The sequence below is a fragment of the Sphingomonas sp. 77B genome (genome assembly GCF_056497825.1).
Window position 1 is genome coordinate 1 of record NZ_JBWMBY010000003.1, and the last position, 57,671, is coordinate 57,671.

The 57,671-nt window shown below is 65.5% G+C and carries 43 protein-coding genes (1 of these 43 running past the window's edge); 20 read left to right on the top strand and 23 right to left on the bottom strand.

Annotation, left to right across the window (positions count from 1 at the left end):
• Nucleotides 1-140 precede the first annotated feature (140 nt).
• The 3 genes from AC1GI4_RS18610 (at nucleotide 141) to AC1GI4_RS18620 (ending at nucleotide 5,032) form a co-directional block, all read left to right on the top strand.
• On the top strand, nucleotides 141-1,301 hold the full coding sequence (locus AC1GI4_RS18610) for a glycosyltransferase (RefSeq protein WP_479630542.1): 1,161 nt from the start codon (nucleotides 141-143) through the stop codon (nucleotides 1,299-1,301).
• A gap of 421 nt (nucleotides 1,302-1,722) precedes the next feature.
• Entirely contained in the window at nucleotides 1,723-4,320 is a 2,598-nt protein-coding gene (locus AC1GI4_RS18615; protein WP_479630543.1) for a TonB-dependent receptor, read from the top strand.
• Between the two features lie 178 nt (nucleotides 4,321-4,498).
• Nucleotides 4,499-5,032 carry a hypothetical protein gene (locus tag AC1GI4_RS18620; protein ID WP_479630544.1) on the top strand — a complete coding sequence of 178 codons (534 nt, stop codon included), beginning with the start codon at nucleotides 4,499-4,501 and terminating at the stop codon, nucleotides 5,030-5,032.
• Between the two features lie 256 nt (nucleotides 5,033-5,288).
• On the opposite strand, the gene AC1GI4_RS18625 is transcribed toward AC1GI4_RS18620, so the two are convergent.
• The 5 genes from AC1GI4_RS18625 to AC1GI4_RS18645 form a co-directional block, all read right to left on the bottom strand.
• The gene (locus tag AC1GI4_RS18625; RefSeq protein WP_479630545.1) at nucleotides 5,289-6,455 is read right to left on the bottom strand and encodes a nucleotide sugar dehydrogenase; all 1,167 of its coding nucleotides are present in this window, start codon (nucleotides 6,453-6,455) and stop codon (nucleotides 5,289-5,291) included.
• Between the two features lie 167 nt (nucleotides 6,456-6,622).
• The gene (locus AC1GI4_RS18630) at nucleotides 6,623-7,669 is read right to left on the bottom strand and encodes a phytase (RefSeq protein ID WP_479630546.1); all 1,047 of its coding nucleotides are present in this window, start codon (nucleotides 7,667-7,669) and stop codon (nucleotides 6,623-6,625) included.
• Nucleotides 7,666-10,464 (bottom strand): TonB-dependent receptor, encoded by a 2,799-nt coding sequence (locus tag AC1GI4_RS18635; RefSeq protein WP_479630547.1) that lies wholly within the window; start codon nucleotides 10,462-10,464, stop codon nucleotides 7,666-7,668. The genes AC1GI4_RS18630 and AC1GI4_RS18635 overlap by 4 nt, the downstream gene beginning before the upstream one ends.
• A 173-nt stretch (nucleotides 10,465-10,637) precedes the next feature.
• Entirely contained in the window at nucleotides 10,638-17,813 is a 7,176-nt protein-coding gene (locus AC1GI4_RS18640) for an autotransporter outer membrane beta-barrel domain-containing protein (RefSeq protein ID WP_479630548.1), read from the bottom strand.
• Nucleotides 17,814-18,356 (bottom strand): MarR family winged helix-turn-helix transcriptional regulator, encoded by a 543-nt coding sequence (locus tag AC1GI4_RS18645; RefSeq protein ID WP_010339851.1) that lies wholly within the window; start codon nucleotides 18,354-18,356, stop codon nucleotides 17,814-17,816.
• A gap of 104 nt (nucleotides 18,357-18,460) precedes the next feature.
• Here AC1GI4_RS18645 and AC1GI4_RS18650 point away from each other — a divergent pair, with 104 nt between their 5' ends.
• The 5 genes from AC1GI4_RS18650 to AC1GI4_RS18670 all read left to right on the top strand — a co-directional run bounded on the left by AC1GI4_RS18650 (nucleotide 18,461) and on the right by AC1GI4_RS18670 (nucleotide 24,236).
• On the top strand, nucleotides 18,461-18,937 hold the full coding sequence (locus tag AC1GI4_RS18650) for a YkgB family protein (protein WP_010339850.1): 477 nt from the start codon (nucleotides 18,461-18,463) through the stop codon (nucleotides 18,935-18,937).
• A 133-nt stretch (nucleotides 18,938-19,070) separates the two neighbouring features.
• Complete coding sequence (locus AC1GI4_RS18655; RefSeq protein ID WP_010339849.1) at nucleotides 19,071-19,655, top strand: recombinase family protein; 585 nt, start codon at nucleotides 19,071-19,073, stop codon at nucleotides 19,653-19,655.
• Between the two features lie 4 nt (nucleotides 19,656-19,659).
• On the top strand, nucleotides 19,660-22,638 hold the full coding sequence (locus AC1GI4_RS18660) for a Tn3-like element ISMpo10 family transposase (RefSeq protein WP_012449407.1): 2,979 nt from the start codon (nucleotides 19,660-19,662) through the stop codon (nucleotides 22,636-22,638).
• Between the two features lie 20 nt (nucleotides 22,639-22,658).
• Entirely contained in the window at nucleotides 22,659-22,862 is a 204-nt protein-coding gene (locus tag AC1GI4_RS18665; protein WP_479630549.1) for a hypothetical protein, read from the top strand.
• 381 nt (nucleotides 22,863-23,243) lie between these two features.
• Nucleotides 23,244-24,236, top strand: coding sequence for a helix-turn-helix domain-containing protein (locus AC1GI4_RS18670; RefSeq protein WP_479630550.1), 993 nt, complete (start codon nucleotides 23,244-23,246; stop codon nucleotides 24,234-24,236).
• 15 nt (nucleotides 24,237-24,251) lie between these two features.
• Here the strand turns inward: AC1GI4_RS18670 and AC1GI4_RS18675 are convergent, their stop codons facing one another.
• The 9 genes from AC1GI4_RS18675 to AC1GI4_RS18715 form a co-directional block, all read right to left on the bottom strand.
• A complete protein-coding gene (locus AC1GI4_RS18675) occupies nucleotides 24,252-25,550 on the bottom strand; it encodes an MFS transporter (protein WP_479630551.1) in 1,299 nt (432 codons plus the stop codon).
• 538 nt (nucleotides 25,551-26,088) lie between these two features.
• Nucleotides 26,089-29,025 carry a TonB-dependent receptor plug domain-containing protein gene (locus AC1GI4_RS18680; protein WP_479630552.1) on the bottom strand — a complete coding sequence of 979 codons (2,937 nt, stop codon included), beginning with the start codon at nucleotides 29,023-29,025 and terminating at the stop codon, nucleotides 26,089-26,091.
• 130 nt (nucleotides 29,026-29,155) lie between these two features.
• Nucleotides 29,156-30,316, bottom strand: a complete 1,161-nt coding sequence (locus AC1GI4_RS18685) for a hypothetical protein (protein ID WP_479630553.1) — start codon at nucleotides 30,314-30,316, stop codon at nucleotides 29,156-29,158.
• 213 nt (nucleotides 30,317-30,529) lie between these two features.
• Nucleotides 30,530-31,657 carry an ROK family protein gene (locus tag AC1GI4_RS18690; RefSeq protein WP_479630554.1) on the bottom strand — a complete coding sequence of 376 codons (1,128 nt, stop codon included), beginning with the start codon at nucleotides 31,655-31,657 and terminating at the stop codon, nucleotides 30,530-30,532.
• A gap of 27 nt (nucleotides 31,658-31,684) precedes the next feature.
• Nucleotides 31,685-32,887: an MFS transporter gene (locus AC1GI4_RS18695; protein WP_479630555.1), complete on the bottom strand. Its 1,203-nt coding sequence runs from the start codon at nucleotides 32,885-32,887 to the stop codon at nucleotides 31,685-31,687.
• A 461-nt stretch (nucleotides 32,888-33,348) separates the two neighbouring features.
• A complete protein-coding gene (locus AC1GI4_RS18700; RefSeq protein WP_479630556.1) occupies nucleotides 33,349-34,020 on the bottom strand; it encodes an SOS response-associated peptidase family protein in 672 nt (223 codons plus the stop codon).
• A gap of 22 nt (nucleotides 34,021-34,042) precedes the next feature.
• A complete protein-coding gene (locus AC1GI4_RS18705) occupies nucleotides 34,043-34,258 on the bottom strand; it encodes a hypothetical protein (RefSeq protein ID WP_479630557.1) in 216 nt (71 codons plus the stop codon).
• Between the two features lie 199 nt (nucleotides 34,259-34,457).
• Complete coding sequence (locus tag AC1GI4_RS18710) at nucleotides 34,458-35,840, bottom strand: ABC1 kinase family protein (protein WP_479630559.1); 1,383 nt, start codon at nucleotides 35,838-35,840, stop codon at nucleotides 34,458-34,460.
• The gene (locus tag AC1GI4_RS18715) at nucleotides 35,833-37,155 is read right to left on the bottom strand and encodes an ArnT family glycosyltransferase (protein WP_479630560.1); all 1,323 of its coding nucleotides are present in this window, start codon (nucleotides 37,153-37,155) and stop codon (nucleotides 35,833-35,835) included. The genes AC1GI4_RS18710 and AC1GI4_RS18715 overlap by 8 nt, the downstream gene beginning before the upstream one ends.
• A 333-nt stretch (nucleotides 37,156-37,488) precedes the next feature.
• On the opposite strand from AC1GI4_RS18715, the gene AC1GI4_RS18720 reads away from it, so the two are divergent.
• Nucleotides 37,489-38,208, top strand: a complete 720-nt coding sequence (locus AC1GI4_RS18720; RefSeq protein ID WP_479630561.1) for a tetratricopeptide repeat protein — start codon at nucleotides 37,489-37,491, stop codon at nucleotides 38,206-38,208.
• 80 nt (nucleotides 38,209-38,288) lie between these two features.
• On the opposite strand, the gene AC1GI4_RS18725 is transcribed toward AC1GI4_RS18720, so the two are convergent.
• Entirely contained in the window at nucleotides 38,289-38,699 is a 411-nt protein-coding gene (locus tag AC1GI4_RS18725; protein ID WP_479630562.1) for a MerR family DNA-binding protein, read from the bottom strand.
• Nucleotides 38,700-38,762: 63 nt separating this feature from the next.
• Here AC1GI4_RS18725 and AC1GI4_RS18730 point away from each other — a divergent pair, with 63 nt between their 5' ends.
• The 3 genes from AC1GI4_RS18730 to AC1GI4_RS18740 all read left to right on the top strand — a co-directional run bounded on the left by AC1GI4_RS18730 (nucleotide 38,763) and on the right by AC1GI4_RS18740 (nucleotide 41,937).
• Complete coding sequence (locus AC1GI4_RS18730; protein WP_479630563.1) at nucleotides 38,763-39,500, top strand: MauE/DoxX family redox-associated membrane protein; 738 nt, start codon at nucleotides 38,763-38,765, stop codon at nucleotides 39,498-39,500.
• Nucleotides 39,501-39,640: 140 nt separating this feature from the next.
• Nucleotides 39,641-40,831, top strand: a complete 1,191-nt coding sequence (locus tag AC1GI4_RS18735; protein WP_479630603.1) for an AAA family ATPase — start codon at nucleotides 39,641-39,643, stop codon at nucleotides 40,829-40,831.
• Nucleotides 40,832-40,887: 56 nt separating this feature from the next.
• Nucleotides 40,888-41,937: a ParB/RepB/Spo0J family partition protein gene (locus AC1GI4_RS18740; protein WP_479630564.1), complete on the top strand. Its 1,050-nt coding sequence runs from the start codon at nucleotides 40,888-40,890 to the stop codon at nucleotides 41,935-41,937.
• 74 nt (nucleotides 41,938-42,011) lie between these two features.
• Here AC1GI4_RS18740 and AC1GI4_RS18745 read toward each other — a convergent pair whose 3' ends face one another.
• Nucleotides 42,012-42,347: a hypothetical protein gene (locus AC1GI4_RS18745; protein ID WP_479630565.1), complete on the bottom strand. Its 336-nt coding sequence runs from the start codon at nucleotides 42,345-42,347 to the stop codon at nucleotides 42,012-42,014.
• A 216-nt stretch (nucleotides 42,348-42,563) separates the two neighbouring features.
• Between AC1GI4_RS18745 and AC1GI4_RS18750 the strand changes: the two genes are divergently transcribed.
• From AC1GI4_RS18750 to AC1GI4_RS18770, 5 genes are all read left to right on the top strand, one after another.
• A complete protein-coding gene (locus AC1GI4_RS18750) occupies nucleotides 42,564-43,016 on the top strand; it encodes a hypothetical protein (protein ID WP_479630566.1) in 453 nt (150 codons plus the stop codon).
• A 129-nt stretch (nucleotides 43,017-43,145) separates the two neighbouring features.
• Nucleotides 43,146-44,093: a replication initiator protein A gene (locus AC1GI4_RS18755; RefSeq protein ID WP_479630567.1), complete on the top strand. Its 948-nt coding sequence runs from the start codon at nucleotides 43,146-43,148 to the stop codon at nucleotides 44,091-44,093.
• Between the two features lie 475 nt (nucleotides 44,094-44,568).
• Nucleotides 44,569-45,417: a helix-turn-helix domain-containing protein gene (locus tag AC1GI4_RS18760; RefSeq protein ID WP_479630568.1), complete on the top strand. Its 849-nt coding sequence runs from the start codon at nucleotides 44,569-44,571 to the stop codon at nucleotides 45,415-45,417.
• Between the two features lie 343 nt (nucleotides 45,418-45,760).
• The gene (locus AC1GI4_RS18765; RefSeq protein WP_479630569.1) at nucleotides 45,761-46,105 is read left to right on the top strand and encodes a hypothetical protein; all 345 of its coding nucleotides are present in this window, start codon (nucleotides 45,761-45,763) and stop codon (nucleotides 46,103-46,105) included.
• Complete coding sequence (locus AC1GI4_RS18770) at nucleotides 46,102-46,473, top strand: hypothetical protein (protein ID WP_479630570.1); 372 nt, start codon at nucleotides 46,102-46,104, stop codon at nucleotides 46,471-46,473. The genes AC1GI4_RS18765 and AC1GI4_RS18770 overlap by 4 nt, the downstream gene beginning before the upstream one ends.
• Here the strand turns inward: AC1GI4_RS18770 and rfbA are convergent.
• The 6 genes from rfbA to AC1GI4_RS18800 form a co-directional block, all read right to left on the bottom strand.
• Nucleotides 46,470-47,351, bottom strand: a complete 882-nt coding sequence (gene rfbA / locus AC1GI4_RS18775; RefSeq protein WP_479630571.1) for a glucose-1-phosphate thymidylyltransferase RfbA — start codon at nucleotides 47,349-47,351, stop codon at nucleotides 46,470-46,472. The genes AC1GI4_RS18770 and rfbA overlap by 4 nt on opposite strands.
• Nucleotides 47,348-48,265: a dTDP-4-dehydrorhamnose reductase gene (rfbD, locus tag AC1GI4_RS18780; protein ID WP_479630572.1), complete on the bottom strand. Its 918-nt coding sequence runs from the start codon at nucleotides 48,263-48,265 to the stop codon at nucleotides 47,348-47,350. The genes rfbA and rfbD overlap by 4 nt, the downstream gene beginning before the upstream one ends.
• Nucleotides 48,262-49,314, bottom strand: coding sequence for a dTDP-glucose 4,6-dehydratase (gene rfbB / locus AC1GI4_RS18785; RefSeq protein ID WP_479630573.1), 1,053 nt, complete (start codon nucleotides 49,312-49,314; stop codon nucleotides 48,262-48,264). Before rfbB ends, rfbD begins: the two co-directional genes overlap by 4 nt.
• 12 nt (nucleotides 49,315-49,326) lie before the next feature.
• Nucleotides 49,327-49,899 carry a dTDP-4-dehydrorhamnose 3,5-epimerase gene (gene rfbC / locus AC1GI4_RS18790; RefSeq protein WP_479630574.1) on the bottom strand — a complete coding sequence of 191 codons (573 nt, stop codon included), beginning with the start codon at nucleotides 49,897-49,899 and terminating at the stop codon, nucleotides 49,327-49,329.
• The gene (locus AC1GI4_RS18795) at nucleotides 49,892-51,304 is read right to left on the bottom strand and encodes an O-antigen ligase family protein (RefSeq protein WP_479630575.1); all 1,413 of its coding nucleotides are present in this window, start codon (nucleotides 51,302-51,304) and stop codon (nucleotides 49,892-49,894) included. Before AC1GI4_RS18795 ends, rfbC begins: the two co-directional genes overlap by 8 nt.
• A 103-nt stretch (nucleotides 51,305-51,407) precedes the next feature.
• The gene (locus AC1GI4_RS18800; RefSeq protein WP_479630576.1) at nucleotides 51,408-52,694 is read right to left on the bottom strand and encodes a sugar transferase; all 1,287 of its coding nucleotides are present in this window, start codon (nucleotides 52,692-52,694) and stop codon (nucleotides 51,408-51,410) included.
• A 304-nt stretch (nucleotides 52,695-52,998) separates the two neighbouring features.
• Between AC1GI4_RS18800 and AC1GI4_RS18805 the strand changes: the two genes are divergently transcribed.
• From AC1GI4_RS18805 to AC1GI4_RS18815, 3 genes are read left to right on the top strand one after another with little or no spacing between them, the layout of a single operon-like run.
• The gene (locus tag AC1GI4_RS18805) at nucleotides 52,999-53,715 is read left to right on the top strand and encodes a polysaccharide biosynthesis/export family protein (RefSeq protein ID WP_479630577.1); all 717 of its coding nucleotides are present in this window, start codon (nucleotides 52,999-53,001) and stop codon (nucleotides 53,713-53,715) included.
• A gap of 26 nt (nucleotides 53,716-53,741) precedes the next feature.
• Nucleotides 53,742-55,949, top strand: coding sequence for a GumC family protein (locus tag AC1GI4_RS18810; protein WP_479630578.1), 2,208 nt, complete (start codon nucleotides 53,742-53,744; stop codon nucleotides 55,947-55,949).
• Between the two features lie 44 nt (nucleotides 55,950-55,993).
• The gene (locus AC1GI4_RS18815) at nucleotides 55,994-57,169 is read left to right on the top strand and encodes a hypothetical protein (protein WP_479630579.1); all 1,176 of its coding nucleotides are present in this window, start codon (nucleotides 55,994-55,996) and stop codon (nucleotides 57,167-57,169) included.
• Between the two features lie 21 nt (nucleotides 57,170-57,190).
• Here AC1GI4_RS18815 and AC1GI4_RS18820 read toward each other — a convergent pair whose 3' ends face one another.
• Nucleotides 57,191-57,671, bottom strand: partial view of a WaaS/CpsH family glycosyltransferase gene (locus AC1GI4_RS18820; RefSeq protein ID WP_479630580.1) — the 3' end only. 491 nt of this gene lie beyond the right edge of the window; the window shows 481 of its 972 coding nt (coding positions 492-972); its start codon lies off the right edge, out of view — the gene reads right to left on this strand; the stop codon is at nucleotides 57,191-57,193.

Here is a 57,671-nt window from a genome sequence, read left to right on the forward strand (position 1 = left end):
GCCGCCCCCGCCCCCTCTTCCCGCCGATCATGACAATTACGTCACGTCATGGTATCGTTTTGTCCGGCGGTCATGCTATCGCGCTGAACCATGGGCTGGAATTCCGGGCGATATCGGCTGCGATCAGGGCGTGACGGCCTTTGCGCGTCCTGACCTTTCTCCACAGTTTCGAACCCGGCGGGGTCGAACGGATCGCGTTGCGGCTGATCCGGCGCTGGCGCGCGACCGGGGTCGATGCGCCGCTGTTCCTGGGGCGGACCGACGGCGCGATGGCCGAGGATGTCGGGGCGGAGCTGGCTTTCGTCACACCCCGGCGCCGCTGGCCGGGGATCGCGCATTGGGAAACCATCTGGATGGTCGCCACCCTGCCCCGCATCGTGCGGGCGGTGCGGCCGGACGTGCTGTTCTGCGCGGGCAACACCTATGCCTTTCCGGCGGTGATGCTGAAGCTGGCGCTGGGGCGCGACTGTCCGCCGATCGTCGCCAAGATCAGCAACAATCTGGACCGGGCCGACGCTTCGCGGGTCTATCGCGTCTTCTATCGCCTGTGGTTGCGGATCCAGGGGCTGGCGATCGACCATTTCGTCGGCATGGAAAAGCCGATGCGCGCCGAGATCGTGCAGGGCGTGCGCGTGTCGCCGGCGCGCGTGTCGATCATCCCGGATCCCGCCCTGTCGGAGACGCAGATCATGGCGCTGCGCGAACCGGGCCGCGCGCCTGCGCCATCGGCCGGACGCCGTTTCGTCACCATCGCGCGGCTGGCCCCGCAGAAGAACCTGGCGCTGATGCTGCGCGGGTTCGCGCGGGGCAGCGGCCCGGCCGACACGCTGACCCTGTTCGGCGAGGGGCCGGAGCGGCCCGCGCTGGAGGCGCTGGCGGCGTCGCTGGGCATTGCCGACCGGGTGGATTTCCGGGGCTATGTCACCAATCCGGCCGCGCTGCTGGCGGGGTATGACACGCTGTTGCTGTCGTCGGATTACGAAGGCGTGCCCGCGGTCATCCTGGAGGGGCTGGCGGCCAATATCGGCATCATCGCCACCGATTGCAGCCGGTCGATGGGCGCGCTGCTGCAACAGGGGACGCTCGGCACGCTGGTGCCGGTCGGCGACGAGGCGGCGTTCGCGGCGGCCATCGCCGATGCCCATGGCCATGCCCCCGATGCGCGGCGCACGCTGCACCAGGCGCGGCGCTTCGCCATCGAGCACGGCGCCGACCATTATCTGCGGGTGATGCGCGGCGTGCTGCGCAACAAGGCCGCCCCCGCCCCCACGCTTGCCGAACCGGCCGCGCCCGGGGTCTGAACATCGCCAACGCACGGCACGGCGCCGGGCCGGGACGTGTCGCCGCCCGGAACCGGAACGGCGCTCCCAAGCGGAAAGAATGTCAGCCGTTGCGCATTTCCAAATTTCCTCTATAAAAACGGTATAGCACAAGTAAGATCCGGTGCTGAGCGTTTCCCCGGGGCATCGGTCCTCGCCATGCCCCTGCCTGCCCGCATTCCCCGGCCTTCACCGTCCGGGGGATGCGGTTTTTTCATGCCGCCAAGTCATTCTGAAGCTGGTGTATTAGCAAAATCGGTCGCCCAGAATCGGCAAAGTCAAGTTATGGGGCAAAAATTGCCTTAATTGTGACATGGTCGCCACAGTATGACCGGATCATAACGTCGGCGATGGGAGTGGCTGGACGATGCGATCGGGGGGAGGCGCGGCGCTCAGGGGCGGCGTGGCATGGACAGCGTTCATCATGGCCGCGCTCGGGGCGGCACCGACCCATGCGCAGTCCGTGGCGCCCGATCCGACCGACCCTCCGGCCGAGCCATCCCCGCCCCCGACCAGCGACATCCCCCCGTCCGAAGTCACCGTCATGGGCCAGCGCATCCCCGGATCGGCGATCGGCGCGGTCGCGCCGGTCGCGGTGCTGGACGCGCAGGCGCTGGACGCGATGGGCGCGACGAGCCTCAGCGACCTGATGCGCAAACTGCGTCCGCTGACCCGGTCGTCGAGCGGGCAGGATTCGGTGATGCTGCTCAACGGGCGCCGCGTGTCGGGCTTCTCGGAGTTTCAGTCGCTGCCCTATGAGGCGATGGAGCGGATCGAGGTGCTGCCCGAGCAGGAGGCGGCGCGCTTCGGCTTTCCGCCGACCGTCCGGGTCACGAACTTCATCACCAAGAAGAAATTCCGTGCGGTGACGCTCAACGATCTGGTCAGCGTTCAGACCGACGGGGGCGGCACGACCAATTTCGCCGAGCTGACCTCGGCGCGGATCGACGGGCCGCGCCGCCTGACCTTCAACGCCACGCACACGCATATCGAACCGATCCTCCAGAGCCAGCGTCCGGTTCTGGTCGATCCCGACGTGCTCTTTGCGACGACGGGCAATGTGGGCGGCGTGGCGGGCGCCAGCCTGGACCCGCGGCTGGACGGGCTGGCGGGGCGCAGCGTGACCGTGGCGGGCGTGCCCATCGACCCGGCCGCGCGCGGAGTGCTGTCGGCCTATGCCGACAGCCCGGTCGCCGTCACCGATCTCGGGCGGTTCCGCACGCTGCAACCGCGCAGCGATTCCATCCATGCCGAGGGCGGGCTGGCCGTGCCGATCGGCAAGAGCATGGCGGGCTCGCTGACCCTGTCGATGGATGCCAATGGGGCAAGCGGGCTGAACGGCCTGGCGCCCGCGACGCTGCGGGTGCCGGGCGGCCTGGGCGCGTTTCCGTTCGCCAACGACACCCTCCTCTATCGCTACCTGCCCGACAGCGTGCTGCGCCAGCGCAACAGCAGCATGGCGCTGCGCGCGGCCGGCACGCTGACCGGCGCGGTGCGGCGCTGGAGCTGGGCGGTGACGGGCAATTACGACCGGATGGTGTCGCGCAACCGGTCCGAGATCGGCGTGCCGCTGGGCGCGCTCCAGGCGGCGATCGACGCGGGCGGCGATCCGATGGCGGCAATCGATGCGAGCACCGCGGCGCGGCGCCTCCTGAACCTCAGCCGGACCCGGTCGGATACCATCGGGATCAAGGCGACCGCCAACGGCCCGCTCGTCCGCCTGCCCGCCGGATCGGTGCTGCTGACCGCCACCACCGACTATAGCCGGATCGACAGCGACGCGCGCACCAATCTGGCGCTGCCGGTCGAGGGGCTGGGACGTACCATGCGCGGGGCCAGCGTCAACGCCATCGTGCCGATCGCCTCACGGCGCGAAGGCGTGCTGTCGGCGCTGGGCGAATTGCAGGCCAGCGTCATGGCCGGGGTGTCCGAGGTGTCCGACTTCGGGCGGCTGAGCACCTATAATCTGGGCATGAACTGGACGCCGCTGCGCCCGCTCCAGTTCAACGCCTCGGTCAATGTCAGCCAGGCCGCGCCCGGCGTGACCCAGGTCGTCGCGCCGGTCGTGGCGACGCCCAACGTGCCCTTTTTCGACTTCGTGACCGGGCGCAGCACGCTCGTCACCACGATCTTCGGCGGCAATCCCGATCTGGCGCCCGAGAAGCGGCGGATGACGACGCTGGGCGTCTCGGTCCAGCCGTTCAGGAGCGAGGCGTTGCGCGTCGGGCTGGATTACAACCAGTCGCGCATCGACAACCAGGCCGCCTCGCTGGGCGGTGCGACGCTGGCGTTCCAGCGGATGTTCCCCGACCTGTTCATCCGCAACGCGCAAGGCCAACTGGTCACGGTCGACCTGCGCCCGGTCAACCTGGCGTTCGAGCGCGAACGCAAGCTGCGCATGAATTTTTCGTTCAACGGCCCGCTGGGCAAGATGCCTCCGCCCCCCGCAAAGCCGCCAGAGGCCCCCGCCCCGGGCACGGCCCCGCCCGGCAATGCGGCCAGCCCGAGCCCCCCGCCCCGCCCGCCCAAGCCCCCGCCCTATCTGTCGATGGCGGTCGCGCCCGGCTATCGGCTGGACAACCGGCTGACGCTCAGGCGCGGGGGGCCGGTGCTCGACCTGCTCGACGGGGCGACGCTGAACGGCACGGGTGGACGGCCGCGCTGGGACGTGGATGTGAACGGGTTCTTTTCCTACGATCTGCTGAGCGTCGGCTTTTTCGGCCGGATCCAGGGCCCGACCCGCATCCGCAGCGAGATCGCGGCCTCCGACCTGCGCTTCTCGGCGCTGGCGCAGGTGGCGTTCTTCAGCTCGATCGACCTGCACAAGGTGATCGACAAGCCATGGACCACCAAGATGCGGGCCCATTTCATCGTCGACAATCTGCTGAACGACCGGATCAACGTCACCGACCGCAACGGCAACACCCCCGCCCGCTTCCAGCCCGCCCTGCTCGACCCCGTCGGCCGCGCCGTCCGGTTCGGCGTGCGCAAACTGTTCTGAGGGGGCGGGGAGAAGAGGGGCAAGGCGTACGCCAGGCCCGGCAGTCGTCGCGATTGGGATCGAGAAGCGGGAAAGCCGATGTGTCGGCACGAGCAGCGAAACATCGATGGGTTGCGGGCCGCAAGCGTTCGGAAGAAACCCACGATAGCGGCCGGTCAGTCATTCCCTTGGAGATAATATGCGGGCTACGAACATTGTCGCGGCTTTGGCGCCGCTCGTGTCGTCTGCAACGATGCCACCCACGCCGGCTCAACAGCCGGTGCTAACCTTCGCATCGGCGCCAAGGACGTGCGCCGTTCTTCAAGCCGCGTACACTGCCGCGATTAAGCAGGATGCACCTGCTTTCCCAAAGGATGTTCGCTCGTCGCGTCGCCGTCTTAAAAATCTCAAAAACTTCGATTCTGGCTACCGCAAACTTATGGCATTGTCCGCAGAAGAGTTTGATGAAATCACAGGACAGGAAGAAAGCTACAGCTTTGAAAACTTCAAGCCTTTTTGTAAATGGAAGGGAAAGGCAGGGCTGACGACGGATCATGAAGGACACCTCAGGTTCGTCACGTTCACCAGCCCCATTTTTTCGAGGAACGGCAACCTGGCTCTTGTGGAGGTTTCCTTCCGTGAGGAAGGCATTTTCGGTTACGGCCTGATGTGTACCGCACGATTATCGCATACGACCTGGACAGCGCATTGCGTGGAGAGCTGGATCAGCTGATTGCGAAAAGATACGAGCAATCGGCAAGACAGGCTGTACGCCCAGACCCGGATCGCGAGCGCCCGATCCGGCTTTCCAGATTGGGGAGGTGGAGGGGCGACGGGATGTCCCGAAACTGCGCGCCGGACGGCGAGAAACGGGGCGAAGCGCCGGTGCTGCCCGATAGCCGCTTCAAGGCCCGGCCCCGACCATGCAAGGCCAAAGGGGGCGTCGCCGGGATTGCCCCGTCCCGATCCCCCTTGCCCGGCGCGAACCCTCAGTCCGAGCCGAAGATGTCGCGGGTGAACAGCTTGTCCGCGACGTCGGCCAGTTCGGGGTCGTTGCGGTTGGCGATGATGACGTCGCTGTCCTGCTTGAACGCCGCCAGGTCGCGGTAGACGCGCGATCCGAAGAAGGCGTCCTCGGCCAGCGCGGGTTCGAAGACGACGACCTCGATCCCCTTGGCCTTGATCCGCTTCATGATGCCCTGGATCGAGGACTGGCGGAAATTGTCCGATCCCGCCTTCATCGTCAGGCGGAAGATGCCGACCTGGGCGGGCTTCTTCGCGATGATCTGGTCGGCCAGGAAATCCTTGCGGGTGCGGTTCGCGTCGACGATCGCGCGGATCAGGTTCTGGGGGACGTTGGTGTAGTTGGCCAGCAGCTGCTTGGTGTCCTTGGGCAGGCAATAGCCGCCATAGCCGAAGCTGGGATTGTTGTAGTGGGTGCCGATGCGCGGATCCAGGCCGACGCCCTCGATGATCTGGCGCGTGTCCATGTCGCCGGCGATCGCATAGCTGTCGAGCTCGTTGAAGAAGGCGACGCGCATCGCGAGATAGGTGTTGGCGAACAGCTTGATCGCCTCGGCCTCGCGGGTGCCGGTGAACAGGACCGGGATGTCGGCCTTCTCCGCGCCCTGGACGAGCAGGTCGGCAAAGATCCGCGCGCGCTCGGACTGTTCGCCCACGATGATGCGCGACGGGTGGAGATTGTCGTGCAGCGCGCGGCCTTCGCGCAGGAATTCGGGGCTGAAAATGACCTGATCGGTCCCCATCCGCGCGCGGACATCGTCGACGAAGCCGACGGGGATGGTCGACTTGATGACCACGGTGGCTTGCGGAGCATGGGTCTTGGCCAGCGAGATCACCGCCTCGACCGAGGCGGTGTTGAAGCTGTTGGTGTCGATGTCGTAATTGGTCGGCGTCGCGACGATCACGTAATCCGCATCCGCCAGCGCCTGTGCGGCGTCGGTGGTGGCGGTCAGGTTCAGCGTGCGGCCGGTCAGGAAATCGTCGAGTTCGGCATCCACGATCGGCGAGGTGCGCGCATTGACCATCGCCACCCGCTCGGGCGAAATGTCGACCGCGACCACGTCATTGTGCTGGGCCAGCAGCACCGCGTTGGACATTCCCACATAGCCAAGCCCGAAAACAGCGATCTTCATTCTTCACACCCCCGGCAGACAGACCCGCCCCGCGCCATGCATGAATGGCCGGTCCACGGCAATTGTCATGGGACAGGTGTCATGGGACAGGTGTCATGGGACAGGTGTCATGGGACAGGCGCGGATGCGAAACATTCCTCCCCTGCAAGGGGAGGAATAGCCGACGCCTACAGCCCCAGCGCCTTCAGCACCTTCGCCCAGCTGACATATTTGAAATTCTGAGTCTGGGGTGCGTTGTCGCCGTCCTGCGCGACGAAGAGCCCCCCGGGATAGTCCGGGCCGAAATCGCCCAGCGCCAGCTCGATCCCGTCGGTCTCACTGGTCCCGTCGATGGCGCCCCCCCCGATGCGAAAGCGGCCCGCATAGGTCACGCCGGGCAGGCGATAGAGCGTATAGGCGTTGTCGCCCTGGCTGGACACGACCAGATAGCCGCCCCGCGCGCCCCGGGGCGCCAGCGCCAGCCCCTCGGCATCGTCGAACAGCGTGCGGCCATCGACCCTGGCTATGCTCGTCGCGGTGGTCGGCGCGGCGGGATCGGCGGCAAAACGCCACAGCCCGACATCCTCCTCGGCCACATAGAGAAGGCCCGTGCGATCATCGACCACGCACCCCTCGGCCTGGGTGCCCAGCTTCATGCTGCGCACCCGTTCGACGCGCGGGGTCGCGGCGGTCAGGTCGATGCGGACCTGGTCGATCCGCCCGTCCTTCAGCACGACGAAGCCGAACAGCGCGCGGTCCTTCGCACGGGTCCACAGGCACATCCCGTACGCCTCGCCCGGCCCCACCGGATAGCGGCCCATCGGCACCAGACGGCGCGCCCGGGTGTCGAGGGTGAACAGCGCGACATGCGCATTCGCCTTGTCCGCGCGGTCGCTGGCCGCCACGACGACACGGCCGCCCGCCATCTCGCGCAGGTCGACATTGTTCAGCCGCGCGGCGGGCGTGAAGGACAGGCGCTTGCCGTGCAGGTCATAGACATGGATGCCCGCCTGCTTGTCGGTGCCGATGACCAGGCTGGCGGCCGGGTCGGCCCGGTTGCGCCAGATCGCGGGATCGTCCGCCGCGTCCGAGCTGCTGTCGACCGGATCGGTCTCGGCCGCCGCGGCGACCACCGGCGCGACGATGGGCGCGCCGATCGGCGTGGGGGCCTGCGGCGTCGCGGATACGCCCGCGCACCCGGCGAGCAACAGCGCGAGCAGCGCGACCGCCCTCACAGCTTCACCCGCAGGCCGCCGAAGATCGTGTAGCCGAACTTCTCATATTCATAGGTGCGGAAACGCTGGCCGAAATAGCGCACGCCCGGCGTGTTCGTCAGGTTCTTGCCCTCGGCGAACAGGTTGATCCCCTTCGCCAGCTGCACGCTGCCCGTCACGTCGAGCTGGCCGCGACCCTCCCAATACAGGTCGAGCGCGGGATTGTCGGCGTTGATCTCGTCCAGATAGTCCGACCGCTTGGTATAGGCGACGCGCAGGTTCACCGGCCCGCGTTCGTAGAAGACGCTGGCGTTCCACATATGCGTCGACTGGCCGGGCAGCGCGAAGCGGCTGCGCCCGGCAAAGGCGGTGTCGAAGGTCGCGTTCCCCCTGGTATAGGTATAGTTGGCGAACACGCCGAACCCGCCCAGCACGCCGGGCAGGAAGCTCAGCTGCTGCTGCCAGTTGACCTCGACCCCGTACAGCTCGCCGCGACGCGCGTTGACCGGGCGGCTGAGGATCGCGCCGCCCACGCCGTTATACACCCCCGTGCTGGTCAGCGTGTAGCGATAGTCGGACAGATCCTTGTAGAAGCCGTTGACCGCGATCAGCCCCAGCGGGCGGATGTAATATTCCAGCCCCGCATCGGCATTGTTCGACAGGGTCGGTTTCAGGTCCGGGTTGCCGAAATCGACGCGCACCGTGTTGCCCTCGCTCGTTTCCAGCACGCGCGGGGCGATCTGCGGGAAGTTGGGGCGGTTGATCGCGCGGCTGAGCGCGGCGCGCAGGATCAGGTTGGGGGTAAAGGCCTGGCGCAGCGTCAGGTTGGGGAAGAAGTCGGCATAGCCGTTGCGCCCCCGCGCGGTGGTGATCGCGCCGGTGCGCGACACGCCGGGCGCGCTGCTCTCGAAATCGGTGGTCTCGACGCGAAGCCCGGCGATCAGGGTCGTGCCGTCCTTCACATATTTGGCCATGGCGAACAGACCGAGGATCTTCTCCTCGGCGATATAGTCGGCGGTCAGCGACTGCGGCAGGCGACGCTCCGAGGCCGCCTTGGTCGCGTCGAAATAGGCGTCCGCCAGCGAGGGGGCGAAACGCTGGCCCAGGTCATAGCCGAAATTGCGCGATTCCTGATCGGACAACAGCCCCGCCAGGCTCTGCGACGGCGCGGCCGATGTACGGCGGTCGCGCAACCGCTCCTCGTCGGCGTTGATGTGCCGCTCGCGATATTTGCCACCGCCCGACAGGGTGATGTTGTCGCCCAGCGGCACGTCGGAGCGGACCGCGAGCGTCAGCTCGTCATTCTTCGTCGTGTTCGACCGATAGGCATTCTCGCGGAACGCAAAGGTGCCGGTCTGCAGATGCTCCTTGCTGGTGAACAGCGAATAGGCGGGCAGATCCGCATCGGCGAAATCATAAGACAGGGTCGGGCGCAGCGAGGAGCGGAACAGCAGCTCGTCGCGGCGCGGATAGGTCTGCGAACTCTCGCTATAGGCCACATCGGCGCGGATCGTGCCCTCGCCCAGCCGCTGCTCGATCCCGGCGGTCGCCGACCAGATCTCGTTGATCTGCTTGCGGTGGCGGACCTGCTTTTCGATGCGGGTGTTGCGGTACGTCGCGGCGCGGTCGGTCGATCCGGCCTGGATCGTGCCCTCGCTCCACAGGATGCCGATGCGGTCGCGATATTCGTCGTCCTCGAACCGGGCATAGGTGCCGCGCACCCAGGCATGGGTCATGTCCGACGGGCGCCATTCGAACGCGCCCGTCCCGGCCATGCGCTGGCGCTTGGTGTCATAATCCTTGAACAGCGTCTCGGTGACGCGCAGGCCCGCAGGCGTCTGGCTCCACGTGTTCTCGACATTGTCGGGGCGGCGATGGGTGCGCGAATAGCTGCCCGAGAACAGCAGGCCGAACTGGCGGTCGGGGCCGAAGGTATCGCTGACCGCGGCCGATCCGCGATAATCGCTCCCCTTGCCATATTGGTTGTAGCTGGCGCCCGCCATGCCGGTCAGCGCAAAGCCCTTGCGGTCGAAGGGCGAGCGGGTGGTGATGTTGACCGCGCCCGCGATCGAGTCCGCATCCTGATAGGGCAGCAGCGACTTGGTCACCTCCAGATTGGCGACGATGTCCGACGGCAGCGTGTCGAGATCGACCGCGCGCGTCGTGGGGTCGACCGAGGGAATCTGGATGCCGTCGACCGAGATGGCCGACCATTCCGACGGCGCGCCGCGCACGTTGATGTAACGGCCCTCGCCCTGGTCGCGCTCGATGCCGACGCCGGGCGCGCGCTGCAGCGCCTCGGCGATATTGGGATCGGGGAAGCGGCCGATCGCGTCGGCCGAGATGATGGTGACGGTGTTGTCGGCGGTCCGCTGCTGGTTGAGCGCGCGCGCGGTGTTGTCGAGGAGAGACGCGCCGGTGACGACGATGTCGCTCGCCGCGCCGCTGGCGGCGGGCAGGGTCAGCGAGACGGGGCGGCCCCGCTCGGCTGCGGGCACGATGTGGCGGACCGGCGCCCGGCCCAGATAATCGACCAGCAGGGTGACGTCGCCCGCCTCGTCGGGGGTGACGATGCTGAACTCGCCCTGCAGATTGGTCGTCGCCTGCGCCCCCGTCCCCTCGACGACGATGCGCGCACCGGGCAGCGCCACGCCGGTCGCGTCATAGATGCGCCCCGACAGGATCGGCCCGGCCGCGGGCAGCCCGGCGGGGGCACTGGCATCGCTGGCCCCGGCCAGTGCCGGGCTCGCAGCCAGGGACAATGCGATGAGCGAGGCCCCCGCGAGACCGCGGATGCCGGAACGAATGGCGTGCATGATGCTTCCCCTGGGCGCGTGATCGTGCCGACACCCCCCGGCGCCGGTCGTTCCCGCCCCCGTGGCGAGGCATTGTTACGAAGCGATGTGAAAGCGATGACGTCTCGATGACGGCCGCGTCACAATCGTTTTTGGGGGGCCGGAGCGGATCGCCGCTCCGGCCCCTCACCCCATCAGAAGCGCAGGCGGACGCCGGCCGAGATCGTTTCCTGATGGTCGTCGCGACCGCTTTGTGCGCTGCCCGTGGCGTACAGGTCGAACCCGCTGGTGAAGCGATAGGCGACCCCGGCGGTCGCGGTGGCGACCAGCGGCGTGCGCGACGCGCCCAGCGCGACCAGGCCCAGGCCACCGCCCGCATAGCCGCCCAGCGCGCGGGTCGCGGTGCCCTCGATCTGGTAACGGGCGCCCAGCGTCACGAAGGGGCGGAACGGTGCATCCGACGCATCGCTGCGTCCGACCGTGATACCGGCATCGGCAAAGCCCGCGACCTGGCGGTTGCGTGCGACGGCCAGCGCGAACGGGCTGCCGCCCGTCTCGGCCACCCCGGCGCGGGTGGTGCGCAGATAGGTCAGCCCGGCGCGCGGGGTCAGCGCCCAGCCGTCCGCCATTTCGGCGGCATAATGGACCGACAGGTCGGTGGTCCAGCTGTGCAGGTCGTAGCGCCCGAACGCCGAGGCCGTGCCCGGCAGCGCGCGGGTGGTGCGGGCCTGCGCGCCGTCATAGACGATCGACGCGCCGAAGCCGAACCCGCCCGGCATCGCATAACGGCCATGCACGCCCGCGACCACGCCGTCGGCGCGGGTCGAGGCGGCGAGCGGGGCGACCTGCTGACGCGTGTCGAGCCAGCCGCCGAACGCACCGATCATCCACTGGCGGTCGCCGTAACCGACACCACCCAGGAAGCCATAGCCGCGCGTCCGCACCTCGCTGGTTCCCTGTACCCGATCGGCGCCCAGCGTGTGCCATTGGCCCAGCGTCTGGGCGAAGGTGAAGGGCCCCGCCTCGTCGCGGGTGGTGGCGAAGGCGGGACCGCGTGCCGCCTGGACCAGGCCCAGGGCGTTGTCGACGCCGATCTGGGTGGCCGAGGCATAGGCCTCCGGCGTCACTTGCGCAAAGCCGCGCGGGTTGGAGGCACCCGTGCCGGTCAACAGCGACGGCAGGGCGGCGAACAGCGTGCTCGTCGTGGGCTGCCGCGCCAGCGTGGCGTTGGCATAGTCGATGCTGCGCGACACTTGCGGGCTGAAGCGGGCATCGCCCAGGAACTGGCCGAGCAGCTGGATCCGGTCGGCGCGCTGGACGACGAAGCCGAACAGGTCGGTCGGTTTGACGATGTTCGAATAGCTGCCCGAAATCCCGCCGCTGGCGACGATCAGGTCATAGGAGGTGCCGGGGCGCAGGGCGCCGCTGGATACGATCTGCAGCGTCGATCCGCTGGCGATGGTCAGCCCGCCATTGACGATCAGCTTGTCCGACACGGTCGGGGTCAGCTCGAAATAGGACAGCGAGCCGCTGTTCAGCGCGACGTTGCCGTTGACCGTCATCGTACCCGGCGACGCGCCGGGGCTGAGCGTGCCCGCCACCGTCAGATTGCCGTTGACCGTGCCCGCCGATCCGAAGGTCGCGCCCTGACGCACCAGGAACTGCGTGGCCGTCATCGTCGATCCGGCCAGCCCGACCAGGCGACCGCCCGCCATGTCGACCGACCCGAAGGCGGCGCTGCCCGATACCGTGGCATAGCCGCCGGCCATCGCCAGCGCCTCGACATTGGCGACGTTCGTAAACGCGACCGGCGCAGCGGCGGTGCCGCCCGACAGCACGATGCCGTCGGTCCCTGCCCCGCCATCGACGGCGCCTGCAAAGGTGCCCGCGATGGTGAAGCGCTGGTTGCCGCCGGTGAAGGCCACCTGGTTCGCGGTCAGGCTGCTGCCCGATGCGATGGTCAAATCGGTCGCGGCGTTGACCTGGGTATAGGTCTGCGTGCCCGTCAGGGTCAGCGCGCCGGTCCCCTCGGTCGCCAGCGTCTCGAACCCGGTGAGCGTACCCGCCGCCAGCATCTGGTTGCCCGCCAGCTCCAGCGTGGCGCCGTCATTGCCAGCTCCGCCCGAGACGGTGCCCAGCAGGACCGAGCCCGCCGCCAGACGGAAGCTGTCATTGCCCGCGCCCAGATCGATGACCCCGGCAAGCGTGCCGCCCCTGGCGATCGTGAGCGACTGGTCGCCGTCGCCGAAGCGCAAGGGTGCGCCCTGCGACCCCAGCGAGCCCGTCACGGTCAGCGCGTTGCCGGTGAGCGACACGGTTTCGAAGCCCGTCGCCAGCCCGCTCAGCACCACCGGCGCATTGGCGGTGAAGGCCAGCGTGTCGGTGCCCGTGCCGCCATCGTACCGGCCCGCCGCATTGGCCGTGCCCAGCGCGAGCAGGTCGTCCCCTGCCCCCAGCGAAACGCTGGCGATGTCGCCGTCGACGCGCAGCTGCTCGGCCGCGTCCGTGCCCGTGACCGCGCCGATGCGGTTGCCTGCCAGCGCGACATTCAGCCCGGTGCCCGACAGCGCAACCGTGTCGAAGCTCTGGTCGAGGGTCAGCGACAGCGTGCCGGAACCCGTCACCGCCAGCTGCTGGAAGTTGCTGCGCTGGCCGAGCCCCGTGCGATCGCCGCTGAGCAGCGCGGTATAGAGGTTGGTGCCCGCGCCGCCATCGACGCCGCCCACGACGCGCGATCCTGCGCCCTCGACGAAGCTGTCGTCGCCGTCGCCCAGCGAGACCGCGCCCTGGACCAGCCCGGCATTGACGAAGCGGTCGTTGCCGCCCGCCAGCGCGACCGACCCGGCGATGGTGCCGTTGTTGGTCACGGTTTCGGCCGCGTCGGTGCCGGTGATCGTCACCGCGCCGGTGCTGGCCAGCGTCTGGCCCGCCGCGACCGTCACCGATCCGCCCGCCACGCCCAGCGTGTCGAAGCGGAAGGCCCCGGCATAGGTCACATTGCCCTGCCCGATCTGGCTGAAGCGTTCGAAATTGACGAACTGGTCGCCATTGACGGTGCCGCCCCCGGTCGCGTCGACGATCAGGCTGTCGGTGCCCGTCCCGCCATCGACCGTACCGACCAGCGTCGCGCTGGCGCGGTGGAGGAAGGTATCGTCCCCTGCCCCCAGGAACACATTGCCCTCGATCCGCCCGTAATTCTCGATCCGGTCATTGCCCGCACCCAGCGCGATCGAACCGATGATGGTGCCGGTGTTGACGATCCGGTCGTCTGCGGTGCCGGTGGTATGGATGGCGCCGGCCAGATAGGTCGAGCCGAGCGCGCCGACCAAGCCGTCATTGGCGGCCAGCGTGGTTCCTGCCCCGCCACGAATGGTCCCGGCATTGGTCAGGTCGATGCCGACGCCATTGGCGCGGATCGCGACCGACTTCACCCCGGTCGCCTCGATCGTGCCGGTCGCGGCGTTGGCGATCGTCGCGGTCGTGGGGACGCCTGCAAACACCATCAGCGCCGTAGCGGCCTTGGTGAAGGGGGCGTCGCGATCCTGCCAATCCGGAACGGCGGCACCCGCATAGGGGTCGATGACCATAGTGCCACCGCCATTGGCGCGGATCGTACCCGAATTGGCGATACCGATCGCATAGCTGGGCTGAACCGACGGGGGCGTCGGCGTGCCGTTTCCGTTCGTGGCGATGCCCACGCCGACCCAAGCGCCGACGCCGCTGGCCACGCTGGCGTCGATCGTGCCGCTATTGTCTAGGCGCACGGTCCCGCCCGCGGCCTGATAGTCCAGCAGGTACAGATCGAGCGCCGTCACCTGCCCGGTCGAAGAGATCGACCCGCTGTTGGCCAGCGAAATCTGCATCGGTACGGGCGGGTCGACGGGCGCGGTGCCATAGCCGACATAATTGCTGACAAAGGCCGACAGACCCTGTTCGATCCGGCCGCTATTGGTCGCGGCCAGGCCGCCACCCAGGCCGGTCAGATAGACGTTCTGGCCGAAATTGTTACCTGCGCGATTCGCGCTCGCCAGGATGGTGCCCGAATTGTCGAAGGATGTGGCGCGGATCTGCAGCGCAGGCTGATCGAGATTGGCGCTGCCGATGCTGCCGCTATTGGCGAAGCGGATCGCCGCGCCGCGCAGGACGCCCTTGACCACCGCCTGGTTGGTGAAGGCCGCCAGCGCAGCGTCTTGCATGGGATTGCCGTAATAATCGTCGTTGCCGATGGCCAGATCGCCATCGACATTGGCGGTGTTGACGATCTTTCCGTCGCCCAGCACCCGCAGCGTGGCGAGCGGTGCGCTCGCCTTGACCGTGACCAGCGTATCGGCGCCGATCGCCTGCACGTCCTCACGCTCGAAATTGCGCGCGGTGAGGTTGCCCAGCGTGGCGGTGGCGGACTTCGTGAACGCGTGGCGATAGGTGTCGTTGCCGCCCCCGGCGTCGATCGTGCCGGTCACGCCCGTGATACCGTCGATCGCCACGAACACGTCGTCGCCGTCACCGAAGCGGAGATTGCCGGTCAGCGTGCCGCCACTGCCGGTGTAGGTGGAGGCCAAGAACGACCGGCCGCCAAAGCTGCTATAACCCAGATCGACGTCGCCGGTGATGGTGCCGGCGTTGGACAGCTGGGCGCTGCTGGCGCGAATGGCGATCCCGCCGGTTCCGCCGACGATGGTGCCGCCCGCCAGATTGCGGATGACCGCGCCATAGGACGTCTGGACGATCGCGGGGCCGGTCGTGCTGGCGATCCGGCCGCTGTTTTCCAGCGTGGGACGGCCGCTATAGCTGTAGTCGAGCAGGACGGCGGGCCCGGCCACCTCGATCGTGCCGCTGTTGACGATCATGTCGGCGCCGCTGACGCCGGTGGCCGCGCGGCCGCCCACGGCCTGCACGATGCGGCCGGTGTTGGTGAAGCTGCGCGCATATTGGATGCCGATCGCACCGTCGAGCGTGATCGTGCCGTCATTGGTCACGCTCTTGCCGCCATAAACGGCGCCGATCGGGCCGAACGTGGACGGGCGACGATCCGATACGGTGATCGTACCCGCATTGGTGAAGCTGTCGTTCTCCGCCAGCGTGACGGCATTGCCCGGATAGGAATTGGCCAGGGTCGGGGTCAGCGACAGCGCGCCCCGGCTGGTGACGGTCAGCGTCGACCCGGTCTCGGTCAGGCCGGAGGACAGGAGACGCGATGCGACCTGGATCGCGGGGCCGGTCGTCGTCGCGATGTCGGCGCTGAGGTCGACGCTGCCCTGCCCCATCAGGACCGGCTGGCGGGTCGAGGGCGATCCGGTCAGCGTCAGTGTCGCCTTGTCGTACAGGTCATAGCCGATGCTGGAGAAGACGGCATCCGCCGCCAGCGTCGCGCTGCTGTCGGCGCGCACGCGGTAGCGCAGGCCGATATTGGTGCCCAGCACGGTGCCGGTGACACCGGCATAGCGGCCCGCGCCGCTGCCCTCCAGCTCGGTGAAGAACTGGTCGCCCGCCGCCAGCCGCAGATTGCCGTTCAGGACACCGCCCGGCAGCGCGAAATAGGCGTTGTTGTTGTAATAGCGCGGGTCGCTCGACGCGCCGAAGCTGACATCGCCGTTGATGATGCCTGCATTGGCGATGCGGGCATTCGACAGGGCATAGGAATCCGCCGCCCCGGCGACACCGGCGCCGCGCGTGCCCCCCGTGACGACGCCGCCCGCCGCGTTGGTCAGGCTGCCATAGGAATCCAGGATCACGCCGATGCCGGTCGCGGTGATCGTGCCGCTGTTCGTCAGCTGGCTCGACAGCCGGGCCCCGGCGGTCACGCCCTCGATCCGGCCGCTATTGGTCCAGCCGGTTCCCGACGAGCCCGACAGCGACGCCCCGATTCCGCCGGTCGAACGGATCGTGCCGGTGTTGCTGAAATAGGGACCGAACACCGAAACCGCGGTGCCGCCCGCCGTGATCGTGCCCGAATTGACGAACATCCCCTGCGAACTGAACGAGACGCCGCCCTGGGTCGCGGTGATCGTGCCGCTGTTCTCGAACCGCCGGAGCGAATTCACGCCGACGGCATAGGTGCCGCTCTGCCCGCCGGTCGCGGCGATGCTGCCCGCATTGACGAAGCTCGGCGCGCCCAGACCGCTGCCGAGGGTGTCGCGCACGACCGTGCCCGTGCCGGTCAGTGCGACGCGATTGACGACCGTTCCGGTGCCGTCGATCGTAATCGGCCCGACGGTCGTGAAGCCGCTCGCCAGCGTCGCGGTCTTGTCCGCGTCGGGGGCCAGGCTCAGCTGCTCGAACCCGGTCGGCAGAACGACCGCCGAGGCCAGCGTCGCGTCGCTCGTGAAGCGGACGCGCAGCGTGTCGGTGCCGCTGCCCCCGTCGATCGTGCCGCTGACGCCGGTGCGGATCGCGCCATTCGCATAGCCGACGGTCAGCGTGTCGCTGGTGGTGCCGAAGCGCAGATTGCCGGTGATCGTGCCGCTGCTGTTGTCGACATTGCTGCTGCCGAAATTCGCGGCGGTGATCACGACATCGCCGACGATCGTCCCGGCGTTGGTCAGATAGAGATTGCCGTCGGCCTGGATCGCGGTTGCGCCCGCCGTCGCGATCCGCCCACCGGCGGCATTGGTGATGGTCGCGCCGGTCGCGGTGATCGCTGCCCCGGTACCGCTGTTGGCGATCGTCCCGCTGTTGACGAGCGTGATCGAACGGACGCCGGCCAGCGTCGCCCCCGTGCTGTTCGACTGGATCGTCCCGCTGTTCGTCCAGTTATAGCCATAGACCGCCGAGCTGTAGCTCGTGCCCATGTCGATCGCGCTGCGCGTGCCGCCATCGATGGTGCCCGCATTGGTCAGCGTGCCGACCGGGCCGCCGATCGCGCCGATCCGCCCGCCCGCGCGATTGGTGATCGTCGAGAATCCGGCCGAGGCGAACGATGTCGACAACAGGGCATAGCCGTTCGTGCCGGTGCCCGTCCCGCTGCCGGTCCCGCTGATCGTACCGCTATTGTCGATCGAGGCGACGGTGTTGCCGAAGCTGCTGCCGCTCTGGCCGATGACGAGGCCGTTCGCACCGCTGATGCGGCCACCCGCGCCGACCGTTACCGACAGCTGTCCGGTGGTATAGCCGTTGGTGGTGGCCTGGCGGACGAACTGCACGCCCGTCTGGGTGCCGCCATCGACGAGGCCGCCGACGGTCAGCGTCGCGGAAGGATAGCTGGTCAGCGATGTCGGGATTGGAAAGGCGATCGCCGACGCGCCGCTGTTGGTCACGGTGGCGCCCGATGCCACGTCGACGGTCGTGCCCGAGGTGGTGACGACCAGGCCGTTGCTGTCGGGGGTCAGGACATAGAACGGGCACAGATATACGCTAAGCGTCTCTGCGCGCACTTATGGGTCGACTCTATGCGTCGACGACTCCAGCATTCCAAAGGCATCCATCGGACAGTTGTAGCATCGCCTCTCGTCGCAGAGCCGGCATATCGTCAGCGCCGAGACAGCGTCGTCAGACATCTGCGCAAGTATTGTCTCGGCAATACGTTCCAGCACGAGGCGGTCAGCATTCGAGACATGGCTAAGGATTTCGGATAAAGTCTCGTTTCTTCGTTGCAGGATCGCAGATAGGCGAGTCTCGCCTGCCTCAGTGAGCATCAGCGCTACTGCACGACGGTCCCGTAGCGCTTTGGATCGAACGGCGAACCCGGCTGCAACCAATCGATCGACAAGCCGCACCGTCCCCGCGTGGGACAAGCCTAGCACCCGTCCTAATTCGTCGATCGAAAGACCGGTCGCGTGACCGATGACGACGATCGCCGCGGTGGTTTCGCCACCGCCGGGTATCGTCGGGTCGAATGCCGCCTTCTTAATTCGATCGGTGATGCCCACTGCGAGGGCGCCGAACAGATTGACGAGCCGGTCCGAGAGTACGTTCAAAGGGTTGCCTCATTCATTGACGGCGTATAGTGTATGCGCAGCGCATATATCACGCCTGTCTAAGCATGAAGGCAGGTCATGCGCCATGATGAAAGCGAGGCACCATGTTTTCGACATTACACATAGCTGAAAAGACGACCGGCTCTCGCGGGTCTCTCGCGTTGCTGCGCTGGGCGCTGGTGGTCATCTTTCTCTGGTTCGGTTGCATGAAATTCACGAGCTATGAAGCGATGGGCATCGCGCCATTGATGAAGAACAGTCCGATCATGAGCTGGATTCCGGCCGTTTTTGGGGTGCAGGGTGGAAGCTATTTTATAGGCACCGTCGAGCTCGCGACGGCCGCTGCGCTGATTATCGGTGCTTTCAACAAGACGGCCTCCGCTCTCGGCGCGGCGATGTCATGCCTGACTTATGCCGTGACACTGACGTTTTTCCTGAGCACGCCTGGCGTCGCCGAGCCGACCGCTGGCGGGTTCCCGGCGATTTCGGCCGGAACCGGACAGTTCCTGTTGAAGGACCTGGTGCTTCTTGCGGCATCAGCGTGCCTTCTACTTGCGTCCATACGGACAGCAGACGCGTGACGGCAAACAGGTGATAGGCGACGCTCCGGACCTGCGCTTTTGCCGAACCATACCCGCCTCAGCCCATAACGATCGACAAACCCTGTCGCTTTGATAGGGTGTTCGAAAACATGCTTTCGAGGGTTTGTCGTACATGCTGGTCGGATATATGCGGGTGTCAACGACCGATGACCGCCAAACGGTCGATCTCCAGCGGGACGCGCTCGTCGCAACCGGGGTCGATCATCGGCATCTCCATACCGACAAGGCATCCGGCGCGCGCGACGACCGACCAGGCCTGAAAGCCTGCCTCGACTATCTGAACGCGGGCGACACACTGATCGTGTGGAAGCTCGACCGGCTCGGACGCTCGCTGCCGCACCTGCTGACGATCGTCACCGATCTGAAGGCGCGCGGCATCGCGTTCCGGTCGCTGACCGAGCAGATGGATACGACCACGCCGCACGGCGAATTGCTGTTCTCGCTGTTCGGTGCATTGGCACAATATGAGCGTGCGCTCACGCGCGAACGGGTGATGGCGGGACTGGCTGCTGCCAAACGCCGGGGACGCCAAGGTGGCCGCCCGCCGATGATCGACGCCGAAACGCTCGAGCGGATCACCGCCGCGCTGGATGGCGGGGCCAGCAAGGCGTCCGTCTGCCGGACCTTCAAGGTGCCGCGTTCGACCCTTCTCGGCACGCTTGCCCGGATCGGCTGGACCGCACCGGCCAAGGTCTAAGCCGATGCCGCGTCGCGCCGTCCTGTCGGACGAGCAACGCGCGGCGTTGCTCGCGCTTCCCGACGACGAAACCCTGCTCGTCCAGCACTGGACATTGAGCCGGGACGACTTGGCCATCATCGTCCGCCGGAGGCGACCGCATAACCGGCTGGGTTTCGCGATCCAGCTTTGCGCGCTGCGCTATCCTGGCCGTTTCCTGCGACCCGGTGAACTGATCCCTGATACGCCGCTCGCGTTCGTCGCAGAGCAATTGCAGGTCGGACCCGAGGTGCTGGCCGACTACGCGACGCGCGGCCCGACCCGGTACGAACAGCTCGATGCACTGCGCGATGCATTCGGCTTCATGCCGCTCAGTCGGCCGCTGCGAACGACGTTGCAGGAATGGCTCCTGCCGATCGCGCTGACGACGACCAGCGGGGCTAGGCTGGCGCGCGTGATGCTGGATGAGTGCCGGCGACGGCGCATCATTGTGCCGGGCATCAGTTCGGTCGAGCGGATGGTCGCACAGGCGTTGCTCGATGCCGAACGCCATGTCGCCGAGCATCTGACCCGAGGACTCGATGCTCGACAGCGCCGGCTGCTCGATGCGCTTCTCCTGCCCCACACAGGCACGAACTTGAGCGATCTGGCCTGGGTGCGGCAGTCACCCGGCAAGCCCGGCCGAAAGACATTCGCCGCCATCATCGAGCGACTGACACTGCTTCGGGCCATCGGGATCGATCCGGATATCGCCGTAGGCGTCCATCCCGAGCGCCTCCGACGCCTGTGCCAGGAAGGCGTGCGGCTGACCGCGCAACATGTTCGGACGCTGCAAGCGACGCGGCGTCGCGCCACATTGGTGGCGACCATCCTCGAAACCATCGTTACCCTCACCGACGATGCGGTGCTGATGTTCGATCGCCTGCTTGGGCAGATGTTCCGGCGCGAACAGAACAGCGCGGACACGACACTCAAGCGCAACCGGCGCACCATCAACGGCAAAATCCGGCTGCTTGCCCAACTCGGCGCTGCCTTGCTCGCCGCCAAGATATCAGGTGGCGATATCGGCGCTGCGGTCGAGGCAGCGATCGGATGGAATGATCTCGGCCGCGAGGTCGATGAAGCCCGCAAGCTGATCCGCCCCGATTCGGTCGATCCCGTCGCGGTCGCCGCGACCAATTACCCCGTCCTCCGACAGGTCGGTCCCTCGTTCATCGCCTCGTTCACATTCGGGGCGGTGCCAGCCTGCCATGCGCTCGCGCGAGCGGTCGCGATCATGCGCGACCTTCATTTTGGTCATCTGCGCAAATTGCCTGCAGGCACGCCAGTCGGCTTCATCCGGCAAGCTTGGCGTCGGGCGATCGGCACCGGCATTCCCGATCGCAGGATCTATGAATTGTGCGTGCTGGTCGAGCTTCGCGACCGGCTTCGCGCCGGCGACATGTGGGTCGAGGGAAGCCGACGCTATCGTGCTGTCGAGCAGCAACTCATTCCTGCCCCCGTATTCGCCAACATGCGCGCGGCCGGCCCCTTGCCGATACCGGCACCGGATACGGCCGATATCTGGCTGGCCGAACGACGCGCCCGCCTCGCCCGTCGATTGGCCGAGGTCGAGCGAAAGGCGGAGACGGACGCGCTGGAAGACGTGCAGCTCAGCTTGGGCAGGCTGCGGATTTCGCCCTTGAAGGCGATTACTCCCGAGGAATCCGATACCGCCCTTGCGCCGCTCTATGCGCATCTGCCCGCGATCCGCATCACCGACCTTCTTGCCGAAGTCGATCGATGGACCGGGTTCAGCCAGTGCTTCACGCATCTGCAAAGTGGCCGTGCCGCGGATGAACCACGTGCGATCCTCACGGCGGTGCTCGCCGATGCCACCAATCTGGGCCATACGCGCATGGCGGAAGCCTGCAATCTCGTGACCCAGCGCCAACTCGGTTGGCTCGCCTCGTGGCATCTGCGCGAGGAAACCTACGGTCGCGCGCTCGCCCGGCTTGTCGACGCCCAACACACCGCGCCGCTGGCCGCGCTGTTCGGGTCCGGCACCTCGTCCAGCTCAGACGGTCAGAACTTTCCGCTCGACCGCCGCGCCCAGGCAACCGGCGCAGTCAATCCGCACAAGGGGACAGAGCCGGCTGTCTCCTTTTACAGCCACGTCTCGGATCGCTACGCGCCGTTCCATTCCACAGTTATCTCCGCTTCGGCGAGCGAGGCGGCACAGGTGCTCGACGGGCTGCTCCACCACGGCGCCGATCTGCACATCGAAGAGCATCACGTCGATGGCGGGGGCGTCTCCGACCATGTGTTCGCGCTATGTCATCTGCTTGGGTTCCGGTTCGCGCCGCGTATCCCGAATATCGCCGCACGCCGTTTGCACCTGTTTAACGGCATCGAACCCGGCCCCGATATTGCGCCGCTGGTCGCGGGCCGCATCGACGAAGGTCTGATCGAGGCACACTGGGACGACGTGCTGCGACTGGGAACCTCGATCCGCACAGGCGTCGTCAGCGCCTCGATCATGCTGGAACGGCTCGGCTCCTATCCACGCGCCAACGGCCTGGCACTGGCGTTGCGCGAGATCGGTCGCGTCGAGCGTACCCTGTTCACGCTCGACTGGATCGAGCAGCCCGAACAGCGTCGCCGCGCCACCCGCGAACTCAACAAGGGAGAAGCGGAAAATGCCCTGAAACGCGCCATCTTCTTCCATCGCATCGGCCGTATCCGCGATCATGCGCTGCAAGCCCAAAGCCATCGGGCGAGCGCGCTGAACCTCGTCGCCGGTGCCATCGTCCTGTGGAACACGACCTACCTGCAAGCCGCCCGGATGCATCTCGCCAACCTCGGCCGGCCGGTCCCGCCGGACCTGCTGCAACACCTATCACCGCTCGGTTGGCAGCATATCAATCTCACCGGCGATTACCTCTGGACCGATCCCGATGCGCCATCCACCGCGCTCAGACCGCTTCGCCAGATGCGCGCCGTCGAAGGCACGGCAAAACCTTAGCGTATATCTGGGTCCGTTCTGTGTACCGACCCCTGTCGGTCCCGGTGCAGGTCGTCGTCGTGTTGCTCTGCGTCGGATCGGGGGTGCACTGGGCAAAGGCCGGGCTCGCGACCATGACCGTCAACAGCATCGCGCTCGAACCCAGGGCGCGCGCCTTGACCTGCCGACCGCGCGACAACAGCTTCACCATTTCAGACATCCCCCAATTGATGGATGAGCCCTAAGATGAAGGCGGTGTCATGTCACGTGGAATCATGATGTATAAGTCATGAAGGACGAGATGAGCTTCGACAGATCGCTACAGGGGGCGATGACCAAGTGTTCATCCGGTTTGCAAGACATGCCGGGATTATGGTGGCGCCGTCTGTCCTTTCACGAGGCCGGAAAAATGATGCTGACCGGCTGGGCAACAGCATGGCCGCCGTGGTCGGGCGGCTCGCATCGGACGGGGCCAGTTCGTCCCATCTTGGCTGTCCGGCAAGGCGGGCGACATCTCTCCATCCCCGATAGTGCGGTGGGAACCTGCCATGGCATTTGCCCGATATGGCCCTATGCTGGACCGTTCACTGCGGTCACGGGGATGGCGCGGGAAATGGGGGAGCGGGGTGAAGGAAGCGATCGGCTTTTCCAGCGAGGGCCTGGCCGATGACGATGCCTTTGTCCGGTATCGCCGTCTGTATGCGCAAGGGGCCGATGTGGTGCGGCTGGACGGGCCGTTCCGGGCGCGGGTCACGGGCTGGCGGTTTCGGCATATGCTGCTGTTCGACCGGCATCTGTCGGGCATGGCCCATGTCCGCGAGGAACGGGTGCAGACCGACGGGTTCGACCATATCGTCCTGCATCATGTCCTGTCGGGCACGCTGACCGGCCATCCGCGCAGCGGGTTCGCGCACGCCGGGCCGGGCGATATCGTGTTCCTGGATACCCGGCGCGGCCACCGGACCGAGGCGCACGACCTGCACATGATCACCGCCAGCATCGCGCGCGACCTGGTGCTGGCGGCGCTGGGCAGCCTGGGCGCGCTGCACGGCTTTGTCGCAAGGGCCCCCGATACCGCGATGCTCAGCGACTTCCTGCAATCGCTGGTCCGCCATGCGCCCGGGCTGGACGACCGGCATGACGGCGCCTTTGCCCGCGCGCTGATCGAGCTGTTGCCGACCGCGCTGGGCGGCCCGCGCGACGTCGCGGTCGAGGCACGGCGCCAGGATCACCTGCGCCGCGAGGCGGTCGAGCAGCTGATCGACCGCGAGATCGCCAACCCGCATCTGACCGGGGCGGTGATCGCCGAACAGGTCGGCGTGTCGCGCGCGACGCTGTACCGGCTGTACCAGCGCAGCGACGGAATCGCGCGCCATGTCCGGCGCCGGCGGGTCGATGCGGTGCGCCGCGCGCTCGAGGCGCCGGGGGCGGAGGATCGCACGCTGGACGAGCTGGCGCAGGCATATGGGCTGGGCGATGCGGCCGGGCTGGTCCGCGCCTTCCGCGCCGATCAGGGGATCGATCCGGCCGAGTACCGCGCGCGCGTCCGCCAGGGGCGCGGCGATGCGGTGGAGACGGGCACCCGCCGCTGGAGCGGCTGGATGCACGAACTGGATTGAGGGAGCCCCTCCCCTTCAGGGGAGGGGTTGGGGTGGGGCCTCTCCCCCCGGCATCGCGTCCGCGACGGCGCCCCACGCCCTCGCGCGCCGCACCGCCACCAGCGCCGCGCCGCACCCGATCAGTCCGGTCAGGCCCAGAACCCAGCCCATCGCATCGGCCAGCCCGGCGGGGTGGGCGATCACCTGGCTCGCCAGCCCGACGCCCCAGGGGCCCAGCGCGGTGCCCAGCAGCGTGACCAGCGTCAGGAAGATCGCCGTCCCCTCGACCCGCAAGCCCGGTGGCATATGGCTCTGCAGCCCGATCATGCCGCCCGCCAGCGTGATCGACAGCCCCGCGACCGCGACCGCCAGCGCGGCGAGCGCCAGCGGCAGGTCGTCCGCACGGGTCAGCGGCCACAGCGCCAGCGTGGCGATGGCCAGTCCCAGCAGCATCGGCCCGTTCGCGCGCCCTTCCCCACGCCCACGATCGGCCAGCATCCCGCCCAGGCCGTGCCCCCCCGCCCCGGCCAGCATCATCGCCAGCCCGACATACAGGCCTGCGCGCGGCGGGCTCAGGCCGTGCAGCCGGATGAGCAGGCTGGCCGCCCAGCTGGTCAGCGCCTGGGCTATCAGCACCGCACAGATCGCCGCCAGGATATGGGGGGCGAGCCCGGCCCGCGCGGCGATCATGTGGGCCAGCGCCGCGCGCATCCGCCCGCCCTGCCCGGTGGAACGTCCACGGTCGGGCGAGGCCAGCCACAGCAGGAACAGCGCCACGGGAAGGCCCGCCGCGCCCATCGCGACGAACACCATGCGCCACGCCGCGACCGGCCCGGACAGCGCCAGGAACAATGCCAGCAGCGCACCGCCCCCGATCATCGCCACCCCGCGGCCCAGCGACGCGCCCCCGGTGAACAGGCTGATCCCCCGTCCCCGGTGGGCCGGCGCCATGGCGGCGACGATCAGGCCCAGCGCGGCGGGGCCGATCGCTGCCTGTGCCAGCCCCAGGGCCATGCGCGCGGCGGCCAGCGCCGTCCCCGACCCCGCCAGCCCGCAGGCGATGGTCGCCACGCTCGACCCCGCCAGCGCCAGCGCGAGCAGCCGCGCCAGCGACCAGCGATGCGCCAGGGCGATCATCGGCACGACCGCCACGCCGTTCACGACGGCGAAAGCCGGGCCCTGCACCAGCCCGATGGTGCCGTCGCGCAAGGCGAGATCGGCCTTGATCGGCTCGATCAGGATCGACAGCAGAAAACGGTCGCCCACCGCCAGCATATGGACCAGCGCCATCAGGACCGCGATGGCGTAACCGTGCAGGCGGAACAGGGTCGGCAAGCGGGCTCCTTCGCGGGCGAGGGCGGGGTGGCATCATGGTGTCGCCCCCGTTTCCCTTCGGGCGAAGGGGGATGGACCCGATCCTACACGAAGGATCGGCCCTTGGCATGGCATTCCGCCCGGCCCAGGCCGGGACGGGGCGGGGATGCGTGGACCCGCGTGACGGGCGCCCGCCACCCATGCGCATGGTGGCGAAGCGTCCCGTTTCTCCATCCTCAAAGGGCCATTTCGGGAAAACCCATTCGGGAACAGATTTCGGGAAATCCGGTCAGCCGTCGCGCACGCGATCGGCCTGAAATTTCCGACTGTCTCCCTGAACCTTCCTATGCGGGAAAGTCATTTGGGGTAGGCAGTCACAACTGCGGAAATGAATGTCTCATAATCGGTTGGCTCGCGTTTGGCAGATGCCTGCGTGTAGCGACTCCATCGTCGCATGTTGCCGCTTGCTGAGTAGCTTCTGAGCTTCAGCAAGCGGCAATCCTCGCGATATCTCAAGGTCAGTCCCATATATCAGGTAGTCCGACGGTGGGCATCTACCTCAAAGCTTCAAGTCAACCTTAGCGAATAAGTAACGACCAATCGCGTCATAAAAGGCCGATCCAGTCTGCGCGCCACCTGAACTGTTCGGGCCCGGACCGGTATCCTGAAGGGGGCCAAAGACACGAACATCGCTTACGTTCTTGACGCCTAAGCTGAACGTGAAGCGGTCCGATGCTTCGAGCTGGACTGTCACGTCGTTATAGACATAGGCAGGAACGTTGTAAGGGTCGCGGATTTCCCTTGAGGCATCTGCAATGTTGAAAACACTTTTGCTGATGAAGCGAGTGTTCACGCCCAAGGCAACCGGACCGATTTGGTAGGACGAGAGGAGTGTGCCCCTAAACTCGGGATTGGTCCACTGACCTGCGTAGTCGATACCTGCCGTTCCACGGGTGGCGACGGTAGTCTGCTCAATGAGGTAGGTGCCGTTGAAGCGAAGCTGCAGCCGTCCGGGGCCGACATCACGGCGATAGGACAAGCCGAAGTCGATGCCCCGCGCCTGGAGCTGCGCCAGATTGTAGTTGGCCGCCTGAACGGTGACGATCTGCCCGACGGCGTTGCGATTGACCAGTCCGCAGTAAAAGGCGTCCGGACCTGCGGCGTCATCTACGCAGAGGTTCAGGATGTTCAGGTACGGCACCGCCGTGATTGCATCGTCGATCTTGATGTCGAAGTAGTCGACGGTGATGTCCAGCCCGGGAAGGAACCGGGGCTGGATGACCGTTCCGAACGTCACGCTTTCCGACTTCTCAGGTGTCAAATCAGGGTTTCCGCCGAGCAGGATGCGCGGCGCGTTCGTGTTCGGGTAGGGCAGCGGCAACGCCGTGCCGGTTAGCACCGCCGCGCAGTTGCGCATCCGGTTCGGGCCCTGGGTGATGTAGACGCCGGAACAGGGATCGTTGGTGATGCCGACAGTCTGCACGATCTGCGGCGAATAGAGCTCGCCGAAGTTGGGGACGCGGACGCTTCGCGAGTAGACGCCGCGGAAGGAGAGTCCAGAAACCGGCTCCCAAGTGCCGCCAACCTTCCAGGTGTTGGTCTCCGGCGTGTCGCTATAATGCGAATAGCGATACGCGCCCTCGACCTCGAGTCGACGAGCGAACGGAAGATCGCTGAGAATGGGCGCGACCACCTCGCCGAATACCTCGTACGTGTCGCGTGAGGCGTCGAGCGCCGGGTGCCGGACATAATCAGTGCCCGAGCCGAAGACGATGCGGGACAGCTTCTCGGTATCCGGGTCGTCACGGGTCGACAGCGTCTCCCGGCGCCACTCCGTCCCCAAAGCAACCGACAGCTCTCCGTAGGGGAGCGACACCGCCTTTCCCGTGATGCTGGCACCCGTCGTGAAGAGCGTATTTTTGCGGCGCTCAAAGCGATCGGCGAGCGCGTACTCCAGGAAGGCTTGGCTCGGCCGGTCGGTGGTGTAGAAGTTGAAAGGTACGCAGCCCTGAGCGCGCGCGGCGCTGTTGGCGCAGACCGGCTGGCCGCTGCCGGGATCGATGACTACGTCGCGCGCATTCACCCACTCGATGCTCTTTGGCGCGTTGGTCGTCGTGACATGGTCGGTCACCTGACCATACTGCGCGAACGCCGACCAGTTCAGACGCTCCCCGAGCCGTCCGGAAGCATCGGAGCCGAACGTCACGTTCTCGCGATTATGGATCTCGAACGGTTGTGGGAGATTGAGATACGTCCGGTTCAATGGCAGGGAAGTCAGGTTGTTAGAGACCATGAACTGCCGCAGCGAAGCCGGCAGGAACGGGTCCGTCAACCGGGCGACCTCGCCGCCCCGTCCTCCCCACCATGTGGCGCGGGAGTCGTCGCGAACTTCCGGGAAGACCGTGGGTCCCCGCGTGTAGCTCTTGCTAAAGGCGAAGATGGTTCCGATGGAGACAGCGGGCGAAAACTCGTAGTTGAGACGGGAATAGGTCGACACGTTCTCCGATTTGTTGCGAAGAAAATGGTACTCGAAGTTGGTGGCCCCGATCCCACCGCTACCGTTGCCGAGGCCCCCCGCAAGGATCGTTCGATCATAGCCGGTCGGACTCAAGGCCCCGTTCTGAAGAACGTAGAACTGATTATTGTAGAAGAACGTCGGTGCGCCAGCGCGCTGGATGAACCGAAGGTTTGGCTCAAGAACGTTATCCGGAACGCCATCGGCCGGGCCTGTGCTGGCCGGATTGGTAATGAAAGAGATTCGGTTTGCATACCTGTCGGTCCACCGAACCGGATCGGAAAAGTTGTACGTTCCGCCCGTGATGAAGGACCCGCGACCCTCATCGAAACTGAAGCCGGTCGAGGCTGATATCGATGTATGATTGGCGTCGCCCTGCTGCGATATGCCGTTTGTTGCCGATAGGCGAAACCCCTTCATCTCCTTCCTGAGGATCAGGTTCACCGCACCCGTTACGGCATCGGCACCGTAGATCGCTGCGGCACCGCCGGTGACAACTTCGACCCGGTCGATCAGCGCGTCCGGAATGGTGTTCAGATCCACCGCGGATGTGCGCGCACCGCTGGAGACCCAGCGCTTACCATCCACGAGGACGAGCGAGCGGTTCACGCCGAGGTTGCGCAGATTGATGTTCGACACGCCAGCGTCGAACGCCTCGCCTTGCGAGTTGTTGTTCCCTAGTCCCGGTCCAATGGCAGGATTCAACTGCAACGCGTCATAGACGGTGTTGTAGCCGAAGTTCCGGGCGGTTTCGTATTCGAGCACCGCGACCGGCATCGCCGATTCCAGTTCGGGCCGGGCAATGCGCGACCCGGTGACCACGATCGTTCCTTCTTCCCCGGGCTGCGGCTCGCCGGACGCGGAGGAGCCAAGCGACTCCTGTGTAGCGTTAGCGTCGCCCAGCGTGCCCGCTGTGGTGGTTTGCTGCTGCTGGGCCGTTGCGGTACTCGCCCATACCATGGCGATGCCGGTGCCGAGCATTAGGATAGCGCGTTTCATTGAAGGTCCCCCGACGTTCCAAACTGGATGGCCGCAGGACTGTCAGGCCGGTATGACAGCTATATTTATTAATCGTGAAATAATTAGGCAGTTTTCTCAATGAGAGAAACCGCTACTTGTGATGCGCTGTTGAACGGAGGCCGTGATTGAATGGGGCATCCAAAAGAGCGCCCGTGTCCACGTCGTACCTGTAACTTTGGCTCCTCTTGTCGTTAACGAACAGGTCGAGCCTCCCGTGGACGGGATCGTCCATAGCCCTCACCCGCAGCCTTCGGCTTCCTGGATCGCAGGTCAGGTTGACACCCGAGTGGAAGCCCCCGGTCACGGGTGCGAACCGACAGGTTCCGCGCCGCGTTGAAAGGATGAACTGTCCGGCACTCGTGATGGTGTGAGCGTAGACCAGGTCACCCTCGGGCGTCCTGGTTTCATCAGGTTCGCCAGCAGCATACCACCGGGTAACGCGTTCCGGGCTGTCCAATGAGGCCAGATCTCCCGACTGATTCTGCGAGAGCAGGCCGTCTGGTGTGATGAAGAAGTGTCCGACTTTCCGAACCTTGGGCTGATCACGCCACAACAGGTGCATGTGCCAATGCGGCGGCCAGTCATCATGAGCCGAATTCGGGGCAAGCGTCGGATAGTTGGTGTCGAAATTCATCAGCATGATGGTCTGGACGCCTTGCCGCTGTGCAGCTTCAGCAAGGCCTAGCTCCTTGATCGCCTCTTGAGCGGCGAACTCCAGATTCAGTGCTGCGGCGATCTCGACCTCCGGCCAACGGCCGCTCGCGTAGCCACCGCGACGACGCTTTGGGTCGGCGTGAGCAACCCGAACGTACAGGCCGGGCGTTTCGATAAAGGTATAACTTTCTGTGACATCACCCAAGTCGTCGGGCGGGAGATCGGGGCTGTCCTGCCGCAGTGGCTGGTGCAGAAGGATGCCATCCGCCGTGCGATCGTATTGAAGGTGGACCATCCCGGGTGTCCTCGGTTCCGGTCGTTCGAAACCACGCTTCGGCAACTCGTAGTCCGTGGCGCTGGCGAGCACGGCTCGGATCAACGCCGGGTCGACCTGTATTCGCAGGCCTTCCAGGGTGGCCGATCCTGGCGGCATCAGGACGTGGAAGAAGAACTCGCGCTCGTTCTGCCCACTGTCGCGCGGCCCCAGGAGAACGGTGCAGTCCCGACAATTTTGTGGCGGCAGCACCTTCCAGTTGAGGCGGGGAGCATTCGGCGCTTTGAGGATGCGCACGCCCATCATCACCGGAGTGGCGGCCACCGGCTTCTGTGCCGTTGGGGCTTCCCGCGCCGGTGACGAAGCGGAAATGCCCAAGATTGCAGAGGCCAGGTAGAGATGAGCGGACCGAAGCCGCTTCCCAAACAGGTACCTACGCTCGCCCTCGATTGCCACCCACGTCCTCCGTTCAGACATGCGCTGTTCGATGCCGGTGCGTTGTGACGGTTTTTCTTTTTTATCCTGAAATAATCGAACCTATTGGGCGATGATCTCGTGGAGTGGCAGCATAGCTGCCCCGATCGGCGTCGCCCAGCTGCCGAGGGAGGACACGTGGAAGGTTGGGCGGGGCATTGGCGTGTGGCCAAATATCCATTCGGCAGCCTCAAGCTGGGCGCCCAGCGCTGATAATATCGGGATGGGCACCGAACCCGACACGATGATCGCGCCAGGGTCGAGCCAAGCTGCACCTGCAGCGACCAATGTGGCGAGCTGGGGGCCTGCGCGCTCCACCCATCTCTGAATGACCGGGGCATGAGAGACCAGGACCTCCTCGACGTCCCGCAGCGACGCAAGCGACGCTCCCGCCGCCTTCAGATCCCGAACCAGGTCTATTCCTGACGGCCGCGGCTTCTCCAAGTCGGGGTATAGGCGTCCAAGGTCACCTGCGTTGCCAAACTCTCCACGCAGCACGTCGCGCATCGTGATCGTGCTTCCGCCTACACCATGGCCGATGAAGATCGAGATGGCCGAGGAGTAGCGCTCAAGCAGTCCACAGCCGTAGAAGTCCGCAAGCCCCGCCAGCTTGGCCTCGTTCTCCACCCAAACGGGTATGCCTAGGACATCTTCGAAGAACTGCGGATGCTCGACCTCGCGCCAACCTTCCAGCCATTTAACGGTCCAGCGCTTATGGGGACTGGTGACCGTGGTCGGGCCGGGGATGGCCACGCCAAGGCCAAGCAGGCGGGAGCGCATGACGTTATTCTCAAGCGCGAGGCGACGTAGACATTCATCCACGCGCTCAATGAACTCACGAGGATCAGGGCTGCTGAAGCTCTCCGCATGTTTGGCGATCACCAAGCCGGCAAAGTCGACCAGCACGATCTCGAGCCAGCCGGGATGAGCCATCGCGCCCGCGGCGTAGCCAAGTCTGCCGCTGATCGCGAGTGGAACCGTGGGGCGACCGCGACCCGTCTGTTGGCCCTCCTGCTCCTCAAGGCAACCTAGCATCATCAGCTCGCGTGACAGGCGGGTGAGCGCGGCATTGTGCATGTCGAGTTCTGTGGCGAGTTGCGTGCGCGGCATCGGCCCTCGCGTCTTCAGGTGCCAAAGGACACGCTTCTGCTCGGTGGTCAGGGCGATCTCGGCGCGACGTCGACGTTCCATCATCCGAGCATAGGGCGCGAGTGCGGACTAGGCGACCTGTGTCACTTGCGGGTTGCCGGTTAGCAGCCGTGGCTTGCGCCATAACTCGCTGAGCACGAGCGCCACAGCCGCGCCGCTTCCACCCACCACGAGCAGGATCGTTATGGATTGCACGCTGCCGGAACTACCCTGCCGAAAGGCGTCCAGGAACAATCCAAAGAGAGCGGCGGAGAGAGCGATGGCAATCTTGATGGCAGTGGTGATGACCGCGAAAGCCGGGGCATCGATGCGGGTGCCATGCCGTGCCGCGTGATCGCGCACGACCGTCGAAACCTGCTCCCAAACAAAGTTCGTGAGGACCGCCAGACCGGTGCCATACAACGCCGCCATGACAAGTCCGGTGCCGACACCGACGGGATGAAGCAGGTTCACCGCGCTCCACGTGGCGCAGGCGGACGCGACAGCGATCAGCACTAATCTCGGAACCCGACGACGACCGGCCACGAAGCCGAGCCAGGGGCCAACGACGGTTCCGCACACCATCGCGACGATCAGCGACGAGGGAGAAGCACCACCGGCTTCTTTCGGAAAAAGCGGCATCAAGCGACCTGTAAGGCCCAGCAGCCCAACCTCGCAGACCGTTGCCACGACCGGCAGCGCCAGCGCCGCGATGGGCAAATGACCGAACTCGAACGTCGAAGGCATATGGGCAGGTGCAGTCCTGCCCGGTTTGGCGCACGACAGAGCATAAACGGTGATGGCAAATGGTATGCTGATTACTGCTAAGGTCTTCGCGTCCGCCAACAAGTCGCCTTCTGTAGCTACTGCCCAAGCAACCAGCACTGCTGCTGCAAGCCGCCCAAGCGAGGAAGCAAAAAGCTTCACTGTCACGAACAGGCCTGCCGATCCGGTCGGCGAAGGCAGGAGAGACACCAAGGCATTCTGCGAAACGTCGAAGGCTGCGTAGGTGAAACGAAAAACAAGAGATGTCACATAAAGATAGACGATCTCCCACTCTGGCAGGACGGGAACCACACCGAAGAGCAACGTAGCTGATAGGAATGCTAAAATGCCGAACAGGAGCTGCATTCGTAGGGCTGCAGCGATTGGATCAGCTTTCCGCGCGAGCCATCTGGCAACGAAAAAATCGGGAATCGCACTCAGGGCGAAGGTAATTGCCAGCAGGGCACCGGCGGCGTGAGCACCAATCGAAAGGCGCACGATAAGGTGAAAGCCGATGAGGAGATCCACGGTGCACCACAGGACTGACCTCGACAGCTGGCCACCGCCAAGCAGCACGAGGGGTGTAGACGAGGCAAGAAATCCTGTCCTCCAGCTAGGAAATGTTCGGGGCATCCCGCCTGCCTAGCCCAGCTCTGCGAAGCTTCGGAGACACTGATCGCGAGTTCGCGGTATCGAAGCGGATGGGCTCTAAAAGCCTTGCGTCGCGGACGCAGGCGCACGTTTACCTCTGTTTGTGACTAATGGAATTGTGGCGCGTGATCGACGCAAAGCGTTCCCGTTTTCAGGTTCATGCCAGGTTTCGAGACGCGTAACGCAGTCCCGGAACTCGATCCCAATCGGGACGGTTGCGGGGCTCAGCATATGATTTTTTCCATCCTCCCACCGCCCCCCTTTCGGAGGGGGCAGAATGTCGGCGGCACCCTTCAGGGGAGGGGCTCGCAGGGCGTTCAGCGGGATGGCCTCATGGTCTACCGCTCCACCCCCGGCACCGTCGCGATCGGAGCGGGCGCCCAGGGACGGTCGTGGCCGTCGGCGTAGAAGGACGCGATCGGTTCGGGAAGGCCGATCCGTACCCGTTCGGCGGGCACCGGGGCGATCAGCGGGGCGGCCATGTCCCAGGGCGCATCCAGCCAGCGGTCGCGGTCGCAGGGCGCGATCACGACCGGCAGGATCGAAAAGGGCGCATCGGCCAGACAGCCCAGCATCGCAAAGCCGCGCGCGGTGCCGGTGTCGCGCCACAGCCCCGCGACCGTGAAGACGGGTTCGTCGACCATGTCGAACCAGGCCGAACGGCCGGCCCCCGCGGCCATCCCGGCGCGGTTCGGCAACAGCGCGGTACAGGCGGTCAGCGGGATCAGGCAGCGTTGCGCCGGACGTTCGGCCAGGCGCCGCCACCAGGGCAAGGACACGCTGAGGATCTGGGTGGTCGGCCAGCACGCCTGCCCCCCGCTGATGTCCCAGCGCTGGGTGTCGAGCGCCAGGCCCCCTCCCCCCTCTTCGCCATCGCCCGTGCGACGCAGGACGAAGGCGGGATGGCCGGGGCGCAGATCGCCGAGCTGGGCCCAGGCCCCCCAGGCGGACGGAGGCGTCGCGGCGATGGCGAAGGTCCGGCACAGCTCGTCGGCCGTCCGGTCCAGCATCGCGCGCTCGGCGCCGGCGGTCCTAGTGCTGGGGATGGACTGATGGACGGACATGATGCGTGGGCAGCGACGACCAGATCCACTGACGGCGCGAGGTCGAATAGCGGCGCCGCACCCGTCGGCCGATCAGCAGATGGACGCGATAGTCATTCTGCAACCGGACCGCGCCGAACAGGACACGGACCGGCTCCCAGGACGCGTGACGCCGGAAAGGATTGGCAAGGGACAAGGCGAACATGATCGACCTTCGGCGCGAGACATGGGAAAGCGGGACGCAGGTGAAACGAACCGGTCCGGTTGTGCCCCCGGATCACACTGTCCTGCCCACCTGGAATTTATGCCTCTAGGTCAATCGTTTGCACCTGCCCAGATGGAACCGGCCAGTGTCTCACCAATGAGACGATGACGTCTGGACATGGTTGGCCCGTAACGACCGCTCAAACGCCGGGATGCGGGTCCGGTTCCGCGCCATCGCCTCCGGCATCGGACCCGATGGCGCGCGCCGCCAGCCCGCGCACATCGACCCGCGCCTTCAGCCGGGCGCACAGCAGCGCGGTGCCGCTGATCTTGCGCTGCACGAACAGGGTTTCGACATGGGGCACGTGCCAGGTGTCGCGGTCGGCGATCATCGCCCGTGTTTCCTGGCGCACCACGGGGACGAAGGCGCGGTCGCCGAAGTCGAAGGGGCCGGGGCGCGCCATGGTGTCGTCGATCGCGGCGATGATCCGGTCGACCGCCGGGCGGTGCGCGGCAACCGCGGCCTGCCCCAGAAAGCCGGTCTCGACCGCGATCTCGCGAATGCGGTCGCGGTCGTGCGCCAGCCCCGCCTCGATCAGGCGGCGATAGGAGGCGGCGGTTTCGGCCGGCACATCGCGCGCGGCGCCGAAGTCGAGCAGGACCAGGCGGCCGGTTTCGGCCTGCCAGCGATAATTGGCGAAATTGGGATCGGTCTGCATCATGCCGAAATCGAACAGCTCGGCCAGGACCAGGTCGATCAGCGCGGTCATCGCGGTGTCGCGCGTCTCCTGCGGCGCCTGCTCCAGCGTCTCGATCGACTGGCCGGGCACGAAGTCCATCGCCAGCACCAGCGGCGTCGTCAGCATGGGTTCGGGGCGCGGCACGACATAGCGCGGATCACCCGCCAGCCGGTCGGCATAGGCCTGCATCCGGTCCGCCTCGCGCAGATAGTCCGCCTCCTCCGCCAACTGGCGCTTGGCTTCCTCGAGCAGCGGCTTCAGGTCGATCGAAGGGGGCACCAGGTTCGACACGCGCAGCAGGGTCGCGACATTGTCGACATCCGACCCGATGCTGCCCCGCACCCCCGGATATTGCACCTTGATCGCCAGTACCCGTCCGTCGGGCAGGGTCGCGCGGTGAACCTGCCCGATGGAGGCGGCGGCCATGGGCGCGGCTTCGAAATGGCGGAAACGGCGCCGCCAGTCGGCGCCCCATTCGGCCTTCAGCACCTTGTCGAGCTGGGCGGGCGGCATCCGGTACGCCTGGTCGCGCAGCCGCGCGAGGATGGCCTGCAATTCCGGGGGCAACAGGTCGCCCGCGTCCATCGAGATCATCTGGCCCAGCTTCATCGCCGCCCCGCGCAGGTGGGACAGCTGATCGGCGACGCGGGCGGCGTTGCCGGGGGTGAGGATCAGGTCGCCGAGCCGGGGCCGCTCGCCGCTGGCCAGTCGCCGGGCGCCCTCGGCCAGCATCCCGCCCGCCACGCCGCCCGCCAGACGGCCGAAGGCGCCCGCACGGGCAAAGCGGCCGCTGGGGACCGCCCGGTGAACGGGATCGCGGTTTTTGGGGGTATCGTCAGCCATGCTCCGGCATAGCGGCGGGCGGGCGGCTTGGTTCCCCCAGCCACCTGGCGATCACCCACGCGGCCAGGATCATGACGAAGGGCATGGCCGGATAATGATAGCGGGTCTGCCCGGTAAAGCCGAAGGCCAGCACGGTGCAGAAGGCGGGCATGACCACCGCCACCACCAGTCCGGCGCCCCGGCGCCCCGCCCATGCCGCCCGCCCGGCCAGCACGGTGCCGACCAGCGCCAGCCCCAGCACCGCCATGTAGAAAAGCTGGTTCAGCCCCTGCGCCGCCTTCCACACCAGCCCCTGCTCCGGATGGCTGGCGTCGAGCGACCAGAAGCCGTCGCCGTCCTTCATCCAGAGGAGCGCGACCTTGCGAAAGCCCAGCGTGCCCCAGCGGACCGGATGCCCCGCGATCCAGTCGGTCGCCATCGCCTTCAGCCGGCGGTCGATTTCGACCTGTCGCTCGACCCGGTCGGCAAAGGGGATGCCGACCCGGGCCCAGAGCGGCGACTTCTCGACCTGGAAATAGCCGCCATCGGCCAGATCGTTGGCCCCGGCCTGCAGCGCGACGCCGCCATTGGTCGACACCGGCACCATGGCCCCCAGCACCGCCTGATTGCGCAGGCTCCAGGGCAGCACCGCCATCACGAGGCCCGCATAGACGAGCAGCAGCAGGACGATCCCCCGCCGCCAGTCCACGCCCCGCGCCAGCCACAGCCCGGCGATCAGGAAGGGCGGGAACAGCATCATCTGCGGCCGCATCAGCGTGGCCGCGCCCAGCACCACCCCGCCTGCCAGCGCCCATCCGATCCTGGCTCGGCCGCGCACCACCAGCGCCATGCCCGCCAGCATCACCGCGGTCGCGGTCGCCTCTGCCGCGGTATCGCCGGTATAGGCGATATGCGCCGGATAGATCGCATAGAGCAGCGCCGCGACCCGCCCGGCCCCCTCGCCCGCGCGCAGGATCCGTGCGAACCACAGGATCAGCAGGATCGTCGCGGCTTGCGCGATCAGGTTGAACAGGATCGGCCCGAACAATGTGGGACCGAAGATCCAGGTCGCCAGCCCGATCAGCGCAGGATAGCCGACCGGCCAGAAGGCGGTGGGAAAGCCCCCCTCCTGATAACCCATGCCCGCCGCCATCTCGCGCCCCCGCTCGAGATACCAGAGCGAGTCCGTGCGCGGGGTGATCGGAAAGGCCAGGATCAGTCCCAGCCGGAGCGCGATGGCCAATATCAGGATCGCCGGGATGACCCAGCGCGCGGTGGTGAAGGACGTCCACAGCCCCGAACGGCCGGAAAAGGCGGTCTGCACGCCGGACGACATGATGGGCGTTCCTTCCCTGACCGCGCCGCCATTCCCCCGGGGCGCGTGGGGGCGACGCTAGAATGGGGACGGGGCCGGGGGCAAGGGGGGGTGTCAGGTGGATAGCGGTGGCCATCCACCTAGCCCCTCCCCTTCAGGGTAGGGGTTGGGGTGGGGCCGCGCCACGAACGACGCGCTTGCGGATGCGCCCCACCCCCGGCCCCTCCCCTGAAGGGGAGGGGGGCAGTGGCAGATTGGTGCCGACGCCACCGTTCTTCCGGCCATAGATAATCCTTTCGCTAACCCGCCGATCCGCCCTAGGATGACCCACCGTTTCTGAGGGGGGACAAGACGATGACGTGGCTCGCGATCGCGGCGCTGGCGCTGGGTGTTCAGGCGACGCCGCCCGCCCCGCCCCCGTCCGCCTCCCCGGTATCGCTGGAGGACCGGATGCGGCCCGAGATCGAGGCCGCCGCGCAACTCGTCCGCGCGCACCAGCCACAGGCGGCGGTCGACCGGCTGGCCCCGGTGATCGCGGCCTACGACGCCGATCTGTCCCGCGAAACCCGGCGCCTCTATTGCGGTATGTCGTTGCAGGAATCGTTCATCTACATGGGGATGGCAGCGAAAGACAAAGCCGGGGCCGTGGCGCTCCTGCCCGGCTATTGCACCGCGCTGTATCTGAACGGCTATGCGCTGGTCGATCTGGGGCGGCTGGCCGAAGCCAAGGCGATCTATGAGCGGCTGATCGCGCTGGCCCCGGTCCATGCCCAGTTCCAGACCGAATATGGCCAGCTGATCCGGCTGGAAAAGGACTGGCCGCGAATGTTGTCGATCTGCGAGAAATCGGCCGAGGCCGCACGGATGAACGACCCCGCGATCCGGCGCGAGCAGGAAGGGCTGGCGCTGCGGTGCCAGGGTTATGCGCTGATCGAGCTGGGCCGGTGGGACGAGGCGGAGACACGCTATCGCCAGGCGCTGACGCTCGACCCGAACGACCGCAAGGCGCAGAACGAATTGCGCTATATCGCCGAACAGCGCGCCAAGGCGAAGGACGGGAAGACCGCCTCCTGACGGCATGGCGCGGCATCCCCGCGCCATGTTTCCCGGGGGAAACATCCCTCCGCCCCCCTCTCCTTTCCCGCGCTGCCCGATCAGCCGGCCGGATCGAACGACAGCAGGATCGGGCACGGCCCCGCCGACCCGTTGCCGCATTCCGATGCCAGCCGGTGGAGCGACGCGCGCGCCGCCTGCAGGCCCGCAATCTGCGCATCGAGCGCGGCGATCCGGGCCGCGGCCAGTTCGCGCACCCGCGCCCGGTCGTCGGTGGCATCGAGCGCCAGCAGCTCACCGATCTGTTCCAGCGTGAAGCCCGCCGCCTGCGCGGCCCGGATGAAGTGCAGGCGCCGCACATCCTGTGCGCCATAACGGCGGATGCCCCCGCCGCGGCCCGGCCCCTGCGGGCGCTGCGGCGTGTCGAGCAGCCCGCGGCGCTGGTAATAGCGGATCGTCTCCACCCCCACCCCACCCTCACGTGCCAGCCCGGCGATCGTGAATCCGGCCATGTCTTGACTCCGTACCATGGTACGGAACCCATATGGCATATGGACCCCAGTCGGAGAAGGACCATGACCGCGCAACCCAAGGCCCAGTTGTACCGCATGGTGATGCCCACTCACACCTGCCCCTATGGGTTGAAGGCGAAGGATCTGCTGCGCCGACAGGGTTACGCGGTCGAGGATCACGGGTTGCGCACGCGCGCGGAAACCGATGCGTTCAAGGCCGAACATGGCGTGAAGACCACGCCGCAGGTCTTCATCGGGGGCGAGCGGGTGGGCGGTTACGACGATCTGCGCCGCTTCTTCGGAAAGCGCGTCGCCGATCCCAAGGCAACGACCTATCGCCCGGTCGCTGCGCTGTTCGCGATGACCGCGCTGATGGCGCTGGCGGCCAGCCATGCGGTGTACGGCACCCCCTTCACGATGCGAGCGGCCGAGTGGTTTATTGGGTTCAGCATGGCGGTGCTGGCGCTGCTGAAGCTCCAGAATGTCGAGAGCTTCGCGACGATGTTCCTGAACTACGACCTGCTCGCCCGGCGCTGGGTGCCCTATTCCTATGTCTACCCCTTTGCCGAAGGGTTGGCCGGGGTGCTGATGATCGGCCGCATCGCCCCCTGGGCCTCGGTCCCGATCGCGCTCGTCATCGGGGGCATCGGCGCGGTGTCGGTGGTCAAGGCGGTCTATATCGACCGCCGCGACCTGAAATGCGCGTGCGTCGGCGGATCGAGCAACGTGCCGCTGGGCTTCCTGTCGCTGACCGAGAACCTCATGATGATCGGGATGGCGGTCTGGATGATGGTAGCCTGATCCTTCCCGCCCCGGGGAGGATCGAGTTTCCCCGGGGAAACACCGCTTTCCCCTCCCCTCACCTTGCCCGATTGAATGAACTTTGCCATTAACCATCCCCAAAAGGTTCAAGGGGTGTGTGAGTGGCGCAAGATCATGCAATGCTGTCCCAGATCGGCGATCTGGCGAGTGCCGGCGAACGGATGATCGAGCGGCTGCGGCGCAAGGCGTTCCTGCCGGAAAGCCGCAAGGGCCTGCACCTGCGGTTCGGCATTGCCGAGGCGGCACAGCTGCTGGGCTGTTCCACCAATCGCATCCGCATGGCCGAGGAGGATGGCCGGCTTCCCCCTGCCCCGGCATCGGAAAACGGACGTCGGCTGGGCTATACCGTCGACGAACTGCTGAATATGCGCGAGGTGCTGGGCGCCTCTCCTGCCCGCGCACTGCTTGACGTGCCCGCCATCATCGCGGTCCAGAATTTCAAGGGCGGCGTCGGCAAGTCGACCGTGACCACCCATCTGGCGCATTATTTCGCGGTCCAGGGCTACCGCGTGCTCGTCGTCGATTGCGACAGCCAGGCGACGACGACGACGCTCTTCGGCTTCAACCCGCATTTCAACATCACCCGCGAGGAAACGCTCTACCCCTATCTGTCGATCGACCCGACGCAGAGCGATCTGGCCTATGCGGTCAAGCCGACGCCCTGGCCCAATGTCGACCTGATCCCGTCGAACCTGGAGCTGTTCGACGTCGAATACGAACTCGCCGCGGCGGGCAGCGACGGCGGGTCGGTGCTGGCCGCCCGCTTCCGCAAGCTGAAGCGCGGGCTGGCCGAGCTGGCGCAGAATTACGACGTGGTGCTGCTCGATCCGCCCCCGGCCCTGGGCACGATCAGCCTGGCGGTGATGCAGGCGGCCAATGCGCTGCTGGTGCCGCTGGCCGCGACGACGCCCGATTTCTGTTCGACCGTGCAGTTCCTGTCGATGATGGACCAGGTGCTCCACCAGCTGACGGGGGCGGGGATCGCGGTGGATTACCAGTTCGTCCGGCTGATCTGTTCCAAGTTCGACGGCAACGACCCCAGCCACGCGATGGTGCGCGCGATCATGGAGCAGAGCTTCGGCCCCGCGCTCCTGCCCGTCCCCATCCTGGAATCGGCCGAGATCAGCCATGCCGCCATGCGGATGATGACCGTCTACGAACTGGAAAAGCCGATCGGCACGCCCAAGACCCACAAACGCTGCCGCGCCAATCTGGACGAGGCGATGCGCCAGGTCGAACAGCTGGTGCGCCAAGGCTGGGGCCGGGTCGAGCCGCTGAGCGAGGAGGCGGTGATCCATGCCGCGGCCTGAAATAGCGCTGTCCTACACGCTCGTGTTCTTGCAATGTTCTGCCGGGGAGGATTTCCATGGCGCGTAAACAATCCGATTATCTGGCGGCGCTTCTGGCGGAGGAGGAGGGTGAAGACCCCTCCGCCGTCCCGGTGCGCGAGGCTCCGACGGAACGCAGTCGCACGACCACGCTGCTGGGCCGCGAGTCCGCGCTGGCCCGCGTCGCCAGCGGCGAGGTGCGGCAGGTCACGCAGCTGATGCTCGACCCGGCCCGCGTGCGGATCTGGCCGGGCAATGCCCGCAATTACGATCTGTTGAACGAGGCGCATTGTCGCGAGCTAATCGACTCGATCATCGCCGAAGGGGGGCAGAAGGTGCCCGCCGTCGTCCGCCGGATCGAGGGCGACCCCGACCATGATTACGAGGTGATCGCGGGGACACGGCGCCACTGGTCGATCAGCTGGCTACGCGCGAACAGCTATCCCGACATGGCCTTTGTCGCGCAGGTCGCGCAGCTGGACGACGAGGCGGCGTTCCGCCTCGCCGACCTGGAGAACCGCGCCCGAGCCGACGTGTCCGACCTGGAGCGGGCACGCAATTACCTGGCCGCGCTCGCCACCCATTATGGCAATCATCAGACGCGCATGGCCGAGCGGCTGAAGCTGTCCAAGGGCTGGCTGTCCAAGATGCTGAAGGTCGCCGCTTTGCCCGACACGGTGATCGCCGCCTTCGGCTCGCCGCATGACGTACAGCTCAAGCCCGCCTATGCGCTGGCCCAGGCGATGCAAGACGAGCGCGAGGCGGAGGCGATCATCGGCGTCGCCCAATATATCGCGTCCCTACAGGCCGAACGGCGCGAGGACGGCAAGCCCCCGATCCCGGCGAACGAGGTGCTGCAACGCCTGCTGACCGCTCGCAAGATGACTCTGGGCGAGGACGGCAAGCCGGAACTCTTCCACCATACCAACGCCTTTGGTCGCCCCGTCCTGACGATTCAATCGGTCAATCGCCAGGGTGTGACCGTACGTCTCCACGCCGGTTCGGGGACGGATACGGACGGGATCTTGCAAGCGCTGCGAGATGCGCTGGCGCATCTCGAACGGACGGGCAGGGGGCTACAACCCTGATGTTTCCCCGGGGAAACGCGTCGGCAGAGGGCCGGTCCCGCGATCGGCTGGAGGGCAGGGGGCTGGCCGCCAGGTCAGGGCGTCCAGCGTTCCGCCAGCCAGCCTTCCGCCTCGTCCATGGACAGGAATACCCGGCTATGGTCGCCGCGCAGGATACGTTCGACCTGTAATTTGGGCAGCACGCCACTGACCACCGCGGCGATCGGTGCCGTGGCGATTGCGCGCCCCCGGGCGATGACCACCTCCAGACCGCTGGTGACGTGGGCGGACTGGACCGGCATCCGGCGGACGTCGTTCAGAACGGCAAACGGGCCATATCGCGCCCGCTGCACCATGCCATAGGCCAGCACCTCCGCCGAAAAGCGGGTGAGGGTCGCGAGCGTCCACAGGCCCTCGCCGGTGATCGTCATGATGCGGCGCTTTGGATCGAAGGCGAGGGAGAACATGGCGCATCGTATCGCATGATTCCCTCAAGAAACCGCGAAGTCGGCCGAATGGGGCGTGCCCGTATGTTTTCCCGGGGAAACACAGGGGCCGGGGGCGGGATAGCCCGCCACTCATGAGTTTTCTGAATCAATGCGGCTTTGCGCTTTCGATCCGGCGCGGGGTGATTCACAACCATCGCCATGCCGATCGCACGCGAACATCGCTGGCTCTATCCGATCGACTGGCGCGAGCTGTCGGCGCTGATCCGCTTCGGCCGGGCCAAGGGGATTTGCGAGCATTGCGGGCGTCCGCATGGCCGCGAGGTCGTGCATCTGGGCAACGGCACATGGTGGGACGATCGCGCCGCGCGCTGGCGCGACCGGCGGGGGCGGTGGGTGAGGGCGCTGCTGTCGCCCGCCGACATGATCCGCCAGCAACCGGGCCTGGCCGGTATTGCCGCGCCCTTGCCCTATCGCGTGACCCGCGTGCTGCTGGCCAGCGCGCATCTCAACCATGATCCCGGCGACAATGGCCCGCGCAATCTGGCCGCATTGTGCCAGGCCTGCCATATGCGGCACGATGCGGCCGAGCATCGCCGTCGCCGTCAGCGCAACCTGTTCCGGGCCTGCGCGATCGGCGATCTGTTCGCCTGATCGACCTGTCAGGGCATACGGTCAATTCATACTCGAAAGCACGAAGTCAGATACCGCTGCGGGGTGCAATCCGGGGAAAAACCGGCTTCCCCTCCCCAAACTTCGTGCTTTCGAGTATGAAATAAAAGCATGACGCGAACGCCCACCATCCCGCCCAGGAACGACACCGCCCCCGCCCGCCCGAACGGCCGCGCGCAACGCGATCTGTTCTACCTCGACAGCCCGCTGACCAGCGAGATCCGGGGCGAACGGTCGCTGATGGCCTTTCCCTTTTTCGCGCTCAGCAAGACCGCCTGGATGAAGCCGCTGACCTACGCCCACGCCAATGTCGCGATCGAGGTCCGCCCCTCGGCCAAGGGCGTGGCGACGATTTATGACAAGGAGATTGTCCTATATATCGCCAGCCTGATGGCGGGAAAGATCGAACGGGCCGAGGAGGTGGGGCAGGACTTCATCTTCACCGCACATGACCTGTTCTCCGTCACCGGCGCCAACCATTCGGCGCGCTCCTATCAGCGGCTGTCCGAGGCGCTGGAGCGGCTGCAGGGTACGCAGATCAAGACCAATATCGAGGCCGGTGGGGAAGGCGAGGAGGGCTTTTTCTCGTGGCTTTCCGAGGCGCGGCTGCACTATTCCAAGACGCGTACCGGCGAGCGTCGGCTGAAGGCGGTGAAGGTGCGGCTGTGCGACTGGCTGCACCGCGCGATCCTGCGCGACAAGCAGGTGCTGGCCTATGCCGCGGCCTATTTCCAGCTCGGCCCGGTCGAGCGGCGCATCTATGAGGTCGCCTGCGCCACCGCCGAGGACGGACGGCTGGAGATCGACCTGGCGACCTTCCGGCTTCAGGTCGGCTATCAGAACCCGCTGGCCAATTTCCGTGCCGCGATGAAGGCGATCGCCCAGGCCGACGCCATCCCCGACTATAGCGTCGCGCTGGTCGAGGATAGCGAGCCCGAGGAGCCCGTCGAGGGCCGGGGCAGGGGGCGCCGGGCCCCGTCTGCGCGGGTCGTCATCACCGCGCGTCCCAGGGCGCTTGGCGATGCGACGACGGGGGATGCGAATCACGTCGAGGCGTGATTCGCCGGACGGGTATCAATTCATACCCGATAGCACGAATTGCGCGTCTGAATTCATATCCGATAGCACGAAGTCTTCGCCGAATAGATACTTGATAGCACGAATGGAGCGGCCGAATCTTGACGATTCGGCCGCCTTTTTTTGAATTCCTACTCGAAAGCACGAATGCCCACTGCTTTCTTTGTTGGAGATTTACTGCGAAGTTAACCCATATCGCGGGTTCGAACCTGCGGTGCTGCATGGGGCAGCATTTGGGTCAGCATAGGGAAGCGGTCGTGACCACATAAAGGAAAGCCCGGCACGAAGGCCGGGCATCCCAGGTTTTGATGGAGCGACGTCGCCAAACGTCGATCCGGGGTGTCACTCACCCTCTCCTGATACGCCTGTCGCCGATGCGGTTCAAGGATGCGCGCTTCGCGCCACGCCCTTTCTTTGTCGTTTTTTGGTCCCGGCCCCGGACAAGAGGGGAAGGAAGATGGCGGCGTTCACCCTGGGTGAAGCGACGACGCGCGCGCTTGCGCAATTCACGGGCGCCGTGGGGCAGGGGGAGCGTGCCGGCGTCGCCCGCAAACCCCACCGCACTGGCGCCCCCGTCCGGCGCGACAGCATCGAGGCGGGGACGTTCGAGGACGTGTTCTTCGCCAAGCCCGCCAAGGGGGAGTGCGACCGGCTGATCCGCATTGCGCGGCAGGCGCTCGACGCCGGACGCCGCGCCAGGCGAACCGCGCGCGTTGAGGGCAGGGGGCTGACCGGGCCCGAGGCGCTGCTTGCCAGCCTGACCGCAGGCGCGGTGCGGGTCTACGAGGAACTGTGCACGCTGGCCAGGCTGAACGGCGGCAAGGTCTATCCGAGCTATGACCGGCTGGCGTCCGCGACCGCGTTGGGGCGCGCCACCGTCGCGCGCGCGCTCCATATCCTGGAGACGGCCGGTTTCCTGGTCCGCCAGCGCCGCTTCCGCCGGGTGGAAGGGCAGGGGCCCGGCCCCCGCTTCGCGCAGACGTCGAATGCGTACCGCCCGGTCACGCCGAAAAGCCTGTTGTCGCTCCTCCCCCGCTGGCTGCGCCCCGCGCCCATCCCTGCGGACACCCTCCAGCACATCGCCGACGAAGCCGAGGAACAGGACCGCCTGAAAGACCAACTGACCTGTCGCGAACTGGCGCAGATCACCGCAGGCGGCGCACTGGGCCGCGTCCTGGCCCGACTGGGCGCGAGCCTCGACGCGGCGCTGTCTTCATGCGAGTCTCATTCCCATCCTCAACCCCTACTCGAGTCATTAGATAAGGGGCCTGATGCCTCGGCCTTGCCGGCCGACACGCTCGGATAAGCCCTGCCCACCCTGCACGTGCACCAAAACCCTAACGCCCAGCCGCAAATCCGGGAAGCGCCGGCTTCGCCGCCGCAATGCTCCCTAGTGGGGAGCTGGCGAATCCCGCAGGCTGCCTTCGCGAATGCAATCGTGCAATGGAGATTATGACCGGGAATTGTCGCAACAACGTCGCTTTCATCTCGTACCATCGCACATCGCCGGGAGCATGGCCTGCGCGAGCCATCCGTCGTACCATCGCCCTTGGCCTGGGGAGAGAATGGCGAGGCGTGGGTAGGAGTGAGTGACAATTCCAAGGCCGCTTTCATTTGACCCAGCGCGAATGATCGGGAAAGACCGTCATATGTTTCGTCAGATTTCGCTCCTCACCTTATCGCTCTCCTGCGTTGGCTGTGCCGCAGACTATGTCTCACCGGGCAGAATGGTGGAGGGTGCGACAAGCGCTATATATACGACGGTCCCGGCCCAGGCTTTCGCCTCATGTCTGGCCGCGGCGATCGGAACCCAGGTGCAAAATCAGCAGGGCCGGTTCGTCGTCAATTCTGTCCAATACCCGTCGACACAATATAGCATCGGCGTAAATCCCAAGGGTGAAACATATCCTACGCAGATTGCCGTCATCGGTACGGGCAATGACAACCGGGACGACAAAGCCATCGTGTCCTGCCTGGATATTCCCAAATCATGAAATTCGTCCGTGCGGGCTTGGCCGCATTCGGTGTGCTGCTGGCACAGACCGGACCTGCCTATTCGGCGCAGGGTCCCAAGGACTATGTATATTGTACGGCAGGCAGCACCAGTCCCAAGGGACCGGGCCTCATCGTAACGGCAATATTTCAGGCGCGGTCTCAGACGGATTTTATCGAAACCGCTTTCGAGAACTATCTTAAAAGCTCATACGCACCTTATGGAAATGGGTGGATATTCGACGAGCAAAGCGTCTCGTGCGAGCCATTCAGGCGGTTACGCGATGCTGAAGTGCGGCGTGCGCTTCTGATGTCGCGTGTGCCGCAGCCCAAACAATCCGTTTACATCGTGACGTTTCAGATAGACTAGTCGCCGCTCCCTGCATTTTTGACCGCGTTGAGGATGGCGCGGCCATAGGCGGTCTTCCTGAAGCGTTCGCCGGCGGCTCGGGCCTGTTCTGCGGAGATGAAGCCCATCTCGAAGGCGATTTCCTCGAGGCAGGCGACCTGGACGCCCTGGCGGTGCTGGAGGGTGCGGACGAACTCGCCGGCCTCGAGCAGGCTGTCATGGGTGCCGGTGTCGAGCCAGGCATAGCCGCGGCCCATCTGTTCGACATACAGGTCGCCCGCTTCCAGATAGATCCGGTTGAGGTCGGTGATCTCGAGCTCGCCGCGCGGGGAGGGTTTCAGGTTGCGCGCGAAGTCGACGACCCGGTTGTCGTAGAAATACAGGCCCGTGACCGCATGGTTGGATTTCGGGCTTTCGGGCTTTTCCTCCAGGCTGACCGCGCGGCCGCCCTCGCCGAACTCGACCACGCCGTAGCGTTCCGGATCCTCGACGCGGTAGCTGAAGACCGTGGCGCCAGTGGGCCGCGCGACCGCGCTGGCCAGCAGGTCGGTCAGGTGCGCGCCGAAGAAGATGTTGTCGCCCAGTACCAGCGCGACGTTATCGTCGCCGATGAAGTCCGCGCCGATGGTGAAGGCCTGGGCCAGCCCGTCGGGGCTGGGCTGTTCGGCGTACGACATGGTCAGGCCGAAGGCGGAGCCGTCGCCGAACAGGCGGCGGTAATTGTCGATGAACTCGGGCGACGAGATGATCAGCACGTCGCGGATCCCGGCCAGCATCAGGACGCTGAGCGGGTAGTAGATCATCGGCTTGTCATAGACGGGCAGCAGCTGCTTGTTGACCGCCAGGGTGGCCGGATGGAGCCGGGTGCCCGAGCCACCGGCCAGGATGATGCCCTTCATGCGTCATGGTCCTTCTTCGTGCCGACGAGTTCGTCGAGAATGTCGCCGAGTGCTGTCTGCCAGTCGCGCGGCGCGATGCCGTAGGCGGCGTGGATCGCATCATGGCTGAGCAGCGAATTGGCCGGGCGCTTCGCCGGCGTCGGATAGTCGCTGCTCGGGATGGGCAGTATCTCGGCCGAGGGGCCGCCGCGCAGGGCGGACTGGCGGAAGATCTCGGTGGCAAAGCCCGCCCAGTGGGTGGCACCGGCATTGCTGAAGTGGAAGGTGCCGGTGGGCGCGCCCTCGTCCTCGACCAGCCGGAGCGTGATCGTCATCAGCGCGGCGGCCAGATCGGCCGCGCTGGTGGGCGAACCATGCTGGTCGGCGACCACCGACAGCTGGTCGCGGGTCTCGGCCAGGCGCAGCATCGTCTTGATGAAGTTGTGGCCATGCGCCGACACGACCCAGGCGGTGCGCACGATGGCATGGCGCGCGCCCGAGGTGCGCACCGCCAGCTCGCCGCCCAGCTTGGACGCGCCATAGACGCCGAGCGGCGCGACCGGATCGCCCACTTCCCACGCGCCCTGCTTGTCGCCCGCGAACACATAGTCGGTCGACACCTGGACGAGCGGGATGCCCGCCTTCGCACAGGCCTCGCCAAAGGCGGCGGGCGCCATGGCGTTGACGGCCCAGGCGGTCACGACGTCGCTCTCGGCCTTGTCGACCGCGGTATAGGCCGCGCCGTTGATGACCGCAGCGAAGGGGCGCGAGGCGACCATCGCGGCGATGGCCCCCGCATCGCGCAGGTCGAGCGTGTCGTGGTCGATGGCGACGACCTCATAGCCATCCGGCCAGGCGCAGCGCTGCAGCTCGGTGCCGAGCTGGCCGCCGGCGCCCGTCACCAGGATGGCGCGGCGGGTATCGGCCGTCGTCATGCGGCCACGCCGCGCCGCTCGGCCGCCTTGGCGGCGACCAGCGGGCGCCACCAAGCCTCGTTGGCCAGATACCAGTCGACGGTCTTGGCGATGCCGGTCTCGAACGTCTCCGCCGGGGTCCAGCCCAGTTCGGCGCCGATGCGGCCCGCGTCGATGGCATAGCGCTTGTCATGCCCCGGCCGGTCGGCGACCTGGGTCATCTGCTCGGCATAGGGGCGGCCATCGGCGCGCGGGCGACGTTCGTCGAGGATGGCGCACAGCGTCTTGACCACCTCGATATTCTGCCGCTCGTTATGCCCGCCGACATTGTAGGTGCGCCCCGGCTCGCCCCGCTCGAACACCGCCTGCAGCGCGCGGACATGGTCCTCGACATACAGCCAGTCGCGCACCTGGTCGCCCTTGCCGTAGATGGGCAGGGCCTCGCCATCGAGCGCCTTGGCGATCATCAGGGGTATGAGCTTTTCGGGGAAGTGATAGGGCCCGTAATTGTTCGAGCAGTTGGTGATGAGCACCGGCAGCCCGAAGGTGTGGCCCCAGGCCGAGACCAGATGGTCCGACCCCGCCTTGGACGCCGAATAGGGCGAGCGCGGGTCATAGGGCGTGTCCTCGGTGAACAGCCCGGTCTCGCCCAGCGTCCCGTACACCTCGTCGGTCGAGATATGGTGGAAGCGGAAGGCGGCCTTGGCCTCCTCGTCCAGCCCCAGCCAATAGCTGCGCGCCTCGGCCAGCATCACATAGGTGCCCACCATGTTGGTCTGGATGAAGGCGCCCGGCCCGTCGATCGAGCGGTCGACATGGCTCTCGGCGGCCAGGTGGGTGATGATGTCGGGGCGGAAGTCGGCGATGGCGGCGCGCACCGCGGCCTCGTCGCAGATGTCGCCCTGGACGAAGCGGTAGCGGTCGCTATCCGCCACCCGCTCGACCGTCGAGAGCGTACCCGCATAGGTCAGCTTGTCGAAGTTCAGCACCTCATGGGTGGTGTTCTCGATGAGGTGACGGACCAGCGCCGAGCCGATGAAGCCGGCCCCGCCGGTGACGAAGATGCGCATGGAAGATCCTTTTTAGGAAAGCGGGGCCAGCGGGCGGCCGTCATAGGCAAAGGGGCTGTCGAAGTCGGCCAGGGTCGGCTGGACCTTGTCCTTCTCGCTCAGCTCAGGGATGGTGCCGGCGGGCATCGGCCAGTCGATGCCGACACTGTCCCAGCGGATGCCGCCGTCATTGTGCGGCGCATAGGTGTCCGAGCATTTGTAGCTCACCTCGCAGTCGGGCTCGAGCGTGACGAAGCCGTGCGCGAAACCGATGGGGATGAACAGCTGGTGCCCGTTCTCGGCCGACAGCTCGGCCCCGACCCACTGGCCATAGGTCGGCGAGCCGCGCCGCACATCCACCGCCACGTCCCAGATCCGCCCGCGAATGCACCGCACCAGCTTGTCCTGACCCCGCTCCGGCACCTGGAAATGCAGACCGCGCAAGGTAAACGCCGGCGCCGAATAGGAGTGATTGTCCTGCACGAACGTGCAGGTGATGCCCAGCGCTGCAAACGCCGGAACCGAATATACCTCCGTAAACCAGCCACGGCTGTCGCCGTGGCGCCTGGGCCGGATCAGTTGGACGGGGTTGGAAACGTCAGTCATTGCTGTGGGATGTTCCAATCGTTGGTCTGTGGGCAAGCCAGCAGCACAGGATGGTGAAAAACGCACCAAGCAGGGGCGTCCGCAGGGGATAATCGGCCAAGCTCGCAAGTAGCAGGATGAGGATAGCAAAAGCCGCCCCGCGCTGCAGCGCGCGCCAAGGCTTTGGCGCATGGCCTGTCACCGTTCGCCAACTGGCGCGTGCCAACCATGCCAGGAATGCAACGAAGACGGCGACGGCAGGAAGGCCGCCGGTAATTGCCAATTCGATCAGATCATTATGGGCATTGTTGAAATAGGTTGGCTTGAGCAGTGCATCGGGCTCATAACTGGCATATACGGGTACGAACGATCCGAACCCGGTGCCGAACGGCATTGTTTCCTTCATGATGTGAAACAGGGTCGGCATGGCCGCAATGCGGCCCTCGGTGCTGAGTTCGTCGTTGGTGATGCGTCCGATCGATACGGCACGGTCCGCCGTCAGCGCGATCCCCAGCAATGCGGCGAGCCCGACGATCACGGCAAGGATGATCATCCAACGCTGGCGTGCTGGCAATTTGCGGTTGGTCAGCCGGGGTTCGACGAGAAACGCGGCGACCAGGCCGATGAGACCCAGCGCCAAACCGGCGCGCGATCCCAGCACGAGTAGATACAACAGAATGGCGGCCGCCGCAGCCATGCCGATAAAGGTACGCACGCGCTGGGATTGGGGATTGGGGGCCGGAAAAAGCGTCCATGCCCGCAGCAGCGGTAACGCACATGCCAGCATGGCGCCTTGGTGGTTCCGGTTGGCCAGCAGACCGATCAGCTGACCCCGCCCGCTGACTCTGTACCAATAGATGGGCGAAGTTTCGCCACTGGCGATCTGGATGACGCCCAGGATCATGCTGAACGCCACGATCCCGAGCATGGGCCATAGCAAAAGGCGGCGTTGCCGATCATCCAGAGCCGCAAATCCCGCCAGGGCGCCGAACGGGACGAGCAGCGCAATCAAGCTGTTCCATGTACGATCCGGCGACAGCGACAGGGGGCGCCATTGGTCGATCCCACCGACTGCCTTGGCGACCAGAACGGCGCCGTCGCGGCCGTTCAATGCGGTCCACAAGGATGGGGGCAGGGGCACGAGCTGAATGGCTATCGTGCCGGCGAATACCACCAAAAGCAGTGGAAGCGGCCGGATGCTCACCCAATTCTGCCTGTCCGGCAGCAGCATCGCGACGATGCAGATGATGACGACCGGCCTCATGAGAAGAAGCCAGCCAATATCGTTGCGCGCCGACCCCCCGGTCAGCGCGACCGTGAGCGCAAAAACGGCAAAGGCTATGACAATATTGGACGGGCGGCCAATGTGCGGGAGCTTCGTACGAACAGGTCGCTGATGTCGTGATCCGACGCGATTTGCAGACAAATGGCCGATCCCATATCTAACGTTTCAATATAGAAATGTCCGAGCGACATTTCCGTCAAGACGGTGGGCAGAGGACGTGCGAGCATGTCGCCACGCCCCCTGCTTAGAATGCATTCTTGTGCGTAAGGACCTGAAAAGTCTTCAGAACGAGCATCAGGTCACGCCATATCGACCAAGCTTCGAGATAGGCAAGGTCGGCCTGCAGGCGATTGATGAGATCGTCGCTCGTTTCGGTATTGCCGCGAAATCCGCTGACCTGAGCGAGACCCGTCAGTCCTGGCTTGACGGCGTGTCGGCTCCAATAATGGGATGTTACTTCCCAATAGAGGGCGGTCCCGGCCAACGCCCCGGTCGCATGAGGCCGTGGTCCGACGACGCTCATATCGCCTCTCAGCACATTCAGAAGCTGCGGCAATTCGTCGATGCTGGTCTTTCGAATAAAGTTTCCGACACGCGTGACACGTACGTCGTTGCGCGTGGTCAGCTTGCTGGCATTGTGATCCAGCAAGTCGCTGCGCATGCTGCGGAACTTGTACATTCTGAACATGCGGTTGCCCTTGCCGATACGCGGTTGAATGAACAGGACAGGGCCAGGGGAATCCAGTTTGATCGCGATCGCAACAAAGATCATGATCGGCGACAGAACGACGATCGCCGGCACGGCTAACAACAGGTCGAACAGTCGCTTTATCGCACGGTCGACGGCGTTCAGCTGCCCTGAGGCGATGAGGGTGGTGGCAACGTCGTAATAGCGGGTCGTATTGATGGCTCCGATTGCGTCGAGCTCGGGTGTCAGCACCTCGACGTTGACGCCTGCCCCCTTCAGTGCGAGCGACCAGTCCGCACGACGGTCTGGCTGGCAGGCCATGATGACACGGTCGGCCCCATGAACGAGGCTGCCCAGGCGATCCAGCATCGCAGGATCGGCGATATCGGGCGTTATATTCAGCGCCGTCAGGTCGATCTTATAGGCCGTGCAGCCCGGCGGGGGCGCGAAATCGTCGATGAGTACGACCTCGCTTTCCGGACTGCCGTCCAGCGCGGCGTAGGCGTATTTCGCAAAGATCGAGCGGCCGATAATCAGCAATACGCAACTCGCCAGAGTCCCGCCGATCGCGATCGCGCGCGACAAGGAGTCCGACGACTTGACAATAAAGGTGATGCTGATGACGATCAGAAAGGCCGTCAGCAGCGAGAGGCAAGCCCTCCGGGTACTACGCGAAGCGACGATGACGACGGCAGGGCGATAGGTTTGCTGGCGTACCGCAGCCAAATAGTAGATCGGCACGATCAACGGCAGGAACGTCAGCAGGCGTTCGTGAATGATCTGGCCAAGATAGATCCACGACATCGTTCCGACGCCTACACATATCATGGTCAGATCAAGCATGGCTAGCAGGGCCAGCAATCGCATCCGAATGCTATGCTTCGAGGTCATCATTGTAATGCTTTGATCTCTCATGTTGCGCGATATCGGAGCAGGACGATTGGCGACAGGCGCTTTGTGACGACGGAGCGCAGTACCATGGTTGGAGGCAAGCCATAGCCGATAGGCTCTTGCGAGGCCAAATAGAAACTGAATGCCGGTCGGTGGTCCGGCACAAATTCACATGGCTGCTGGCGAGGGTTGCAACTTGTCCATAGCGGGGCTAATTCGGGAGCGCCCGATAGGGTCCGCATCTGGCAAGGTCTCAATGAATAACAGACTGTTTTCCTACGGCGTGCTTACGGTTGCGCTGGCAGCCTCCGCATGTTCCTCGTCGCGTTTCGAGGGGCGGCCAGACCTAACGGTTTTCGACAACAAGCCTCTACCCGAGCCGGTTCGGCAGGATCTTGTCATTCCGTCGCGGCCTTATGTCATCGGACCATCTGATCAGCTGACGGTCGACGTTTTTGGCATTGACGAGCTGAGCAAGAATGTAACGGTCGACCTGACCGGGCAGATCGCTCTGCCGCTTGTCGGATCGATCAAGGCGTCCGGTATGACCGCAGACGAGCTGACCGCCGAGATCGTGACGAAGCTCCGCCGATCCTATGTTCGCAACCCACAGGTGACGGTCAACATCGTCACGGCGGCAAGTCAGGTATTCACCGTCGACGGGTCGGTCACGACGCCGGGCATTTACCCGCTGGTCGGACGGATGTCGCTGATGCGGGCAATCGCCCGGGCGTCGGGAACCAGTGAATTTGCACGGGAGAACTATGTCGTCGTGTTCCGCAGTGTCGACGGCAAGCGCTACGCTGCCCTCTATGACCTGCGCGCGATCCGTAACGGCGTGTACGACGACCCCGAGATATTCTCCAGCGACGTGATTTATGTCGGCGACAACCAGGCGCGTCGCCTGTTCCGCGATCTGGTCACGGCTGCTCCGCTCATTACCACGCCGCTGATTTTCCTGATCAGCCGATAGTCGCCAGCCAAAGTCAGGCAGAGATCATGCAATATGAACAGACCGGCGCCCTGACGCGCCACGTCGATAGTGCTCCTGCCGATGGGGGCTCTCGCTTCAACTTGTCGCTGGCGCAAATCCTGGCGATCATGAAGAAGCGCAAATGGCTTCTGGTCGGTTCGATCGTGGGTGCGCTGCTGTTGGGGCTTATCGTCACGCTGCTGACCACGCCGCAATATACCTCGACGACGGTTGTCGAAATTCAGCGTGAAACGCGCAATTTCACGAATGTGGACGGCGTGAACTCGCGTACGTCGGACGCGATCGATCCCGAATTCTACGAGACGCAGGCCGGTCTTCTGCGTTCGGTCGAGCTGGCGAATAATGTGGCGACAAGCAACCGGCTTCAGGACGACGCGAACTTCTTCGAGATGTTCGGGTCGCGCAAGGCCAAGAACTGGTTCAACGATGGTCGTTTGATCGTCGGGGCGTCCACACGTGAGGAACGCGTGGCCGAGGCCAGTAAGATCCTGCTGGACAATGTAACGGTCACGATCGAACGCCTCTCGCGACTGGCGACGATCAGCTTTACGAGCCCGGACCGGAACTTTTCCAAGAAGATCGTCGATGCATGGAGCGCGCGCTTCATTCAGGCGACCCTCGATCGGCGCTACGCAGCGACATCCTATGCCCGTAAGTTCCTCGAGAGCCGCCTGGGCCAGTTGCGGACCCGCATCGACCAAGCCGAACGGCAGCTGGTCGACTATGCAGCGCAGCAGGGAATCGTCAATCTTCCCAGCGAGTCGGCCTCGACGCCTGGTTCGACGACGCAGCCTGAGCGGTCGCTCGTCGCTGAGGATCTCGTGGCGCTGAACAAGGAACTGGCAACCGCGACGGCCGAGCGTATCGAGGCGCAAAGTCGCCTTGGCGCACGCGGCGGGGACGTTCAGGAAGCGCTTGGCAACACGGGCATATCCCAGATGCGTTCGAAGCGTGCAGAGCTGTCATCGCAATATGCGGATCTCCTGCAGCGCTTCGAGCCAAATTACCCGCCCGCTCAGGCGTTAAAGGCCCAGATCACGACGCTCGACCAATCCATCGCGCGTGAGGAAGGGCGTGTTCGCTCGACACTGCAGCAGAGCTTTCAGGCCGCAGAACAGCGAGAGGCAGCGCTGTCCAAGCGCGTCAACGACCTGAAGCTCAGCCTCTTCGATCTTCGTCGTCGCAGCACGCAGTATAACATCCTGATGCGCGAGGTGGATACCAATCGCCAGCTTTATGATGCCCTTCTGCAGCGTTACAAAGAGATCGGCGTGGCCGGCGGTGTGGGCGTCAACAACATTGCCGTGGTCGATCCCGGCAGCCTGCCCGACAAGCCTTCGAGCCCGCGCCTTTTGCTCAATCTTGCCTTTGCGCTGATGGGCGGCCTGCTGGTCGGCATATCGCTCGCCTTCGCGCTGGAGCAGCTCGAAGACTCGATCTCCGATCCGGCCGAGGTTATCGAGCTTCTGCACGTGGCGTTGATCGGCGTCGTACCCAAGGTCGAGGAAGAGCCGCTTCCTGCATTGCTCGATGTCAAATCGATGCTCAGCGAGGCGTATTTCTCGGTGCAGACCTCCTTGGCGCTGTCGACTGCCGAGGGTTTCCCGCGAACGCTTGTCATCACCAGCTCGCGGGCCAACGAGGGCAAGTCGCTGACATCGCTGGGTCTGGCCAAGACCCTTGCCGTGCAGGGGCGCAAGGTTCTCCTGATAGATGGCGACATGCGATCTCCCAGTGTTCACTTCATGCTGGATCGAGCCGGCACGACCGGATTGAGCAACGTCTTGTCCGGTTCGGTCGAACCGAGCCAGGCCGTGCAGGACACGCCGATCGAAAACCTCTGGATGATTGCGGCAGGGCCAACCCCGCCCAGCGCGGCCGAACTTCTGTCGGGACGCCGACTGAATACGGTGATGACGAGGCTTCTCGAGCAATTCGATCACATCATCATCGACGCCCCGCCGGTCATGGGCTTTGCCGATGCGCCATTGATTGCCAGCCAGTTGGAGGGCGTCTGCTTCGTGATCGAAGCCCATGGCACCAACAAGGCCAGTGCACGAACGGCGATTTCGCGTCTGCGGAGTGCCGATACGACGATCTTTGGGGCGATCGTGACGAAGTTCGACTCCAAGCGGGCCTTTAGCGGCTATGGCTATGACTATGGCTATGGCTATGGGTATGGCGACGCGGCCTCATCAGAGCAGCCGCGCTGATAGCGAGGCTGCCCATCGTGGAAAAATCATCGAGCCTAGGTCGTGTGGCCATTATCCTGACGGGCGGTCTGCTCGCCTTATGGATCGCGGTCGGTATCACCCTCGACCTGGCCTTTCCGCGATCGGCCAACCCGCTTGCGCGAGCCGTCTGGCCCTTTGGTGTGACGCCCCAGGTCGTCGAGGCCACCCTGGTCACGTCTGATCCAAACGTTACCAAGGAGACGGTCGGTCGGCAGAGCGCCAGCTTGCGGCGTGCCATTGTGCGGGATCCGATCGACACGCAGGCGTTGAGCGCCTTGGCTGTGATCGAGGAATATAGCGGCAACGAGGCACAGGCCCGCAAGCTATTCCTGCTGTCCGAGGCGGCATCCCGCCGCAACACGCTGAGCCAGATCTGGTTGGTCGAGGATGCTGTCGGGCGTGGCGACGTCGAAGGTGCCATCCGGCATTATGATCGCGCGATGCGTGTTTCCGTAGACGCCCGTACCTCGCTTCTTCCTGTGCTCGTCAAGGCATCATCCGAACCAGGGATTCTACAAGCTCTGTTGCCGGTGGTGAAGCAGCGGCCGCTTTGGTGGAAGGATTACCTGAACAAGCTGGCACTAAGTGGTACCGATGCCAATGTCATGGCGTCGGTGCTTCGTGCGACGTCACCCGATCTGCGCAGGAGCGATGAGCGCTATCTGGCAGAGCGGACATTGCGCCGGATGATCGCGCTCGGCGCTGGCGCGGAAGCAACTGTCGCGGCCAACCGACTGGAACATGCCCCAGGATCGGTACGGTCGTTGCAGAACGGAAATTTCGAAGTCTCGGATAATATCCTGCCCTTCGCTTGGTGGCTGAAGGACGATGGCAGCATTCGTGCCTATCGTGACGTGGTTCCCAATGGCACGCTGGGATTGCGGGTCGAAGCCGGTGCTGGCGCATCCGGTCTCGTGGCTCAACAATTCATCGGTTTGCGGCCGGGCCGGTATGTCCTGAAGGGCGTATCCGGTGGTGTCGCGGCGGATATCACGGCCCGGCCCTCGGTGGAACTGACCTGTGGGGATGGGGAGCGATTTGCGAAATTCACCTTGCCGCCCTCACCGGATCAGGGCGGCCCCTTTTCTTTCGCATTCGAAATCCCGTCGACGGCCTGTACCGTTCAATCGGTCATGATCGTCACCGCTCCTGCCGTCGATACGAGTATTTGGCTCGATAATCTGAGCATCGCTCGTTAAAGAGCCGGGCCGCCGGCGGCCTCAGCCCAGCACGTCATCGAGCCAACCCGACAGGCTGTAGCGCTTCAGCAAATCGGGATCCTGGGCCCGCCATGGGGTATCGAGAAACGCCGGATCAATGGATGGTGCTTCGCGATCGAGGCAGCTCTGGTTCTGGGAATCGTAGAAATCGGCCTTTACGATTGACGGATTGGTCGTGAGCAATTTGCGCGATGCCCCGAGCATTTCGATGGTGCGCATCGTGAAGCCCGTCTGAACATCGCGTTCGATATCGACAACCACCTTAGCCCGCCCGATCAGTTCCTGCATCTCGATCTTGGGGATTGGCGTGAAGACGAAATCCTTGGGGTCTACGCGACGATAGGTCGCGCTGCTGATCGTCTGTAGGCGGTGCAGCAGCGCGCTGCGAACATACAGGATCTTCTTGAAATCATATCCCGCCGGGACGGCGCGGGCGATCCTGTCGAGCACGGCGATCCGGTCGCTGTGGGCTGTGCCGACG

Bases quoted from the DNA above. Each gene is read 5' to 3' on its own strand.
- AC1GI4_RS18690 (WP_479630554.1), bottom strand. From the start codon at position 31,657: ATGGAACGTCGACGTCGCGCCGAGATCGCCCTGACCACCGAGCAGAAG.
- AC1GI4_RS18740 (WP_479630564.1), top strand. From the start codon at position 40,888: ATGGCGCGTAAACAATCCGATTATCTGGCGGCGCTTCTGGCGGAGGAG.
- rfbC (WP_479630574.1), bottom strand. From the start codon at position 49,899: ATGACTGACGTTTCCAACCCCGTCCAACTGATCCGGCCCAGGCGCCAC.
- AC1GI4_RS18710 (WP_479630559.1), bottom strand. From the start codon at position 35,840: ATGGCTGACGATACCCCCAAAAACCGCGATCCCGTTCACCGGGCGGTC.
- AC1GI4_RS18760 (WP_479630568.1), top strand. From the start codon at position 44,569: ATGGCGGCGTTCACCCTGGGTGAAGCGACGACGCGCGCGCTTGCGCAA.
- AC1GI4_RS18735 (WP_479630603.1), top strand. From the start codon at position 39,641: ATGCTGTCCCAGATCGGCGATCTGGCGAGTGCCGGCGAACGGATGATC.
- AC1GI4_RS18705 (WP_479630557.1), bottom strand. From the start codon at position 34,258: ATGTTCGCCTTGTCCCTTGCCAATCCTTTCCGGCGTCACGCGTCCTGG.
- AC1GI4_RS18680 (WP_479630552.1), bottom strand. From the start codon at position 29,025: ATGCTCGGCACCGGCATCGCCATGGTATGGGCGAGTACCGCAACGGCC.
- rfbA (WP_479630571.1), bottom strand. From the start codon at position 47,351: ATGAAGGGCATCATCCTGGCCGGTGGCTCGGGCACCCGGCTCCATCCG.
- AC1GI4_RS18720 (WP_479630561.1), top strand. From the start codon at position 37,489: ATGACGTGGCTCGCGATCGCGGCGCTGGCGCTGGGTGTTCAGGCGACG.
- AC1GI4_RS18625 (WP_479630545.1), bottom strand. From the start codon at position 6,455: ATGAAGATCGCTGTTTTCGGGCTTGGCTATGTGGGAATGTCCAACGCG.
- AC1GI4_RS18650 (WP_010339850.1), top strand. From the start codon at position 18,461: ATGTTTTCGACATTACACATAGCTGAAAAGACGACCGGCTCTCGCGGG.
- AC1GI4_RS18745 (WP_479630565.1), bottom strand. From the start codon at position 42,347: ATGACGATCACCGGCGAGGGCCTGTGGACGCTCGCGACCCTCACCCGC.
- rfbD (WP_479630572.1), bottom strand. From the start codon at position 48,265: ATGACGACGGCCGATACCCGCCGCGCCATCCTGGTGACGGGCGCCGGC.
- AC1GI4_RS18755 (WP_479630567.1), top strand. From the start codon at position 43,146: ATGACGCGAACGCCCACCATCCCGCCCAGGAACGACACCGCCCCCGCC.
- AC1GI4_RS18655 (WP_010339849.1), top strand. From the start codon at position 19,071: ATGCTGGTCGGATATATGCGGGTGTCAACGACCGATGACCGCCAAACG.
- AC1GI4_RS18770 (WP_479630570.1), top strand. From the start codon at position 46,102: ATGAAATTCGTCCGTGCGGGCTTGGCCGCATTCGGTGTGCTGCTGGCA.
- AC1GI4_RS18805 (WP_479630577.1), top strand. From the start codon at position 52,999: ATGAATAACAGACTGTTTTCCTACGGCGTGCTTACGGTTGCGCTGGCA.
- AC1GI4_RS18750 (WP_479630566.1), top strand. From the start codon at position 42,564: ATGCCGATCGCACGCGAACATCGCTGGCTCTATCCGATCGACTGGCGC.
- AC1GI4_RS18730 (WP_479630563.1), top strand. From the start codon at position 38,763: ATGACCGCGCAACCCAAGGCCCAGTTGTACCGCATGGTGATGCCCACT.
- AC1GI4_RS18725 (WP_479630562.1), bottom strand. From the start codon at position 38,699: ATGGCCGGATTCACGATCGCCGGGCTGGCACGTGAGGGTGGGGTGGGG.
- AC1GI4_RS18660 (WP_012449407.1), top strand. From the start codon at position 19,660: ATGCCGCGTCGCGCCGTCCTGTCGGACGAGCAACGCGCGGCGTTGCTC.
- AC1GI4_RS18765 (WP_479630569.1), top strand. From the start codon at position 45,761: ATGTTTCGTCAGATTTCGCTCCTCACCTTATCGCTCTCCTGCGTTGGC.
- AC1GI4_RS18715 (WP_479630560.1), bottom strand. From the start codon at position 37,155: ATGTCGTCCGGCGTGCAGACCGCCTTTTCCGGCCGTTCGGGGCTGTGG.
- rfbB (WP_479630573.1), bottom strand. From the start codon at position 49,314: ATGCGCATCTTCGTCACCGGCGGGGCCGGCTTCATCGGCTCGGCGCTG.
- AC1GI4_RS18635 (WP_479630547.1), bottom strand. From the start codon at position 10,464: ATGCACGCCATTCGTTCCGGCATCCGCGGTCTCGCGGGGGCCTCGCTC.
- AC1GI4_RS18810 (WP_479630578.1), top strand. From the start codon at position 53,742: ATGCAATATGAACAGACCGGCGCCCTGACGCGCCACGTCGATAGTGCT.
- AC1GI4_RS18700 (WP_479630556.1), bottom strand. From the start codon at position 34,020: ATGCTGGACCGGACGGCCGACGAGCTGTGCCGGACCTTCGCCATCGCC.
- AC1GI4_RS18800 (WP_479630576.1), bottom strand. From the start codon at position 52,694: ATGCTTGATCTGACCATGATATGTGTAGGCGTCGGAACGATGTCGTGG.
- AC1GI4_RS18620 (WP_479630544.1), top strand. From the start codon at position 4,499: ATGCGGGCTACGAACATTGTCGCGGCTTTGGCGCCGCTCGTGTCGTCT.